Below are 55,410 nucleotides of genomic sequence, written 5' to 3'. Positions count from 1 at the left end.
CTTGTCCTCTCGCCCCGCGTACGCCTCGGCGAGCGCAGGGGTGAGGCCCCTGAGGTCAGCCCGCGAAGTCCACTGTCCCACCGGCAGGCTCAGCAGCAGTCGCCGTTGGCGGGCGCAGGCGGGCGTGGACTTGTCGTGGAACGCCTCGTGGACGAAGTTCCGCCATGTGACGTCCATCTGCTGCCCCTGGATGTCACTGATCTGCTGCCGCAGTCCGTCAACCAGGCCTTGCAGTGCGTACTTCACGAACCCGGTTACGTCATACGGTTCCCGGCTCGTACGTCGAAGCTGCCTGTAGTAGTCGGCTCGTGTCTTGTTGTAGTGGTCAGCCAGTACGTGTGCCGCGACGGTGGGGGCTCCGGCCCGCACCGTCATCTGATACTCGATCAGGCGCGCGGTGCGGCCGTTGCCGTCCTCGAAGGGGTGAATCCACGCGATGTACAAGTGCGCCATGATCGCCGACAAGACAGCAACAGGCTGCCGCAACGGCCCATCGGTGGTGCGCAGCTCTTCCAGCCAGGCACACATACGCTCGATCAGATAGGGGCAGTCTTCGGCGGGTGCGCCGCGGTAGACGCTGCCGACGAGGACGCTGCTGGACCTGATCTCCCCTGGCTTGGAGTCTCCGTCCACCGGCAGGTCTGCGAGGACAATTCGGTTGAACTCACAGATCCGCTCAAGGGTGAGGTCAAGCGGGGTGTTCTCGGCCACCTCGTCCACGATCCGGTTGTAGCCAGCGAGAACGTTGTCCACCTCCTGCCCGAGGTACTCCTGGGACGGGGGGAGTTTCAGGTCATGGTCGACGCGACGCCTGACCTGGTCCTCCGACAGGGTGTTGCCCTCGATCTGGGTCGTGGCGTGCGCCCCCTTCGTCAGGTACACGTAGTTAAGTTCGGCCGCGACGTCCGGCTGCAGCGGAACTCCCGCGATGTGTTCCAGCTTGGAGACCGCCTCGCCAAGCAGAAGCCACGCCTCATGGTCCAGGCCCCGCAGGTCAAGCTGGAAGGTGATCCATGGGTGAGTCCTCTCGTATGCCCGCATTTCCGCTCCCGACAACGGTGATCGAATATGCCTTTGAACTGCATGTTCGCGATTATGATGCCCTTTTCTGTCCAATGTAGTGTCTAGCGTTTCGGGCTGCCAAGCGAACTGCTACGCCATGAGCGAAGGTTTACCTAAATAGCTCACAGCAACCACACAGTCGCCCCCTGTGCAGCCCGCGTGAGGCCGTACAGGGGGCGTCGTGTGTCAGCGGGTGAGCAGGGCTAGTAATCCGGTGGCAGCGCCCACCGCGCCGGTGAGCATGCCAACGGCGGCCGCCGGCCACCGGTTTCTCTTCAGGGCCTCGACCTCGGCGCGGACCTCGTCGAGCTCCTTCTGGGTGTCCAGACGCAGCTGCGCCAGGTCGCGTTCGTTGCGGTCCGACCTCTCGACGAGGACCGAAAGACTGCCCTCGACCCGCGCGAAACCGGTGGCGACCGTGCCGCGGAGGCGCTCCAGCTCGACGGCCACGGAGGCCTCCGGGACAGTCACCCGCCACCGCCTTCATGCGAGCGTTTCAGCGCCGCCCGGAGGTCCTCGTCCCTGCCTCCGTCGGCCGTGCGCAGCCAACCGGGAAGAAGCGCCTGGACGCCGGGGACGGCCATGACCCGGGCGAAGCCTCCCGCGACCGCGAGTGACCCGGCGACCCACGGGAGGGCTGCGGGAACGCCGGACGCGTCGACGACGGCCGGCAGGACGACCGCGATGCCGAGCGCGGTCTGGAGCACCGTGCGGGCAGTGCGCTTGCTGGTGTCCTTCATGGGTCAGCCCTCCATGACGTACGGGACCTTGAGTGCGGCCCACGAGGCGGCCCCGGGCCAGCCGTCGGCGGCCGCGCCGGCGTACCCCTGCTTCCGCTGCCACTTCGCATACGACTTGCGGTCGGCCTCGGTCCACTGCGGGCCCGGGCCGGACGTGTACGCCGAGCAGCCGACCGCGACCAGGCGCTTGCCCATCGCCGTGACGATCGCCGAACGCGGAGCCTTCTTGAACCACGCGGCACCGGGGAACGGTTCGTACCGCGTCTCCACGACGGGTGCCGACGGCGCGCCGGCAGCCTCCTCAGCGAAGGCGATCAGCTTGGCGAAGTCGATCGCGCCCGGATCGCCGTGCAGGTTCTCGTCCACGTGCATGTGCCCGCACACGCCCCTGAACGCGTTCCACTGCGCATCGTTCATCCGCTGCCCGCCGCCGTTCGCGTACGACGTCGGGTACGCCGGCCACCGCGACGGACCCGACAGCGGCACACCGTGCTTGGCGTGCATCCAGGCGAGGAACTCGGCCACACCCTGGAGCGCCCAGTCGGGGGCGTCCGGCCAGTAGATGTGTGCGGTGCCCGCCTTCGTCCACTTCTTGTGGGTGGCCGGGTCGCAGGTGCCGACCAACTCGACCTGGCAGACGTTGTTCGTATTCGTCTCCACCCCGCCCGGCAAATTCAGCAGGGCGCGGGCGGAGGTGTCGATGTCGAAGTGCTGATACCACTTCAGCCGCCTCGCCTCGAGGTCCGGGACTGCAGTGAGGGTCGGTGCGCTCGCGCCGCCGCCGTAGTCCGGAAGGCTAGAGCCCTCGGTGGTGTGGAGGACGACGACGTTGACCTCCATGTCGTCGCCGCCGAACTTGCCCTGGTAGCGGCGGGTCTGGCTGGCGCCGGGGTAGGTCTGGGGGCCGGTTCTCGTCGTCATCGCGCACCGCCTCCTTGCGCCGAGTCCCAAATGGCCCGGGCCGCCACGGTCCAGGCCGTCTGGACCTGCTCGCCGAGGTTCTCCCACGCGGGCATGCGGCGCCCGTCGTGGGTGAGTCCGCCGGTCGCTTCGCCGTACGCGGCGTATGCGCGCGGGCCGAGGTCGGCGGGGATCGGTTGCTGTGCCATGTGCCCTCCGGGGCATGAGAAAAGCCCCGGCCAGAGGCTCGGGGCATGTGGACCAGGGTGGCCGCCGGGTCAGGGCAGCGGCGCGTACTTCGCCTGGTAGTCGGCGGTGTTGTAGGTCCCCCGGTACTGGAACTGGCCGCCGCCGAGCGCCTGCCGGATCACCCAGTGGTTCAGCCGGATCTGGGGGTCGTTCGTGCCGTCGACGAGGCTCAGGAGCTGCCCGTCGTCGCTCTCGATCGTGGTGTTGCTGAGGAACTCGTTGGCGATGAAGGTGCCGTTGGTGCCGTCGTACTGGACGGCCTCCAGCCGCTCGACCACAAAGGGCATCAGGTTCTCCTCAGATGATTCGGTGAAGCAGAATCCATGAGTCCGCCTCCATGACGGTGGCGGTGGCGTTCGTGACGGTCTGCGCCCAGTCGATGGAGAAGGTCCCGCCGACGCCGCTGGTGATCAGTCGGCCTGCCCCGTGGTTCGCCTGGGCGGCCGAGGTGGACGGCGTCGAGAACTGGGTTTCCACACCGAACGCAAGCCGGGTGCTGGTACGCCCGTCGGTGTCCGCGGTCGCCGTGCCGGCCAGACGGCCCGTCACCGACTACGACCCGGTCGACCCGCTCGGCACTGTGAACTTGATGTCCATGTCGGCGGCCGGGTCGCCGGAGATCCGAAAGTAGAACTCGAACAGATACTCCGCGTTCGCCTCGACCTGGAGCTGCAGCTCCGGGTCCGCGGTCACTGTCGTGGTCGACGGCCTCGGTGTCGGGACGGACTTCGCCGCGTGGAGCGGCAGCATCGACATGAGGAGTTCGGCGGTGACCGTCTCCCCGGCCAAGATGATCGGGTACTGCGGCATGCGGCCTCCTACAGGGCGATGGGCATCGGCTGTGCGAGGCGCAGGGCCTCACCGGCTGTCTGCGGTTTGGTGACGCCGTTCACCGAACGTGTGACGGTGAAGCGCTGCGGGGTGATGACCTCGAAGGCGTCGTAGCGCACCACCGGTGAGACGTTGGTGTTGCTGGCGTGCGCGATCGACCGACAGCCCACGAAGCTGCCCCCGCCGAGCGAGGTGTCCGTCACCGTGATCTGCCAGTCGGGCTCGCGGCCGCCCACCGCCCACGCCTTGGCGCGCAGCGTGGTCCCCCGCACCTGAACGCGGGCCCGCACTAAGGTGCCGGCCGCATGGGTCAGCGCCGTCGTGAACGTGGCCAGCGACGACTCGACGGCCGCGACCCGCTTGCGTAGGTCCAGGTTGATCGCATTGACGTATCTCCTGGACCGGCTGCTCCTGCCTGAGTGGGAGTACACACCGCTGAAGGACGTGAACAACGTCTTCGCGGTCCAGGCGTGGGCGACGAGGGTGTCGAAGCCGCTGGGCCCTCATGACCCGGACACTGTGGCCCAGGCGCGCAGCTTGCTGAGCAGCATCCTGTCCGGCGCCGAGGACGCTGGCTACATCCACACCAACAAGCTGTTCGGCCGGAGGATCCTCGCGGGCACAGACCACGTCGACGAGAGCGAAGAGGAAGTGTGGGCGCAGCCAGACGAGGCACAGCGCCTGTACCAGCGCCTCGGCGGCGTCCAGGGGCTCATGGTTCTCACGGACTGCTACCTCGGGCTGCGGTGGGGTGAGTTGGCCGGCCTCCACAAGGACAACTTCCTGCTGAAGAGGATCGACAAGATCGACGGGAAGCCGTTCGTGCGGCACGTCATCCGGGTCGACCCGAAGGTCGGCGCACTGCACGAGGATCCGATCGAGCTGGACGAGGAGGGCATGGCGGCCTGGCACGCCGCGGAGGATGCCCGGCTGGAGATGTGCCGCGCGAAGGGGTGGAAGGCGAACCGAAGGAAGCCTCCGAAGAACCGGCTCGAGGTGTACCTGGGGCCGCCGAAGAACAAGTACTCGGCGCGCGAGGTCGACGTGCCGGAGTTCCTGGCACGGCTGCTCGATCAGCACATCGAGGCCTGGCCGTACGAGCACCCATTCACGACGCCGTCCGGGACGTTCTGGCTCCGTGGCAACTTCGGGCGCGAGCTGCGGCCGGTGGCCGACGGGCGGAAGGCAATCCCCCGTAAGCGCGGGTACGCCGGCCGCGAGGGCTGGGAGCCGATCCTGCCGCGGTTCACGATGCGCGGGGCGCGGCACACAGCGGATACGTGGATGAAGGACGACAGGGTCGACAGGGCGCTCAGGTTCGCGTCGATGGGGTGGGTGCCGAAGGACATCGAGGGGACCTACGAGCACGTCACGCCGGAGATGCGGCAGCACCGCCTGGACTGCCTGACGGCGCGCTGGCGCCGGGGACGCCGGGTGACGTTGCGGAGCGTTGCGTGAGGGCTCTCGGGAGTTGATCTCCCGAATATCCCCTAAACGATCTACAGGGCCCCCTCGCTGATCTTGCGAGGGGGCCCTGACCTGTGTGGGCGCGGACGGTTTCGAACCGCCGACATCCTGCTTGTAAGGCAGGCGCTCTACCCCTGAGCTACGCACCCAGGACGAGTCGACAGCCTACATTGCCCGGGGCCGGGTCCCGCAAACCCGTATCGACGTCTCGGGGGTTATCCCCACCCCCGATCCGGGAGCGTGCCGGATCGAGTCGAGGGCCCCGGCTGCCTACCGTCGTAAGCATCGCCGAACCGGCGGCTCACGCGCTCCGCGCGCCTCAGGGGGAGACCGACCATGGCCCGTACCACCCATGCGACCCGTACGACCCGTACCACCCGTTCCGCCCGTTCCGCCCGTGCCGTCCTCGTCGGCGGAGCCGTCGTGGTCCTCGCCGTGGTCGCGACCGCCTGCACCGCGTCCGCCGACGACGACGAGCATCCCGATCGGCGGTCCTTCGCCCTGCAGGGCGGCACGCTCACCGTCGACTCCGACGACTCGGCGCTGGAGATCGTCGCGTCGGACGACACCGAGGCGGGCACGGTCGACGTCACCCGGTGGTTCCAGGGGTCGGTCGCCGTCGGCAAGGAGCCGAAGGTGACCTGGTCGATGAAGGACGACCGGCTGACGCTGCGGGTGCGGTGTTCCGGGGTGGTCGCCGACTGCTCCGCCAAGCACCGGATCGAGGTGCCCCGGGGTGTCGCCGTGCAGGTCGGGAGCGACGACGGCAGCGTCCGGGCGCGGGGCTTCCGGGACGCGCTGAGCGTGCGCACCGAGGACGGCTCCGTGCATGTGACCGACTCCAGCGGGCCGCTGGAGCTGCGCAGCGACGACGGTTCCGTCCGCGCCGAGGTCTCCTCGCGCACGGTGACCACGCGCACGAAGGACGGCTCGGTGCGGCTCACCCTGAGTGCCGTGCCGGACCGGGTGGAGTCGGTCAGCGACGACGGGTCCGTGACGATCACGCTGCCCGAGGCGACCTACCGGGTGACCGCGAAGAGCGACGACGGCTCGGTGGACGTCTCCGTGCCGCGGGACGAGTCCAGCGCGCACGTCGTGAGCGCACGCACGGCCGACGGCAAAGTCACCCTCAGGAACGCGAACTAACCGACCCGTGTGTTCGTCCTTAACCGGTGGGAGAATGACACCGGGCAGGGTGGATGACAGCACGGGAGAGGGATGTGACGGCGACACCAGCGCAGCCGTATTCGCCGTTGGCCCCGCACGCGCGACCTCGTGCCCTTCGTGCGCTCACCGACACACTGACGCTCGTCGCCCTTCCCCTCGTGGTCGCCCTCGCGCTGCCCGTCGCGTTCGCCGGCGGCGGCACCCGGCGCTGGTTCGGCGGCCGGGCGGAGGGCCAGCGGGCCGAGGCCCAGGCGGCGAAGGACGCGGCGGCGGCCGCCTTCTACGAGCTGGACACCGCCCAGCGCGACCTGCGGATCTCCATCGAGACGATCCAGGCGGTGGACGACACGCCGGCCGCCCGGCGGGCCGTCGCCGACTTCGAGGCCGTCGGCAGACGGATCGACGAGGCCAGCCACCAGTACATCGACGCCGTCGACGCCCACGATCTCGACCGGGACGACCTGGAGGCCTCGGCGGCCGCCCAGGCGCGCACCGAGCTGACCCGCGCCAAGGACGAACTGGGGCGCGTCAAGCAGGAACTGGACCGCTTCGCGGACGGTCTCGGCCCGCTGCTCGGCAAGGCCGAGACCCAGCTGGCCCGTCTCGCACCCGCCGTGGAGCGGGCCCGGCAGGCGCTGCTGGCCGCGTCCAACGCGCTGGACGCCGTACGGGAGAGCGGGCTTCGGGCCGACGATCTCGCCGCGCGGCTGGCGGCGCTCGCGCCCGAGCTGACGAAGCTCAACCAGGGCGCGGGGCAGCACGGGGTGCCGGGGACCCTGGAGCGGGCGGAGCGGGTCGCGCGGGAGGCCGAGGCGGTGCGCTTCGAGGCCGAGCGGCTGCCGGAGCGGGCCGCCGAGATCGACCACCGGCTGGTGTCGCTGCGCACCCGCGCGCAGGCGCTGGAGACGCGCTCCGGGCAGGTGGAGCCGATCCTGAGCGAGCTGCGGCGGCGGTTCGCGGCGGCCTGCTGGCAGGACCTCCAGCATGTCCCCGACCAGGCCGGGGAGAGCGTCCGGCAGGCGGAGGCGAAGCTGAAGGAGGCGCAGGCGGCGCGGGACGCGCAGCGCTGGCCGGACGCGACCGCGCTGCTGTCCACGGTGCGGGCCCTGCTGAACAACACGGACGAGGCGGTCTCGGCCGCCGGTGACCGGCTGGCCAGGCTGAACGCCGTGCAGAAGGATCCGCAGGCGGAGATCGACCGGACCCGGTTCGCGATCCGGGACGCCCAGCGGCTGGCCATGGCGGGGCGCAACACGCCCGATCCTCGGCATGCGCGTCCGCTGGACGACTCGGTGGCCCGGCTGGAGCGGGCGATCACCACGCTGGAGGGCCGGCACCCCGACTACTGGCACTTCCTGACCGAGACGGAGGCGGTCCGGCAGGCGGTCGCGCACGTGGTGTCCCTGATCCGCGAGGAGCGCGGCACCGGGCACTGACGGCGTCCGACATTGCCCCCGGGGGGCGACGGGCGGATATTGGGTACGCAAGGCCTCCGTCGGCACGTCCACTCCCAGGGAGGCGGAGATGGCCGCACACGCACTGCACAGCCGTCCCAAGCGGCGGATCACGTTCAACGAGCATCTGCCGGTCGACCACCGGCTGAATCTGGTCTACCGGATCGGCGCCGGGCTGATGGGCCTCGGGCTGCTGGTCTTCGGGATCTTCGGCGTCATCGACAAGATCGGCTTCTTCGACACCGGCGGGGACGAGGTGTGGAGCCTCAACACCAACGGCGCGCTCAGCTGGCTGTCGATCGGCGTCGGGCTGCTGCTCTTCGTGGGCATGGTGATCGGCGGGAACTTCGCGTCCACGCTTAACTTGAGCCTCGGCGTCCTGTTCATCGCCAGCGGCTTCCTGAACATGGCGCTGCTGGAGACGGACTACAACTTCCTGGCCTTCAAGATCCAGAACTGCATGCTCAGTTTCGTGATCGGGATCCTGCTGATGGTCTTCGGGATGTACGGCAGGGTGGGGTCCGCCCTGCCGCACGACAACCCCTACTGGCGAGCCCGCCACCCCGATCAGTGACGGAGTGACGGGCCGGCCGGATCAGACGGGCTGCGCGTACCGGATCAGGTGCGGTACGCGTAGTAGTACGCGTTCGGGTACGAGGCGACGAGGCTCGCCACCGACCTGCGGAGCGTGTTGTTGGAGTGGTACGTCACGTACGGCACGCCACCGCTCTTGGAGGTGACGATCATCGTGTGGTCCTTGGACCCGTCCCGATCGAAGTCCACCTGGAGGACGTCGCCGACCTCCAGCTGGTAGACGTTCGCGAGGCTGGTCGTCCGCTTGGAGTTCTGGGCGAACCAGGACCACTCGTTGACGCCGACGAACGAGTCGGACTGGATGTCGGCGTTGCCGAACCACTTGGTGTAGTCGTACACATAGCCGGGGACGTGCTTCCAGCCGCCGGCCTTCAGGGACTGGCTGACGAAGTTGGTGCAGTCGCCGCCCGCGCCGTGGCCGTTGAAGTCCGGGTAGTCCTTGTTGTAGACGTTCCAGTACTTCTCGGCGTACGTCGCCATCGCCTTGTAGTCGAAGGCGGTGCCGGTCTTCGGGACGGCGGCCGGGTTGCGGGTGGTCGCCGCGCGCGGGGCGTTCGGCATGGTGTCGTCCGCCGTGGTCACCTTGACGGTGGCCGGCTTGGACAGCGTGTTCACCGCGAGACCGCCCTGGTCGGTGTCGCGGATGTCCGTCAGCTGCCAGTTGCCCTGCCGGTCGGCCTTGAAGGTCAGCTCGTGCTGGGCCTGGAAGCCGGTCGTCTTCGGCGCGTTGCCGGTCGTCTGCGCGTAGGTCAGGGTCGTGGTCTCGGTGACCGCGGCCTTGGCCGTACGGCCCGTCACGCGCGTGGCGTTCAGGGTGACGGTGGTGGCGGCCTTGCTGTACTTCTCGCCGGCCTTGGCCAGCTTGTCCTTGCGCTGCCCCAGCGAGGACAGGGTCGAGTCCTCGGTGCGGGCGGTGGTGGAGGACAGCTTGACGTCGCCGGAGAAGCCGTTGGTCAGCGGCTTCTCGCGGTCGCCCTGCTTGCCCGTGACGAGTGCGTCCGTACGGTCGGTGAAGACCGCGTCCGCCAACCGCTGGAAGGTGGCCTTGGTGCCCGCGTCCACCGTGGGGTCGTCGGTGACCGCGGCGCCTGCGGACCAGTTGGGCAGGAGAGCGACTCCGGCGACGACCGAGGTCGCGGCTGCCCCGAGTATCGAGACGCGACGGCGCGTCCCGCTCAATTTCCTTGACTTCACTGATGTTTCCCCTCTTGCCCCGGCGGAGGGATGCCGGGAAGGGCATCTTTGCATGACGTGTGCATGAGTTGTGAAGAGGGTTGCGGTTGAGGTTTGGTTACGTCGCGGACCGCTTCGGGCGTCACTGCACGACCGTCGACCAGTCGGGGTTCTGCGCCGGGTCCAGCGTGCGCAGACTCTCCAGCGTCTCGGGCGTCTGGACGTCCATCCAGTCGGCCAACTCCTTGAAGGACACGCACTTGACGTCCTTCTTGGTGCACACGTTCTCGATGACCTCGTCGACGGCCTTCATGTAGATGCCGCCGTTCCACTCCTCGAAGTGGTTGCCGATGAACAGCGGGGCCCGGCTTCCGTAGTACACGCGGTTGAAGCCGGCCATGTAGGCGTCGAGGGTCTCCTGCTCCCACTGTGCGTACTTGGCGGGGTCGCCGTCGGGCTGGCCGTCGGACTGGTTGGCCAGGAAGTTGAAGTCCATGGACAGGGACTGGACGTCGCCGAACGGGAGCGCCTGGAGCGGGAAGTCCCACAGGCCGTTCTTCTTCGTCGGCCAGATCTGGAAGCCCCCGGGGTTGGACGCGTCGTAGCGCCAGCCGTAGCTCTTCGCGGCCTTCAGCAGGTTCTCCTGGCCCTCCAGGCAGGGCGCCCGGCCGCCGGTGACCTCCTTCTTGAAGTCGAAGGGCAGCGGGGCGATGTCCTTGTAGCCGGTGTTGGTCTTCCAGTTCTCCGCGAACTCGTAGAACTGGTCGATCTCGCTCTTCCACTCCTCGACGCTCCAGTCCTTGCCGCCCTTGGCGCCGCAGAAGTGGCCGTTGAAGTGGGTGCCGATCTCGTTGCCCTCCTTCCACGCCTCGCCGAGCTGCTCGAGCGTGGTGCGGATGTGTTCGTCGGTGGGGTAACTGATCGCGGCCGAGCCCTTGGAGTGCTGCGGCGGGGAGTACAGGTTCTTCTTGCTCTTGGGCAGCAGGTAGATGCCGGTGAGGAAGAAGGTCATGTTGGCGTTGTACTGCTCGCCCATCTTCCGGTAGTGCTCGAAGAGGCCGTCGTCGCCCATGAGCGCGCCGTCCCAGGAGAAGACGACGAACTGCGGCGGTTTCTCACCGGGCTTGAGCGGGACCGGCTTCAACTGGCCCGTCTGCGGCCCGGTGTACGAGGTGGAGCCGTCCCCCAGGACGTGGGTCTTGCCGTCCCACACCGGCTCCTCGGTGGCCTTCGTCGCGCTCTTCTTGCTCTCCCCCGAGGAAGCAGTCGGCGCGGTGTTGGTCGTGCGGTTGAGCACCAGGTAGCCGCCCACCAGGGACGCGACGACGAGGAGCGCCGCAAGCGTCATGAACCCCGGATGCGTGGTGGCGGGGCGGCGCGGTGCCGGGGCCTTTCGGCGACGGCCCGACGGTGACTTCATGTGCGGATCATTCTCCGGAAATCGGGGACAGGGGTGCCCTGCTCGGTGGTCAGCCGAGCGGGCTCATGGCACCTGACCAGATGCCGTAGGGAACGCTGTCTTCGGTCGTGCCGGCGATGCCCTTCAGTGGGAGCGGTTCGAGGCTCTTGGCGAGGTCGATGCGGTAGACGACGACCGCCGTGGACACGGCCTTGGCCGAGCCGACGTACCAGGCGGCGGTGTCGTTCTGGGTGGTGCCCTTCTTCCCGGTCACCTGGCCGAGCGAGCCGGACCGGACGGCCTGCGACTGCGAGGCGGGCACGTCGTCCGGGTGGGCGGTGCTGAAGGAGTCGGCGAGCGCGGAGTTGACCTCCTCGGCCACGTCGGCGCCGAACGCGCGGGTCGAGGCCGGGGCGTCGAGGGCGACCTTGGTGCCGTTCCGGGTGATCATGCGCACCGAGTACGGCTCGGTGTGCTTGCCGCCCGCGGCGAAGGTGGAGTAGCCGCTGGCCATACGGATCGCACTGGGCGTGGCGCTGCCCGTGGACAGCGCGGGCACCTGCGCCCCGAAGCTGGAGGGCAGCAGCCCGGACTTCTCGGCGGTGGAGCGCACCAGGTCCAGGCCGGTGTCCATGCCGAGCTGGGTGAACGGCGCGTTCACCGACAGCTCCAGCGCCCGGTGCAGGGAGATCTGACCGTAGGACCTCTCTCCGTCGTTCTCGGTGGCGAACCGCTTGCCGTTGCGGTCCCAGTAGAAGCCCTCCGGGGTGGTCAGCAACGACTCGTTGTCGCCGTCGTAGAGCGAGTCGCCGTCGACGTCGGTGGTGTCCCCGTCGCGGCTCTTGTGGATGCCGTGCTCCAGGCCGGCCGCGTAGACGAACGGCTGGAACGCCGAACCGGCCGAGACGGTCGTGGCGTTGGACTCGTTGTAGCCCTGCGTACGGTGGTCGGGGCCGCCGTAGACGGCGAGGATCCGCCCGTCGGCGGCCACCGAGGAGGCGCCGTAGTGCGCGGCCGCGGCGATCTTCGGGTCGTCCTTCTGGGCCTGCTTGCGGGCCTTGGCGACGGCGTCGGTGAGCTGCGTCTCGCGCTTCTTGTCGAAGGTCGTGTAGATCTGGTAGCCGCCGAGGTCGAAGTCCTTGTCGGAGATGTTCCCGGCCTTCTTGGCGTACTGGGTGGCGAGTTCCACCAGGTAGTCGCTCTGCTCACCGGTGTCGTACAGCGGGTTGGACTTGAGCGGCTCGGGGAACGTCTTGTACTTCGCGCGCTCGGCCTTGGTCAGTTTCCCGATCTCGACCATCCGGTCCAGGGTCCACGTCCAGCGTTCGACGGCCCGGGCGCGGTTGGCGGAGCTCAGGGTGGGGTCGTAGAGGCCTGCGCCCTTGAGGAGGGAGGCGAGGAACGCGGCCTCGCTGGCGTTGAGCTTGCCGACGTCCTTGCCGTAGTAGGCCTGGGCGGCGCGCTGGATGCCGTAGGTGCCGCGGCCGAACCAGCTGGTGTTGAGGTAGCCCTCGAGGATGTCGTCCTTGCTCATCTGATTGTCGAGCTTGAGGGCGATCATCGCCTCGGTGAACTTGCGGCTGATCGTCTGGTTCTGGTTCAGGTAGACGTTCTTGACGTACTGCTGGGTGATCGTCGAGCCGCCCTGGGTGTCGCCCTGGCCGATCGTGCGGAACACGGCGCGGCTGATGCCCTTGAAGGAGATGCCGGGGTCGCTGTAGAAGCTCGCGTTCTCGGCGGCGAGCACCGCCCAGCGGACGTCCTCGGGGATGTCCTTCAGCGGCATCGCCTGCCGCTGCACCCAGCCGGTGCGGGCCATCGGCGTCCCGTCGGCCCAGAAGTACACGTTGTCCTGCTGGGTGGCGTACGAGTTGAGGTTGTCGGGGACGTCGGTGGCCGCGTAGGCGACGACCAGCAGCATGCTGCTCAGGCCCAGGGAGGCGAAGAAGCCGCCGAGGCACTGCCGCCAGGAGGGTATCCAGCGCCGCCAGCCGACCCGGCCCGGGCGCGGGTACTGCGGGCGCATCCTGCGGACGTAGGGCTTGACACGAGCCACGTACGGGGCGAGGACGGCCATGAGCGGCGCGAGCCGAGGCCCCAGAGCCGCGGATATTCGGGCAAATACGGGAGGAGCGGGAGCTTTACGACGGTTTTTCGAAGAACGCGCTTTCTTTCCGTCGTCGCCCTCGGATATGTCCGACAATTTAGGAATGTCGGACATTCGCAGCTGCATGGTCTCGTCCGCCTGGAAAGAGGCAGGGACCTTCAACTGCATGGTGGCATCCGGCTCCTGGGGCTCCTCCCCCTGCCCCGCCTGGGTCACGACGCGTCTCCCTCCGCACTTCGTATTGCTCGCGGGCAGACGTACAGACTTACGAGGGCCTGACATGGTTGCCGTTGACGCGGCCGCAAAGTTTGAACCCTCCCGACCTCGGGGTTCAACGCGGCGCTCTCAAATTACCAGCGCCCTTCGCGAATTCTCCACATAAGAAAACGACAGAAGTGAACAGAGGTGAAACTGCTGACACCATGTCCGACCATAGGGGCTTACTCTGACCCCATGCCACGCTACGAGTACCGCTGCCGGACCTGCGGCGACACCTTCGAACTGAGCCGCCCGATGGCCCGGTCCGCGGACCCCGCCGACTGCCCGGCGGGCCATGCAGACACCGTCAAACTTCTGTCAACGGTTGCCGTGGGAGGAACGAAGTCCGCCCCCGCGGCCAATTCGGGCGGCGGGGGCGGCGGAGGCGGTTGCTGCGGCGGAGGCTGCTGCTCCTGAGCTCCTGAGGGCTATTGCCCCCGGACGCCCTTCAGGAACTCCCGCAGGATGCGCTCGCCGGCCAGCACGCCCCGCTCGGGCAGGGCGGTGATCTCCGGGGCCGTCCAGGCCGTGTCGGCGAGCTCCCCGTGCCCCGGACGCCAGCCGCGGTCCGCGGCCAGCAGCAGATCGGCGTCGAGCAGCGAGTCGCCCGCCGCCAGCGTCAGTTCGGCGCCGGTGCGGCGGGCCACCTCGCGCACGGCCGAGCTCTTGGTCAGCGGCTTCGGCACGAAGTAGATCTTGCGGCCCTGGAGGGACACCGTCCAGCCGCGGTTCTCCGCCCAGGCCGCGAGCTCCTTCACCCACTCCTCGGGCAACAGTTCGCGCTCGACGACGAGATACACGAACAGGTCCTCGGCGATCCGCTGCTTGCGCAGCCACAGCGGATCCGCCGTCCTCGTCAGGTGCTCCTGCACCTCGCCGAGCGGCGCGCACTCGTCGGCCAGCCGCGCGAGGACGCTCCCGTGCCAGTCCTCGTCGGTGACCCCGTCGACCAGCAGATGGCCGCCGTTGGCACAGATCGCGTACTTCGGCGCCGGGCCGGGGAGGTTGATGCGCTGGTACTGCTTGCGCGTCCGGGTCGTCGTCGGCACGAAGACCGCCGCGTCGCCCAGGTCGGTCAGCAGCTGCGCCGAGGTCTCCGTCATGAACGACAGGGGCTTCGCCTCGTGCACCTCCACGCACAGCAGTCGCGGCGCGCGGGCGTCGGGCATGGTCAGCGCCAGCGCGGCCGCCGAGTAGATGAGCGTACGGTCGAGATCGCTCGCCACCAGAACCGGCATCAGACCGCCACCGCCTTGCCGTCGGCGCCGGTCGCGCCCCGGGTGTACTGCGGGTGGATCAGCCCCACGCAGGTGTACGGCAGATCGTCGACCTCCTCGACGGGCACCCCGCGCTGTCCGGCGAGCAGCCGCACATGGTCCAGGTCGGCGCCCGCGCCGGCCCGCGCCAGGATCTTCCACGGCACCCGGCGCAGCAGCACCCGGGTGGTCTCGCCGACGCCCGGCTTGACCAGGTTCACATCGTGGATGCCGTACTCCTCGCTGATCCGCTCGACCGCGCGCCAGCCCTCCCAGCTCGGGGTGCGGTCACTGGCGAGCAGCTCCTTCACCGCGCCGTCGACGGCGTCCGAGACCTCCGGGAAGCGGGCGGCCACGGCGTCCAGGAAGGCCACCGAGACGTCCGCGCCGGCGAGTTCGCGGTAGAACTTCGCGCCGTGGAAGTCGTTCGGCCCGACCAGGTCGGCGCGCAGCACGGTCCGCGAGATCAGCCCGGAGACGGTCGAGTTGAGGCAGGCGGACGGGATGAGGAAGTCCTCCCGGGTGCCGTACGTCCGCACGCACGAGCCCGGGTCGGCCAGCACCGCGATCTCCGCGTCGAAGCCGGCCGCGCCGCCGCCCGCCTCGAACTCCTCGATCGCCGCGGCCAGCTCGCGGGTGATGGCGCCCTTGCCGGTCCAGCCGTCGACGAAGACGACGTCCCGCGGGTCGTGATGGGCCGCCAGCCAGCGCAGCGCGTTGGCGTCGATGCCCCGGCCGCGCACGATCGACACGGCGTAGTGCGCCAGGTCGAGCCCGTGCCGGAACTGCGCCCAGCGCCGCATCAGCACGCCCACCGGGGTGCCGGCGCGGGCCAGCGAGACGAGGACGGGCCGCGGCGACCGCTCGGCGAGCACGGCCTCCGTGACGACGCCGGTCGCCTGCGCGATCCGGGCCGCGGAGGTCTCCAGGGCCGCGTGGAACAGTTCCTGGTACTGCTCGCTGGGCTGGTACTCCACGGGCAGCGACTCGGCGTAGTGCGCGCCGCCGCTCTGGATGGCCTCCTCCCGCTCCTCGGTCGGCGCCTCCAGCGTCACGTCCGAGAGGTCCTGGAGCAGCCAGCCGACCTCTTCGGGCGGATACGAGGAGAAGGCGGGGCCGCGAAGGGGCTCGGGCAGCATGGCGGGCCTTTCGGGTACGTACAGCGGCTCGGGGACGTAACTGGGCACGACCGCGAGGATCACGTGCGGGGTGTGCGCGGCGAGCTGGGCCAGGAGGCCGTCGGGGGCGTGCAGCGCGGCGGTGTCGGCCACCGAGTCGACCACGGCGACGACGGCGTCGAAGCCACCGCCTGCGACGTTATAGGCATAGCGCTCGCCGGGGCCGTCGGCCGGGTCGTCGTGGGCGGGGAAAACGATTCGGCTGCGTATCGCGTAGCCGGGGTCGTCGACCGCGAGGACGGGTGAGCGGGTGGTGGTCGAGTAGCGGATCTCGACGTCCGTGACCTGTTCCAGCTCGCGGGCGAGTCTGAGGGGGGCGTACATCAGCTCCTCGAAACCGAGGATGTGCACGCGGCGCGAGCCCTCCGGGAGGGCTTCGGCGAGGCGGGCGGCCATGGCGGGGAGGGCCGCGTCCAGCCGTATTCGGTGGTGGGGTGTGAAGCCGTGCCGACCGCCGTCCGGCAACCCGCGGGGCCAGTCCAGGTCGACGCGGGTGAGGTTGCGGTCGTCGTCCGGCTGCGGGCCGGTGGGGGCCGGTCGCGCAGTTCCCCGCGCCCCTGGGGGGTTGACCCCTGAGTCGGCTTCGGAGTCAGCGCCCTGAAGGGGCGCGGGGAACTGCGCGACCAGCCCCGACGCACCCGCAGACGACTCGTACCGCGCGACCAGCTCCTGGCCCTTCTCCAGCACGCCCGCCGGCAGGCGCACCCTGCCGGAGGCGGTGGTGACCAGGTCCACGCGGGCAGCGATCTCGCGGGCGAACACGTCCAGGCGCCCCGCGTCCGCGGCCGAGCGCATGTCGACCAGCGCCACCACGACATACCGCCGGCGCGGATACCGCTCGTGCAGGGCCCGGATCGTGTTCAGCACCGTGTTCCCGGTCGAGAACTCGTCGTCGACCAGGACCAGCGGGCCGTCGCCGATCAGCAGGGCCGGGTCCTCCGGGAGGAGGAGGTGGGAGGTGGCGTGGGAGTGGGACTCCTCGAAGCCGCCCGCCGGGGCGATGCCGGGGACCGGGCGGCGCGTGGAGTGCAGATAGGGCGCGGTGCCGAGGCCGTCGGCGACGCAGTGGCCGAGGCCGGTCGCGGTCTCCGCATAGCCCAGGACGACCGCCCGGGCCGCCTCTTCGGCCCCGAGCAGCTCGCGCACCCGGCGGCCGAGGGCGAACCCGTGGCCGTGCACCACCGACGGGGACTGCGGGACGTGCTTGCCCAGCACGTTGGAGACCAGCAGATGCGCCCGCTTGGGGTTGCGGCGCAGGGCCAGCCCCAGCAGGTCCCGAAGCCGGTCGGCGCCGGCGCCGCCGTCGTCGCCGTCGTCACCCAGGAGTTCGACACCGAGCCGCTCGGCGACCCAGGTCCCCGACCAGATGCCGTCGGCCCCGTTGTTCACTGCGTTGTTCATGCGTCCCTAGGTGGTGAGGTGGTGATCAGCCGGGTATGGCGGCGGCGAGCAGGTCGACGAAGCTGACGTCCTCGTGCGCGACGCCGAAGACCTCCGCGCGGAGCATGGTGCGCTCGGCCCAGGCGCGGTGCGGCTTCACCTCGTTCATCTTGTTCGTGTACTGCGACCGCAGCACACCCCCGCCGCCGCGTTCCGGCCGCAGGATGTCCGCCGCGTCGCTGTACTCCTCGTGACTGACGACGGACAGCGCGTGCACGGCCGGCACGTGCGAGGGGTGGATGCAGGTCTTGCCGAGCAGGCCGTTGGCGTGGTCGAGGGAGATCTCGCGCAGCAGCCCGTCCATCGCGTGCTCTATCAGTCTCTCGCGCAGCTCCACGGCCTGTCCCTCCAGGAAGGGGCTGTGCCGCAGCATCGGCTTGAACATGCGCTCGGGGACCCGGAAGTACTCCCATACCGGCCCGGTCACCGTGAACCCGGTGCCGTCGGCCCGCCCCAGCATGTTCACCACGTCGGCGATCACGGAGGCGACGATCTGGACGTCGTAGGCGGTCATGTCGGGCGCTCTGCGCAGCCCGTACGAGGAGCAGAAGTCGGTCACGCCGAGGCGCAGCGCGAGGACCCGGCTGCGGTACTTGTCGACCGCGCGGGCTATGCCCTCCAGGGCGTCCACGCGGGACTCGCGGTACATCAGCTCGGGCGTCTCCAGCACGGGCATGCCGAACAGCCGGCGTCCGCTCGCCACCTCGGCGCCCGCCAGGGCCTCCAGGAAGGGGATGCCGCGTGCCTCGGTGAACTTCGGGAACACGAACCCGCTCAGCAGCTGTGCGGTGTCGCCGAGCCGCTGCACCAGGTCGGGGATCTGCTCGGGCGTCCGCACCCGGATGAAGAGCAGCGGCCTCTCGACGTCGGTGCGGGCCGCCAGGTCGGCGAACTGCCGGACGAGGTTCTCCTCGCCGGCCGCCACGTCCTCGTCGCCGATGGAATCCTCCAGGCACAGCACCATCGACACCACGCCGCGCCCGGTCTGCTTGACGACGTCGTCCGCCAGCCGGGGCCGTGTGGCCGGGCTGTACAGAGTGGCGCCCAGGGCCGCGGAGAGCAGCCTGGCCGGAGAGTCCGTGTCGAAGACGCACGGCTCCCGGTAGAAGAGGCGCTGGCGCACCTCAGGGGCGAGGTGCCCGAAATGACGCATAAATCTCCCCCGTGATGCAAGGTAAGTCGGTGGATTCGGCAAGAGGTGGCCGGTAATAGTACGTAGGGATCCATGTCAGAGGTTCCCACCAGGCATGAATTTCAGGTAACTCACCCGTGAGAGTTGCCCTGCACCCCGCGTTGTCGTGAGCAGGACCGAGAAGGCAGGATGACCGCATGACGCACGCGATGCTGAAGGGGTCCAACGTCCCGCTGAAAGCCACCACGGTGCGCGCCGTGCTGCGCTGGACCCCTGGGCAGGGGGTCCCGGACGTCGACGCCTCGGCGCTGCTCCTCGGCCTCGACGGTCGTGTGCGCTCCGACGAGGACTTCGTCTTCTACAACCAGCCCCGGCACCCTTCCGGGAAGGTGTGGCGGCTCGGCAAGAAGCGGGTCGCCGAGGGCCTCACCGACACCATCCAGACAGATCTCACCGGTGTCGAGCCCGGCGTCGGACAGATTCTGCTCGTCGCTTCGGCGGACGGCGTCACGTTCGACCGCGTACGTTCCCTCACCATCCTGCTGTACGACGCGACGACCGAGGGCGAGCCGCTGGCCACCTTCGACATCCGCCCCGAGACGGGCGAGGAGACGGCCCTGATCTGCGGCGAGCTGTACCGGCGCGGCGAGGGCTGGAAGTTCCGTGCGCTGGGCGAGGGCTACTCCAACGGCCTCAAGGGGCTGGCCACCGACTTCGGCATCTCGGTGGACGAGTCGGAGGAGGCGGCCGCCCCGGAGACGCCCAAGACCCCGAGCCTCTCCCAGCCGCTGCCCCCCGAGCAGCCGACCTCGGCCGTCCCCCAGCAACAGCCGGCGGCCTACGGCTACCCGGCCAACCTCCCCACCTACGGCTACGGCTACCCGGACGGCTCCTTCCGCCTGCCGCCGCAGGGGCCGCAGTTCATCGGCCGGTAGGCGAGGCCCCGGTGGGCGAGGCCCCGGTGGGCGAGGCCCCGGTGGGCGAGGCCCCGGTGGGCGAGGTCCCGGTGGGCGAGGTCATTTCCCCGCCTTGGCCTTGTAGCCCCGGCCCCAGGTGAGCCCCCATCCGTACAGCCGGTCCAGCTCCGCCTGGAACCCGTAGACGAACCGCACCTCGCGCCGCACCATCAGCTCGCCCTTGACGTTCTCGATCATCACCACCGCACAGGACCGGGCCTGCGGATGCCGCTCGTCGAGGCCTATCTCGATCCGTGGTCCGTTGCTCGGGTACAGCGTGACGATCGCGTGGGTCCGGTCGAACGCCGGCGTCGCGTCGTAGATGTAGACGAAGACGAGCAGCCGCTTGATCTCTTCCCGATGGTCGAGGTTGACGTACATCGTCTCGCCGGAGGCCGACCCGAACCGGTCGTCCCCGCTCAGCTTCACGTACGGCGGCCCGTTCACGTCCCCGAGGAGCCCGCCCAGCGGCTGCACGACGCCCTTGGTGCCGTCGGCCAGCTCGTACAGGCACCCGAGGTCGAGGTCGACGTTCACCATGCTCTGGCTGTGTCCGATGACCTCCGGAGGCCGCAGCGCCTTGAAGGGGTGCCGCAGCAGGCTCTCCCGCTGCGGACCGCCGATGTCGGACGTCCGCATCCGCCAGGTCAGGTTGACCCGCAGGTTGCCGGTCGCGGCGCCCTGTTTGGTCAGGGAGACCTGATGGTGCCGTTTGGTCAACTCGATCGCGTTGGTCGCCGCGTTGCCCGAGTCGAAGTCGGCCGCCCGGCTGCCCAGGAGCCCGTCGAAGAAGCCCATTTCCCGCCCCCCACATCCACATCCACGAACGTCCGCCGACAAGACCGGCGGGGCGGCCGTGGAGGACAGTTTCCTCACCGGCCGCCCCGCACAAGAGCGTTCCTCACTCAGAAGGTGATCACACCCCGGACGAGACCTCAGTCTTGTCGTCCGAGCCCTCCGCTTTTCCCTCTGCCGCCGCCAGCGCCTTGTTGCGGCGCACGGAGGACCAGAAGGACCAGCCGATCAGGGCGACGCCGACGAGACCGGTGATGACCTCGTGGATCTGGTACTGGATGGTGATCATGAGGAGCACGGCCAGGGCGCCGATCGCGTAGTGGGCGCCGTGCTCCAGGTAGACGTAGTCGTCGAGGGTGCCCTGGCGGACCAGGTACACGGTCAGCGAACGGACGTACATCGCGCCGATGCCGAGGCCCAGGGCCATGAGCACGATGTCGTTGGTGATGGCGAACGCGCCGATCACACCGTCGAAGGAGAAGGAAGCGTCGAGGACCTCGAGGTAGAGGAACATGAAGAACGCGGCCTTGCCGGCGAGGGCGACGGCCGAGGGCTGCTTGCCGGTGCGCGCGGCCTCTTCCTCCTCCTCGTGCTCGCGTTCCTCGTCTTCCTCGAGTTTGTCCTCGAAGTAGCCGGAGAGACCGCCGACGATCATGTACGTGATCAGACCGGCGATGCCGGCGATCAGCACCGTCTCCGCCTTGTCGGCGTGACCGCCGCCGTGCTGGTGGGCGTTGGCGGCGAAGGTGAACGAGGTGATCAGCAGGACGACCAGAGCGATGCAGACCGACAGCATGTCGACCTTGCCGAGCTTGGCCAGCGGCCGCTCGATCCAGCGCAGCCACTGGATGTCGCGTTCCTCGAAGATGAAGTCCAGGAAGATCATCAACAGGAACATGCCACCGAAGGCGGCGATCGCCGGGTGGGCGTCGGTGACGAGTTCCTGGTACTGGTCCTTGTTGTTGAGCGCGAGGTCGACGGCCTCGATCGGCCCCATCTTGGCGGTGACGGCCACGATGACGACGGGGAAGACCAGCCGCATGCCGAAGACGGCGATGAGGACACCGACGGTGAGGAAGATCTTCTGCCAGAAGGCATTCATCTTCTTCAGGATTCCGGCGTTGACCACCGCGTTGTCGAACGACAGCGAGATCTCGAGGATGGAGAGGATCGCCACGATGCCGAAGCCTTCCCACCCCCCGTAGAAGACCGCTGCGACCAGGCCGAGCGCGGTGACCGCGAACGACCAGCCGAAGGTTTTCAGAAGCACTGGCTACCCAATCGTGTATGTACGGGTCTCCCCCGCGCCGTACTCGGCTTTACTCATCCTTGACCACGAAGTCTAGATGCGAACTCAACGGGCGAAACACCTGGGTTGGTTCTGGTCAAAGAGCCGCAGGTCACCGGCTTCGAACCAGATCCGGAGGCCGCCTCCTCGAACCCCTGAACGGGCCGCCGCTCAGGACACGTTCACCCCGAAATCGAGTGCGATGCCCCGCAGTCCGGACGCGTACCCCTGTCCGACCGCCCGGAACTTCCACTCGGTCTGGTAGCGGTAGAGCTCGCCGAAGATCATCGCGGTCTCCGTGCTCGCGTCCTCGCTGAGGTCGTAGCGGGCGAGCTCCTGGCCGTCGGCCTGGTTCACGACGCGGATGAACGCGTTGGAGACCTGCCCGAAGGTCTGGCCGCGCTCGTCGGCCATGTGGATGGAGACCGGGAAGACGATCTTGTCGCACTGCGGCGGCACCTTGGAGAGGTCCACCAACAGCGACTCGTCGTCCCCCTCGCCCTCACCGGTGAGGTTGTCGCCGGTGTGCTCCACCGAGCCGTCCGGACTCTTGAGCTGGTTGTAGAAGACGAACCACGCGTCCCCCATCACGCGGCCGCTGGTGCACAGCAGTGCGCTGGCGTCCAGGTCGAAGGGGGCTCCGGTGGTGGAGCGCGCGTCCCAGCCGAGTCCGACCATCACCTGAGTGAGGTTCGGCGCGGCCTTGGACAGGGAGACATTTCCTCCCTTGGCGAGCGTGACGCCCATGATTGCTGGTCCTCCCCTAGGTACTGCTTCTTCGGTTGTCCTGCACGTCCGGCGCCGACCGTAAACGGTGCGACGCCGGACGAACTTCAGGTGCTTCGGATTCTTCGGGCGACTCAGACGTTGACGCCGAAGTCCTGCGCGATGCCGCGCAGGCCCGACGCGTAGCCCTGGCCGATGGCGCGGAACTTCCACTCCGCGCCGTGCCGGTAGAGCTCGCCGAAGACCATCGCGGTCTCCGTCGACGCGTCCTCGCTGAGGTCGTAGCGCGCGATCTCGGCGCCGCCGGCCTGGTTCACGACGCGGATGAACGCGTTGCGGACCTGCCCGAAGGACTGCTGCCGGTTCTCGGCGTCGTAGATCGACACCGGGAAGACGATCTTGTCGACGTCGGCCGGGACCGTGGCGAGGCTGACCTTGATCGCCTCGTCGTCGCCCTCGCCCTCACCGGTGGTGTTGTCACCGGTGTGCTCCACCGAGCCGTCGGGGCTCTTGAGGTTGTTGAAGAAGACGAAGTTGGCGTCACTGGCGACCTTGCCGGCGCTGTTCACCAGCAGTGCGCTGGCGTCCAGGTCGAAGTCCGTGCCGGTCGTGGTGCGGACGTCCCACCCCAGACCGACGATGACCGCGGTCAGGCCGGGGGCCTCCTTCGTCAGCGATACGTTGCCGCCCTTGCTGAGGCTGACTCCCACGAGTCCTCCATTGGTGTCCTGGGGCGGGGAGCCCCGTCGTGCGTTGGATATCGGATCAACGAGTCGATCCTAGTGACGGGTTCCCGCTGTATGCAGGCCTTGGAGCCGAAGAATCACAGGGTGTCGATCGCCTTCACGTACTCGGCGAGGTCGCGGGCGTCCGGCAGCGCGTTGACGACCGTCCAGCGCACGACGCCCTCCTTGTCGATGACGAAGGTGCCGCGCACCGCGCAGCCCTTGTCCTCGGCGAAGACGCCGTAGGCGCGGCTGACCTCGCCGTGCGGCCAGAAGTCGCTGAGCAGCGGGTACTCCAGGCCCTCCTGCTCGGCGAAGACGCGCAGGGTGTGGATGGAGTCGTTGGAGACCGCGAGCACCTGGGTGTCGCGGTCGGCGAACTGCGGCAGGTTGTCGCGGACCTCGCACAGCTCGCCGGTGCACACGCCGGTGAAGGCGAACGGGTAGAAGAGCAGGACGACGTTCTTGCTGCCCCGGAAGTCGGAGAGCCGCACGGCGGCGCCGTGGTTGTCCTTGAGCTCGAAGTCGGGGGCCTTGTCGCCGACCTGGATCGCCATCGCCTGATTGTCCCTTCTGGGGGCTGTCTGGGTGAGAACACCCTACGCAGCGATCGCCGAAGGGGCGCTGAAGGGCCGGGCACAAGAACCCGGCCCTTCGGCGTCACATCACTTCTCGGACGTCACCTCTGGGACGTCACTTCTTGGACTTCGCGGCCTTGGGCGTCACCAGCCGACTGCCGCTCCAGTCCTTGCCGACGCTGACGCTCTTGCTGGCCGACAGACCCGCAGTCGTCGCGGCTTCGGAGATGTCGCTCGGCTCCACGTATCCCGTACGGCCGGTCTTCGGCGTCAGGAGGAGGATCGACCCACCTTCTTCGATGTACGTGGTGGCGTCCACCAGCGCATCCGTCAGGTCTCCGTCATCGTCGCGGAACCAAAGGACCACGGCGTCGGCGACGTCGTCGTAGTCCTCGTCCACCAGATCGCTGCCGATGACTTCCTCAATGGACTCGCGGAGCTCCTGGTCGACGTCGTCGTCGTAGCCGATCTCCTGGACCACCTGCTCGGGCTGGAAACCCAGCCTGACGGCAGGGCTGGTCCGCTCCTCCGCGTGGTCCGCGGTCGCGCTCACGGGTTGCCTCCTGATCATGTTTTGGGGAATAGCTCAGCCACGCGCGTGCGCGAAGCATTGGCCGTAGTCCACACGGGCGGGACGGATCGCGCAAGTACCCGGCGGTTCGGACCGCCGAAACGGTGACGATCCTGGCCGTGTCGACGCAACTCCAGTCGCGCGATTCGGGCAGATCGTGACGTACACCACACCTATCTGCCCTGTTTGCGTATTTGAGAACCATCCAAGGGTACGAGATTCGAACGGGTGCCGGTTACCTAGGGGTAGAGATGACGTTTGCGGCCTCGCGGTACACGATGGGGGCGGTGCAGGTACTGAAGAAGCAACGAAATACCAGTGAGATACCCAGCGAGAAAAACAGCCCCACACAGCCCTCTGACAGGTAAGGAACAGCGTGGCTTCCGGATCCGATCGCAACCCGATCATCATTGGCGGCCTTCCGAGTCAGGTTCCTGACTTCGATCCCGAGGAAACCCAGGAGTGGCTCGACTCCCTCGACGCCGCGATCGACGAGCGCGGCCGGGAGCGGGCCCGCTATCTGATGCTGCGGCTGATCGAGCGCGCCCGCGAGAAGCGCGTGGCCGTGCCCGAGATGCGCAGCACGGACTACGTCAACACCATCCCCACCAGGGCCGAGCCGTTCTTCCCGGGCAACGAGGAGATCGAGCGCCGGATCCTCAACGCGACCCGCTGGAACGCCGCCGTGATGGTGTCCCGGGCCCAGCGCCCGGGCATCGGCGTGGGCGGGCACATCGCCACCTTCGCGTCGTCCGCGTCGCTCTACGACGTCGGCTTCAACCACTTCTTCCGCGGCAAGGACGAGGGCGACGGCGGCGACCAGGTCTTCTTCCAGGGTCACGCCTCCCCGGGCATCTACGCGCGCGCGTTCCTGCTGGACCGGCTCAGCGAGCAGAACCTGGACGCGTTCCGCCAGGAGAAGTCGAAGGCGCCCTACGGGCTGTCCTCGTACCCGCACCCGCGCCTGATGCCGGACTTCTGGGAGTTCCCGACCGTGTCGATGGGCCTCGGCCCGATCGGCGCGATCTACCAGGCGCGGATGAACCGCTACATGCACGCGCGCGAGATCGCCGACACCTCGAAGTCGCATGTGTGGGCGTTCCTCGGGGACGGCGAGATGGACGAGCCGGAGTCGCTCGGCCAGCTGACCATCGCCGCCCGTGAGGGCCTGGACAACCTGACCTTCGTCGTCAACTGCAACCTGCAGCGGCTCGACGGGCCGGTGCGCGGCAACGGCAAGGTCATCCAGGAGCTGGAGTCGGTCTTCCGGGGCGCCGGCTGGAACGTGATCAAGCTGATCTGGGACCGGTCGTGGGACCCGCTGCTCGCGCAGGACCGCGACGGCATCCTCGTCAACCGGATGAACACGACCCCGGACGGACAGTTCCAGACCTACGCCACCGAGTCCGGCGCGTACATCCGCGATCACTTCTTCGGCGACGACCAGCGGCTGCGCGCCATGATCGAGGGCATGACCGACGATCAGATCCTGCACCTGGGTCGCGGCGGTCACGACCACAAGAAGATCTACGCGGCGTTCAAGGCGGCCGTGGAGCACACCGGCCAGCCGACGGTGATCCTCGCCAAGACCGTCAAGGGCTGGACGCTGGGCCCGAACTTCGAGGGCCGCAACGCCACGCACCAGATGAAGAAGCTGACGGTCGCCGACCTCAAGGGCTTCCGCGACCGGCTGCACCTGCCGATCTCCGACAAGGAGCTGGAGTCCGGCGCGCCGCCGTACTACCACCCCGGCCGGAACTCGGAAGAGCTCCAGTACATGCACGACCGCCGCAAGGGCCTCGGCGGTTATGTCCCGACGCGGGTCGTGCGCTCCCAGCCGCTCGCACTGCCGGACGACAAGACGTACGCGTCCGTGAAGAAGGGCTCGGGCCAGCAGTCCATCGCGACGACCATGGCCTTTGTGCGGCTCCTCAAGGACCTCATGCGGGACAAGGATATCGGCAAGCGATTCGTGCTGATCGCGCCGGACGAGTACCGCACGTTCGGCATGGACTCGTTCTTCCCGAGTGCGAAGATCTACAACCCGCTCGGTCAGCAGTACGAGGCGGTCGACCGTGATCTGCTGCTGGCCTACAAGGAGTCGCCGACCGGCCAGATGCTGCACGACGGCATCTCGGAGGCGGGCTGCACGGCGTCCCTGATCGCGGCGGGCTCCGCGTACGCCACGCACGGCCAGCCGCTGATCCCGGTCTATGTCTTCTACTCGATGTTCGGTTTCCAGCGCACCGGCGACCAGTTCTGGCAGATGTCCGACCAGCTGGCGCGCGGTTTCGTGCTGGGCGCGACCGCCGGCCGTACGACGCTGACCGGTGAGGGTCTCCAGCACGCGGACGGCCACTCGCAGCTGCTCGCCTCGACGAACCCGGGCTGTGTCGCCTACGACCCGGCGTTCGGCTTCGAGATCGCGTACATCGTGCAGGACGGGCTCCGCAGGATGTACGGCAGTTCCGCCGAGCACCCGCACGGCGAGGACGTCTTCTACTACCTCACCGTCTACAACGAGCCCATCCAGCACCCGGCCGAGCCTGCGAACGTCGACGTGGAGGGCATCCTCAAGGGCGTCCACCGCTTCAGCGAGGGCACCGCGGGGTCGATCCCGGCGCAGATCATCGCGTCCGGCGTGGCCGTGCCCTGGGCGCTGGAGGCGCAGAAGATCCTCGCCGAGGAGTGGGACGTCAAGGCCGACGTCTGGTCGGCGACCTCCTGGAACGAGCTGCGGCGCGAGGCCGTCGAGGTCGAGCGGCACAACCTGCTGCACCCGGAGGAGGAGCAGCGCGTGCCGTGGGTGACGCGCAAGCTGGCCGGGGCCGAGGGGCCGTTCGTGGCCGTCTCGGACTGGATGCGGTCGGTGCCGGACCAGATCGCGCGCTGGGTGCCGGGCACGTTCCAGTCGCTGGGCGCGGACGGTTTCGGCTTCGCGGACACCCGTGGGGCGGCGCGCCGCTTCTTCCACATCGACGCCCAGTCGGTGGTCGTGGGCGTGCTGACCGAGCTGGCGAAGGAGGGCAAGGTCGACCGTTCGCTGCTGAAGCAGGCCATCGACCGGTACCAGCTCCTCGACGCGTCGGCGGCGGCCCCGGGGGCTGCGGGCGGAGACGCCTGACGCTGCGGGCGCGGCCATGAGGTGAGGGCGGTGGGGCTTCTGGCTCCGCCGCCCTTACTCGTTCTTTACGATGCGGACATGCAGGAAAGAACGGCACAGGCCCGGTGGGAACGGCGGACGCAGCGGCCGCTGCTGGCGCTCGCCATAGTGTTCGCCGTGGCGTACGCCATACCGATCGTGGACACCTCGGCCGACCGCGCGCTGACCGCCGCGTGCACCAGGGTCGAGTGGCTGGTGTGGGGGGCGTTCGCCGCGGACTACCTGGTCCGGCTGGCGCTCACGGCCGACCGTCGGAAGTTCGTCCGTACGCACTGGCTGGACCTGTGCGCGGTGATCCTGCCGATGGTGCAGCCGCTCAAGCTGCTGCGGCTGGTCTCGACGCTGCTGCTGGTCGGGCGGCGGGCGCGGATGGCCTCGCAGATCCGGATGACGACGTATGTCGTGGGCGCGGTGATCGGCCTGCTGATGTTCGGCTCGCTCGCCGTGCTGTCGGTGGAGCGGGAGTCACCGGACGGGAACATCCGCACGCTGGGTGACGCCCTGTGGTGGTCGTTCACGACGATGACGACCGTGGGGTACGGGGACCACTCGCCGACCACCGGCCTCGGGCGCATCATCGCCGTCGGACTGATGCTCTCCGGGATCGCGCTGCTGGGTGTCGTGACCGCGAACATCGCGGCGTGGTTCATCGAGCGGTTCGAGAAGGACGACGTCGAGGAGCGCGCCCAGACGGCGGCGATCCTGGCGCTGACGGAGGAGGTGCGGGCCCTGCGGGCGGAGGTTTCGGCGCTCCAGGAGCGGTCCGTGCCCCACGACTGCCGGGCGGTCGGCGCGCTGTCCCCCTCCGGCAGCGCGCCGCAGCCCTGGCCGCCCTCCGCGACGGAGATGCCGTACGGAGGGCCTGACTAACTGTGACCTGTGGCGCGTGCCGGAAGCGAGGAACCTTTAGCGTTGTCACCCTGATAGGGGAAATTCGTTGAAGTCCCGTCAAGTTTCCCCGCCGCCCTCCCCCGGTGTCGCCTCCCCCGTGTCCTCTTCTTCTTTGGGCGGGCCTCAGACGTGGCCGAGGCCCGCGCCCGCCTCGGCGTTCTCCCCGCGCTTGGTGAGCAGCGCGATGAAGACGGCCACCACCGCCACCCCGGCCGCGACCAGGGACGCGGCGCTCATGCCGGAGATGAACGTGTCATGGGCGACGTCCGTGATCTTCGCGGCCGCCTCCGCGGGAGTGCCCGGCGCGACCGGCGCCGCGCCGACCTGGACCGCCTCGGAGGCCTGCGCCAGTTGGGCGGGGGTGAGCTCGGGCAGGCCCGCGCCCTTCCAGTTGGCGGCCAGGTCGCTGTCGACCTTGGCGGCCATCACACCGCCCAGCACGGCCGTGCCGAGGCTGCCGCCGATCTGCATGGCCGCCTGCTGAAGGCCGCCCGCCACGCCCGACAGCTCCATGGGGGCGTTGCCGACGATGACCTCCGTGGCGCCGACCATGACCGGTGCGAGGCCCAGGCCCAGCAGGGCGAACCAGATGGACATGACAGCGCTGCCGGTGTCCGTCTCCAGCGTGGACATGCCGTACATGGCGACGGCGGTGGCGGCCATGCCGCCGGCCAGCGGGATGCGCGGGCCGAGCTTGGTGATCAGCGCGCCCGCGAGCGGGGAGCCGACGATCATCATGCCGGTCAGCGGCAGCAGGTGCAGGCCCGCGTCGATCGGGCTCATGCCGTGCACGTTCTGGAGGTAGAACGTCACGAAGAACAGGCCGCCCAGGAAGGCGATCGCCATCAGGACCATGAGCACCACACCCGCCGACAGCGGGATCGAGCGGAACAGCGCCAGTGGGATCAGCGGCTCCTTGACCTTCGTCTCCCAGAAGCCGAAGGCCGCGAAGAGCACGGCGCAGCCGAGCATGAAGGCCCAGGTCCGCCCGTCGCCCCAGCCCCAGGCCGGGGCCTTGATCAGGGCCCAGACCAGGCAGAACATCGCGCCCGAGAGAAGGGCGATGCCGAGGACGTCGAAGGAGCGCGGGGCGTTCTCTGCCCGGTGGTCGAGCAGGATGAGCACGCCCAGGACCAGGGCGATCGCGCCGACCGGCACGTTGATGAAGAACACCGACTGCCAGTTGACGTGCTCGACGAGGACACCGCCGAGGATCGGGCCGGCGGCGGTCGAGGCGCCGATGACCATGCCCCACAGGCCGATGGCCATGTTGAGCTTCTCGGCCGGGAAGGTCGCGCGCAGCAGACCGAGCGCGGCGGGCATCAGCAGGGCGCCGAACAGTCCCTGCAGGACGCGGAAGACGACGACCAGTGCGATGCTGTCGGAGAGCCCGATCGCGCCGGAGGCGGCGGCGAAGCCGACGACGCCTATCAGGAACGTCTGGCGGTGGCCGAAGCGGTCACCGAGCTTGCCCGCGGTGATCAGGGAGACCGCGAGGGCGAGGAAGTAGCCGTTGGTGATCCACTGGACCTCGGCGAAGGTGGCGCCCAGGTCCTGCTGGATGGCCGGGTTGGCGATGGCCACGATGGTGCCGTCCAGGGCCACCATCATGACGCCGACGGCGACGGTGATGAGGGTGAACCACGGGTGGCCGCGCAGCCCCTTGGCGGGCGGCCCGTCCGACGGGTCCGGCGGCGCCTTGTCCCCCGGACCGGTCGTGTCGATGGCGGTCTGACTAGTCATGCGTTCGAGGCTAGTGACAGCCGCTGACATTTGACAAACAAGTTCACAAGTCAGTAACTGACACCTATGCAAACACTGCGCGAACGCAAGAAGCGGCGCACCCGGGACGCGCTGCTGCGGGCCGCCGTGGAGCTGTTCACGTCACAGGGGTACGAGCGGACGACCGTCGACGAGATCGCCCAGGCCGTCGACGTCTCGCAGCGCACCTTCTTCCGCTACTTCGCGGGCAAGGAGGAGGCCGCGCTCGCGCTGGTGGAGATGTCGGTGGCGCGGTTCGTCGAGGCGGTGCGCGCCCGCCCGCCGCACGAGGCGCCGCTGGAGGCGCTGCGCCAGGCCGTCCTGGACGGCTGGGACTCGATCAACGAGATCGTCGAGTCGATCGTGCCCGTGGAGCTGTATCTGCGCATGTACCGGGTGATCGAGTCGACGCCGGTGCTGCTCGCCGCGCATCTGCGGCGCTCGGCGGAGATCGAGGAGGGGCTCGCCCGGGTGATCGCCGACCGCGAGGGGCTCGACATGGACGTCGATCCGCGGCCGCAGCTGGTGGTGGCCGTGTTCAGCGGGGTGATGCGGGTGGTGGAGCGCCGCTGGTCCACGGGCGAGGGCTTCGGCGTGGCGGAGATGCGTGCGCTGACGGCCCGGCATCTCGACGGGATCGGGCCCGCCCTGCTGGGAAACTGGCGTGAGGCCTAAAGGGCGTTATGACCAATCCCACGCTTCACGAAACGTGATACCCGTCACTTGGCTCACCCGAGACCCTCTCGTTCTCCTAGTGTGTCCTTTCAGTGACTTCCTTCGACACGACCCCCCAACTCAGCGTCTGGCGCGCACTGGCCGCCCTGGCGGTGGTGTTCGTGATGCTGGCGACCACGGGCTGGACCGCCATGCACCACGAGCGGGGAACCAGCGCCCTGCAGGCCTCGCGCACCGCGTGGGAGCACGGCCGGATCGGCGGCCGCCTGCTGCCGGACACCGACTCCGCCCCCTCCCGGCTCACCCGCTTCTTCGCCTCGCTGACCGCCCCGCAGCGCACCGTGCTCGCACACGACTACGCGCTCGCGGTGGGCAACATGAACGGCGCCCCCGCCGAGCTGCGCTACCGCGCCAACCGCGTGGCGCTGCTCCAGCAGGTGGGGATCGAGCGCACCCGTATGCACGACAGCCGGCTCACGCCCTCCGGGCAGCAGTTGGCCGGCCGCCGCATGCACCGCTACGAGGATCTGAGCACCGCCGACCGGCAGATCCTCGCCTTCGACCCGGAGGGCTCCGGCCGGGTCGCCGAGGTGTTCGGCAACCTCGACGAGGCCGAGCGGATCTCCGTCGTCGTCCCCGGCGTCGACACCGATCTGCTCACCTTCCAGCGCACCAACCGGAAGTACACGGCGCCCGTCGGCATGGCCCAGGCCCTCTACTCGGCCGAGCGCGCGGCGAGCCCGTCGACGCGCACGGCCGTGATCGCCTGGGCCGACTACACCTCCCCCGACGGGCTGGGCATCGACTCGGCCACCGCGATGCGCGCCGAGAGCGGCGCCGTCCGGCTGAACGCCCTGCTGAGCGCGCTGCCCGGCCGGACGCCCGTGTCGATGTTCTGCCACAGCTACGGCTCGGTGGTCTGCGGAGTCGCCGCGGACGACATGCCGGACCGGGTGACCGACATAGCGGTGGCGGGCAGCCCCGGGATGCGGGTGGAGAACGCGGAGCAGCTGGGCACCGGGGCCCGGGTGTGGGCGATGCGCGACGCCGACGACTGGATCCAGGACGTGCCGCACCTGGAGGTCGGCGGCCTCGGGCACGGCCAGGACCCGATGGCCGACGCGTTCGGGGCGCGCGTGCTGTCCGCCCGGGAGGCGAAGGGCCACGGCGGCTACTTCGAACCCGGTACGGACAGCCTGCGCAACCTCGCGGACATCGGCACTGGCTCGTACCGCTCGGTGGAGTGCGCCCACGACGATGACGCGTGCACGGTGGATTTGTCCGACACGACAGAGGCCGGACGCGCGTAGAGACGCATGAATTGCGGCACGCGCGGGGAGGGGACGAAGAATGGGTGTCCCGCATACGATGAGCCGCATGGGTGACGTACTGGCCGGATTTCATGCCGCCTGGGAGTTCGAGTCCGACTCCGTCCTCATCCGATACGAACGGGGGCTGCGCACGCCCAAGCTGCTGTCGGCGCTGGGCGAGCGCCGGATCCCGCTGTCGGCGATCGCCCGGGTGACGCTGGCCCCCGGCCGGCGCGGGACGGTCGTCCTGCACGCGGAGCCACGACCGGGAGCCGATCCGCTGATGGAGGCGGCCGCGGGACAGCTCAAGGAAGCCTGCGACCCGTACCGGCTGGTGCTGCCCGCCGAGCAGGAAACGCTCGCCGAGTACTACGCCGACGAGCTGCGGGACAAGCTGACCGAGTCCGAGCCCGGCCCGGCGGAGCGGTTCCTGGTGGACGCGCCCGAGGTGCCGCTGTCGTTCAAGGCGTACGACGGCAAGGCGTCCTTCGACGGGCGGACGGTGCGCTTCCGGTGGTTCTGGACGGGCGCGTCGTCGGCGAAGTGGAAAGCCGGCGACCAGAGCTTCGCCGTGTCCGAGCTGAGCGGCATCGAGTGGCGGTCGCCCGAGGTCTTCGAGGGACACCTGCGGCTGCTGCCCAGGGACGGCGACGGCCGGCCCGCGCAGGCCGATCAGGACCCCGCGACGGTGGTGTTCGGGCTGGGGTACGGCCCCGTGCACGAGTCCCTGCCGTTCGCCGCGGCGGTGCTGGCGCGGGTGCGGGCACAACGGCCGATGGCCGCCGTCCCCGCGACCCCGCCGCGCCGGGATCCCGCCGACATCGCCGAACGCATCCGCCACCTCGGGGAACTGCACCGGGCCGGGCTGGTCACCGACGAGGAGTTCTCCGTGAAGAAGGCGGAACTGCTGTCGCAGCTGTGATCACTCGCGTCCGGCGGAGGTGAACGCCATGTCCGCGTACCGGTCGCCGGACACCTTCGCCGCGATCGGCTCCAGCAGCCCCAGCTCCTCGTCGCTCAGGACGATCGAGACGGCCGCCGTGTTCTCGGCCACCCGCCCGGGCCTGCGCGTCCCCGGTATCGGGATCACCGGCAGGCCGTGCACTTGGGACTGCTGCTGGACCCAGGCCAGGGCGATCTGCGCCGGCGTCACGGCGTGCGCCTCGGCCAGCGCCCGGATCGGCTCCAGGAGCGCCGCGTTGGCGGCCGCGTTCTCGCCGGTGAAGCGGGGCTGGTGACGGCGGAAGTCGTCGGCGGTGAGGTCCGTGTCGGCGTCGACGAAGGAGCCGGTGAGGAAGCCCCGGCCGAGCGGGGAGTACGGGACCAGCGTCACGCCCAGCTCACGGGCCGCCGGCACCACCTGCGCCTCGATGTCCCGACTGAACAGCGACCACTCCGACTGCACGGCGGCGATCGGGTGGACGCCCTGCGCCGCGTGCAGCTCGGCCGCCGTCACCTCGCTCAGCCCCAGCTGCTTGACCTTGCCCTCGCGCACCAGCTCGGCCATCACGCCGACGGTGTCCTCGATCGGCACGTTCACATCGCGCCGGTGCATGTAGTAGAGGTCGATGACGTCGACGTCCAGGCGCTTCAGGCTGGCCTCGACGGCCTGGCGGATGTAGGGCGCGTCGTTGCGGATGACCCGGCGGGTCGGCTCGCCCGGCGGGATCGCCAGGGCGAACTTGGTCGCGATCACGACCTCGTCGCGGTGCGCCTTGAAGAACGGGGCGAGGAACCTCTCGTTCTCCCCCTCGCCGTAGGCGTCCGCCGTGTCGTAGAACGTGACGCCGAGTTCCAGGGCGCGCTCCAGGGTGGCCCGGGACTCGTCGGCGTCCGCGGGGCCGTAGGCGAAGCTCATGCCCATGCAGCCGAGGCCCTGGACGCCGACCTCGGGGCCGTCCGAGCCGAGTCGGGCCGTCGGGATCCTGCTGTCGGTCATCCGACTTTCTCCTTGTCATAGAGGTGCGCGGCGTCCGCGTAGAAACTGATCTTCCGGTCGAGCACGGCGAGCGTGTCCTGCAGTTCGGCGACCCGGGCCAGGACGTCCCGGCGGGTCGACTCGAGGAGTTCGAAGCGCTCGGGGAACGTGTGGTCGCCCTCGCGCACCAGTTCCGCGTACCGCACCATGTCGGCGACCGGCATGCCGGTGAGCCGGAGTTTGCCGACGAGGTCCAGCCAGTCGAGGTCGCGGTTGCTGTACCGGCGCTGACCGGTGTGGGAGCGGTCGACGTGCGGCATCAGGCCGATCCGCTCGTACCAGCGCAGGGTGTGGGCCGTCAGGCCCGTGAAAGCGACGACCTCGCTGATCGTGTAGCTGTCCTGGCCTTCCGGCCGCCGATGCGAGTGCGGCGGGGCGGCGCAGCTGTCGGTCCTGGTACCCGTGGTCTCCATCACCGTCATGGCACCAACGCTATGGCCTTGGAGTGCGCTCCAAGCAAGCGGAATCGGTAAGAAAACCGAGGGACGCGGCTTGATCGCGCCCGTTGGCGTGCAGGGCATGAGTCGGCACTTCCCAGCGCCGGTCCAGGCAGTCATCGGGCGGGCCGGCAATCCGCACGGGAACATCGGCTACGTCTTCAGCGTCGCCACCGATCCGGACGCGCGCCGATGGGGGTCCCCCCGGCTCGAGCGAAGCCGAGAGTTGGGGGAGGGTACGCGCGCGTGCATGGCCGCGCTGCCGACGCCGCGCAGCTCTACGCGTCCCTCGGCTTCAGGCCCAAGCCGGACCCCTTGATGGAGCTGCCGCTGTGCGGCGCATAGGCTCGACCGCATGTCGCTGAAGAGCCTCGCCTTGATCGAGAACTGGCCGGTTCCCTCCGCCTCGGCGGGGGTCGTACGGGCCGACGGCACGGTCCTGGGGACCCATGGCCCGGTCGGCCGGCGCTTCCCGCTGGCCTCGGTCACCAAGCCGCTCGCCGCGTACGCGGCCCTCGTGGCGTACGAGGAGGGCGCGGTCGAGCTGGACGAGCCGGCCGGTCCGCCCGGGGCGACCGTCCGCCATCTGCTCGCGCACACCTCCGGGCTCGCCTTCGACGAGCACCGGGTGACCGCCCCGCCCGGTGAGCGGCGGCTGTACTCCAACGCCGGGTTCGAGCAGCTCGGCGACCACATCGCGAAGGCCACGGACATCCCGTTCGCGGAGTATCTGCGGCAGGCCGTGCTGGAGCCGCTGGGGATGACGGCGACCTCGCTGGCGGGCTCCCCGGCGAAGGACGGCGTCTCGACGGTCGAGGACCTGCTGCGGTTCGCGGCGGAGGTGCAGACGCCCCGGCTGCTGGATCCGCGGACGGTGGCGGCGGCGATGAGCGTGCAGTACCCGGGCACGAAGGGCGTCCTGCCGGGGTACGGGCACCAGAACCCCAACGACTGGGGGCTCGGCTTCGAGATCCGCGACTCCAAGTCACCGCACTGGACGGGAAGTTCGTCGTCCCCGCGGACCTTCGGCCACTTCGGCCAGTCCGGCACGTTCCTGTGGATCGATCCCGAAGCGGGCGTCGCCGGGGTCGCGCTGACGGACCGGGCGTTCGGACCGTGGGCGATCGAAGCCTGGCCCCCGTTCACGGACGCGGTACTGACCGAACTCCGCGGCTGAACCACGCCCCAAAGGGGCGCGAGGAACTGCGCGACCAGCCACGACGGCGCCGCGGCGGAACCACGCACATCACCGCACTCCCAGCGGAGCGCTATTCGCCGGACGAGCTGAAGACCCACGCCAGCAGCTCCGCGTCCGTCGCCCCTTCCGCCTCCAGATCCTTCGCGTCCGTGACCCGGGCCGCGTCGCCCGGGCCCAGCCGTTCGCCGTCCAGGAGGACTTCGCCGCTCACCACATGGACGTAGACGTGCGGCGCGTCCGGCACCGCCGTGCGTTCCCCTGCGGCCAGGCGGCGTACGTGGAGCATCGCGCCCGCCTCCGGGACGGCGTACGGGGTGGAGTCCGCGATGCCGTGGACCATCTCGTAGGCGGGGTCGCCGCCGGGGTCCAGCGGGGCCAGCCACATCTGGACGAAGGTCAGGGGCGTGTCGGCGTCGTTGCGCTCCACGTGCCTGACGCCGCCCGCCGAGCTGAGCCGCTGCACGTCCCCGGGGCGGACCCGGGTCTCGTGGCCGGCCGAGTCGCGGTGGGTCAGCTCGCCCTCGATCACCCAGGTCACGATCTCGGTGTGGCTGTGCGGGTGCTCGTCGAAGCCGGCCCCGGGGGCGAGCCGCTCCTCGTTGCAGGCGATCAGCGGGCCGAAGCGGAGGTTGTCGGGGTCGAAGTGCGGGCCGAAGGAGAAGGCGTGCCACGATTCGACGCCTGCGGCCTGGTCCCCGCCTCGATAGCGCTCGTCGGCGCGCCTCACGTCCATCACGGGACCACGGTAGCCCCGGCGGCACACTCCGCCGTCCCGATAAGGCAGTCTTGTCCACGTGCCCGAACCCGAAACCAGTCACCCCGATCCCGCGGCGCACGCCGTCCACTCCCACCCCGCCACGCTGAAGCGGCTGGAGAAGTCCTCCGGGAGTCTCGCCGCCCAGGCCATCGCGCGGATGGACGAGACACTGTCGTGGTACCGGGCGATGCCCCCGGAGAACCGTTCCTGGATCGGGCTGGTCGCCCAGGCGGGCATCGCCGCCTTCACCGAGTGGTTCCGGCATCCGGACGCCCCTCAGGCCATCTCCACCGATGTGTTCGGCACGGCGCCGCGTGAGCTGACGCGGGCCATCACCCTGCGGCAGACCGTCGAGATGGTGCGGACCACCATCGAGGTCATGGAGTCCGCGATCGACGAGGTCGCGGCGCCGGGCGACGAGAACGTGCTGCGTGAGGCGCTCCTCGTCTACGCCCGGGAGATCGCCTTCGCCACCGCGCAGGTCTACGCCCAGGCCGCCGAGGCACGTGGCGCCTGGGACGCCCGGCTGGAGTCGCTCGTCGTGAACGCCGTGCTGAGCGGCGAGGCCGACGAGGGGGCCGTGAGCCGGGCCGCCGCACTGGGCTGGAACTCGCCGGAGCATGTGTGCGTCGTCCTCGGGACCGCCCCTGAGGGGGACTCCGAGCTGACCGTCGAGGCCATCCGGCGGGCCTCGCGACACGCCAAGCTCCAGGTGCTCACCGGGGTGCTCGGCACCCGGCTGGTGGTGATCGCCGGCGGCAGCGACAACCCGCTCGCCGTCGCCAAGTCGCTGATCGGGCCGTTCGCCGCCGGGCCCGTGGTGGCCGGGCCCGTCGTGCCCGATCTGCTCGCCGCGACCCGGTCCGCACAGGCCGCCGCGGCCGGGCTCAAGGCCTGTTCGGCGTGGCAGGACGCACCCCGGCCGGTACTGGCGGACGATCTGCTTCCGGAGCGCGCGATCGCCGGTGATCCCGGTGCGCGCGATCAGTTGGTGGAGGAGATCTACAGACCGCTCGAGGAGGCCGGATCGGCGCTCCTGGAGACCCTCTCCGTATATCTCGAACAGGCGTCCAGTCTCGAAGGGGCCGCGCGGATGCTCTTCGTTCACCCGAACACCGTGCGCTACCGGCTTCGACGTGTGACTGACGTCACCGGCTGGTCGCCTTCGGATGTACGCTCCGCGTTCACGCTCCGGATCGCACTGATCCTGGGGCGTCTGGTCGACGGCGATCCCCAGACCTAGCCTTTTGTCGGGGCTCCACAAAACCCCCTGCCGTTCTTCGTCCCTGTCCCCACGGGCGGCTTCGGCCGTCCCCAAGAGAGAGTGTGAGAGTGCTCGTACTCGTCGCTCCCGGCCAGGGCGCCCAGACGCCCGGCTTCCTGACTCCTTGGCTCGAACTGCCCGGCGCCGCCGCCCGCGTCGCCGCGTGGTCGGACGCCATCGGCCTGGACCTCGCCCACTACGGCACGCAGGCCGACGCGGACCAGATCCGTGACACCGCGGTGGCCCAGCCGCTGCTGGTCGCCGCCGGAATCCTGTCCGCCACGGCACTCGGCGACGTGTCCCCGGGCGCGGTCGCGGGCCACAGCGTCGGCGAGTTCACCGCCGCCGCCTTCGCCGGCGTCCTCGACGACACCGTCGCGCTGGACCTCGTCCGCAAGCGCGGCCTGGCCATGGCGGACGCCGCCGCGATCACCGAGACCGGTATGTCCGCCCTGCTCGGCGGCGACCCCGAGGTCTCCCTCGCGCATCTGGAGAAGCTGGGGCTGACCCCGGCGAACATCAACGGCGCGGGCCAGATCGTCGCCGCGGGCACGCTGGAGCAGCTCGCCGCGCTGACCGAGGACAAGCCGGAGGGCGTCCGCAAGGTCGTCCCGCTGAAGGTCGCCGGCGCCTTCCACACCGTGCACATGGCGCCCGCGGTCGAGACCCTCGCCAAGGCCGCCACGGAGGTCACTCCGGCCGACCCGACGGTCCGTTACCTCTCCAACAAGGACGGCCGGGCCGTCGCCACCGGCGCCGAGATCCTGGACCGGCTGATCGGCCAGGTCGCCAACCCGGTCCGCTGGGACCTGTGCATGGAGACCTTCAAGGAGCTCGGCGCGACCGCGATCATCGAGGTCTCCCCCGGCGGCACGCTGGTCGGCCTCGCCAAGCGCGCCCTGCCGGGTGTGAAGACGCTCGCGCTCAAGACACCCGACGACCTCGACGCTGCTCGCGAGCTCATCGCCGAGCACGGCGTCGCCTGAGGAGCTCTGATGGCGAAGATCAAGCCCAGCAAGGGCTCCCCGTACGCGCGCATCCTCGGCGTCGGCGGCTACCGGCCCACCCGGGTCGTCCCCAACGAGGTGATCCTCGAGACGATCGACTCGTCCGACGAATGGATCCGCTCGCGCTCCGGCATCGAGACCCGGCACTGGGCGAACGACGAGGAGACCGTCGCCGCCATGTCGGTCGAGGCGTCCGGCAAGGCGATCGCCGACTCCGGGATCACCGCCGAGCAGATCGGCGCGGTGGTCGTCTCGACCGTCTCGCACTTCAAGCAGACCCCGGCCGTAGCCACCGAGATCGCCGACAAGCTCGGCACGAACAAGGCCGCCGCGTTCGACATCTCGGCGGGCTGTGCGGGCTTCGGCTACGGCCTGACGCTCGCCAAGGGCATGGTCGTCGAGGGCTCGGCCCAGTACGTCCTCGTCATCGGCGTCGAGCGGCTGTCCGACCTGACCGACCTGGAGGACCGCGCGACGGCCTTCCTGTTCGGCGACGGCGCGGGCGCAGTCGTCGTCGGCCCCTCCGCCGAGCCGGCCATCGGCCCGACCGTGTGGGGCTCCGAGGGCGACAAGTCGGACACCATCAAGCAGACCGTGCCGTGGACGGACTACCGCGACGGCGTTGTCGCCAAGTTCCCCGCGATCACGCAGGAAGGCCAAGCGGTCTTCCGCTGGGCCGTGTTCGAGATGGCGAAGGTCGCCAAGGAGGCGCTGGACGCCGCCGGCATCACCGCCGACGAACTCGACGTCTTCATCCCGCACCAGGCCAACGAGCGGATCATCGACTCGATGGTGAAGACTCTCAAGCTGCCGGAGTCCGTCACGGTCGCCCGTGACGTGCGCACCACCGGCAACACCTCGGCCGCCTCGATTCCGCTCGCAATGGAGCGGCTCCTGGCGACCGGTGAGGCGAAGAGCGGCGACACCGCGCTCGTCATCGGATTCGGGGCGGGTCTCGTCTACGCCGCGACTGTCGTTACCCTCCCCTAGGCACTCCGTGCCGGATCACCCGGTCCGGCACGGGAAACACCCCTTGCCACACCCTCTGGAAAAGCAAAGAAGGAGCGCCAACATGGCCGCCACTCAGGAAGAGATCGTCGCCGGTCTTGCCGACATCGTGAACGAGATCGCCGGCATCCCGGTTGAGGACGTCCAGCTGGACAAGTCCTTCACCGACGACCTGGACGTCGACTCGCTGTCCATGGTCGAGGTCGTCGTCGCCGCCGAAGAGCGCTTCGACGTCAAGATCCCGGACGAGGACGTCAAGAACCTCAAGACCGTCGGCGACGCGACGAACTACATCCTCAAGAACCAGGCCTGATCCACCGGCCCTGGGCTGAACTGCCCCGCCACCCGGCGGTGGCGCCGCTGAATCCTCGTAACGTTGGAGAATGAATCCGTGAGCCCGACCAATCGCACCGTGGTCGTCACCGGTATCGGCGCAACCACACCGCTGGGTGGCGACGCAGCCTCTACCTGGGAGGGTCTCGTCGCCGGCAAGTCCGGTGTCAAGGTCCTGGAGCAGGACTGGGCGGCCGACCAGGCCGTCCGTATCGCGGCCCCGGTCGCGGTGGAGCCTCTTGAGGTCATCCCCCGGCCGCAGGCCCGCAAGCTGGACCGCTCGGCGCAGTTCGCGCTGATCGCGGCCCAGGAAGCCTGGAAGGACGCCGGCTTCACCGGCAAGGCCGGTGAGGACGGCAGCGACGGCAAGGTCGACCCCGACCGCCTCGGCGCGGTCATCGCCTCCGGCATCGGCGGCGTGACCACCCTCCTCGACCAGTACGACGTGCTGAAGGAGAAGGGCGTCCGCCGCGTCTCCCCGCACACCGTGCCGATGCTGATGCCGAACAGCCCGTCCGCCAACGTGGGTCTGCTCGTGGGCGCCCGCGCCGGCGTGCACACTCCGGTCTCGGCGTGCGCGTCGGGTGCGGAGGCCATCGGCTACGCCATCGAGATGATCCGTACCGGCCGCGCCGACGTCGTCGTCGCCGGTGGCACGGAGGCGGCGATCCACCCGCTGCCCATCGCCGCGTTCGGCAACATGATGGCGATGTCCAAGAACAACGAGAACCCGCAGGGCGCCTCGCGTCCCTACGACGTCGCCCGCGACGGCTTCGTCATGGGCGAGGGCGCCGGCGTGATCGTCCTGGAGTCCGCGGAGCACGCGGCCCAGCGGGGCGCCCGCGTCTACGCCGAGGCCGTCGGACAGGGCATCTCCGCCGACAGCCACGACATCGTGCAGCCGGAGCCCGAGGGCCGCGGCATCTCGCACGCGCTGCAGCACCTGCTGGACAGCACCGACCTGGACCCGGCGGAGATCGTGCACGTCAACGCGCACGCCACGTCGACGCCGGCCGGTGACATCGCCGAACTGAAGGCGCTGCGCAAGGTCTTCGGCGACGACGCGGACCACATGGCCGTCTCGGCGACCAAGTCGATGACCGGTCACCTGCTGGGCGGCGCGGGCGGCGTCGAGACCGTCGCGACGGTCCTCGCGCTGTACAACCGGATCGCTCCGCCGACCATCAACGTCGAGAACCTCGACCCCGAGGCCGAGGCGAACGCGGACATCGTCCGCGGCGAGGCGCGCAAGCTGCCCGTCGAGGGCCGGATCGCGGCCCTCAACGACTCGTTCGGGTTCGGTGGGCACAACGTCGTTTTGGCGTTCCGGACGATCTGACAGACGTACCGAAGGCCCCCTGCCTCAAGGCGGGGGGCCTTCGTGCTGGACGGCGTCAGACCACCTGGTGCAGCCAGCGCACCGGGGCTCCTTCTCCCGCGTAGCGGAAGGGTTCCAGTTCGTCGTCCCAGGGCTTGCCGAGGAGTTTGGAGAGTTCGGCTTCCAGGTCCGTCTCGCCGCGCTGGCTGCGGAGCAGAGCCGCGCGCAGGCGGTCCTCGGGGATGAGGATGTCGCCGTGGATTCCGGTGACGGCGTGGAAGATGCCGAGGTCGGGGGTGCAGCTGTAGCGCTCGCCCTCGGCGGTCGCGCAGGGCTCCGCGGTGACCTCGAAGCGGAGCATCTGCCAGCCGCGCAGCGCGGAGGCGAGCTTGGAGGCGGTGCCGGCCTGGCCCTTCCAGGAGAACTCCGAACGCCAGGTGCCGGGCGCTGCGGGCTGCCGGATCCAGTCGAGGCTGACGCGCGTGCCGAGCACCCCGGCGACGGCCCACTCGACGTGCGGGCACAGCGCGCGCGGCGCGGAGTGCACGTACAGAACTCCACGTGTCGTCACCGGGACCTCCGGACAGAGCGGGACAGTCTTGCAGGCTGGCATGGCTGCGGTGGCAGGCAGCCGCGTTGATGGCGAGGCTACCGTGCGGCGGCGCAAGGAGTGTGACGTACCGTCGGTCCCGGTGCCGTGAACCACCGCCATTCACTCGGCAGGACGCCTGTAGTGGCGTGAAGCGTTCCATCTTGTGGGTGTGTTTCGCCGGGAACTCCCGCGCGTTGTCATATCGGGGGCGTTGATCGAAGAGCGAGGGGAACACCGGCGGATGCGGAAACGGAAACGGCACACGCGGGCCGTGCTCGCGGGCACGACGGCGGCCGTCCTGGGCCTGGCCGGCTGCGACGCGCTGGGGAGCGGCGACGACTCGGGGGCTTCGGGCACCCAGGCCCGGCAGGCGAAGCCGTCCCCGTCGCCGACCCCGGTGTGGGACTCCACGCCGGACTCGGTCGCGGCGGTGGGCGACTCCATCACCCGTGGCTTCGACGCGTGTACGGTCCTCGCGGACTGTCCCGAGGTGTCCTGGGCGACGGGCAGCAGCACCGAGGTGAACAGTCTCGCGGTGCGGCTGCTGGGCGCGGCGAAGGCGGCCACGCACAGCTGGAACTACGCGGCGACCGGCGCGCGGATGGCGGACGTGCCGGGGCAGATGGCGCAGGCGGCGGCCGAGAAACCGCAGTTGGTCACGGTGATGGCGGGTGCGAACGACGCCTGCCGCGCCTCGACGGAGGCGATGACGCCGGTGGCGGACTTCCGGGCGCAGTTCGAGGACGCGCTGAGCACGCTGCGCCGCGCGCTGCCGAAGACGCAGGTGTACGTGGCGAGCGTGCCGAACCTGAAGCACCTGTGGTCGCAGGGGCGGACGAACGCGCTGGGCAAGCAGGTGTGGAAGCTGGGCATCTGTCCGTCGATGCTGGCCGACGCGGACGCGCTGGACTCGGCGGCGACGCTGCGGCGGGACACCGTGCAGAAGCGGGTGGAGGACTACAACACGGTGCTGAAGGAGGTCTGCGCGAAGGATGTGCGGTGCCGGTTCGACGGCGGCGCGGTGTACGACTTCCGGTTCGGCGCCGACCAGTTGAGCCACTGGGACTGGTTCCATCCGAGCAAGGACGGACAGGCACGGCTCGCGGAGATGGCGTATCGAGGAGTGACCGCGCAGGCCTCGTGACCTGGGCCTGCCCTAGAGTTTTGCTCATGAGCGAACACTTCGGAACACTTTCCGACGGCACCCCGGTGCACCGCTGGACCCTGGAGCGGGCGGGCACCCGGGTACGGGTTCTGTCGTACGGCGGGATCGTGCAGTCCGTCGAGGTCCCGGACCGGGACGGACACGCGGCGAACGTGGTGTTGGGGTTCGCGGACCTGGACGGCTATCTCGCGCACCCGGAGCCCTACCTCGGCGCGTTGATCGGCCGGTACGCCAACCGGATCGCGCACGCCCGCTTCCCGCTGGACGGCGTGACGTACGCGCTGGAGCCCAACAACGCGCCCAACTCCCTGCACGGCGGGTCGCGCGGTTTCGACAAGCGGGTGTGGGAGGTGCAGCCGGTCGAGCGCGGGCTGCGGCTGAGCCGGGTCGCCGCGCACGGCGAGGAGGGTTTCCCGGGCCGGCTGGAGGTCTCGGCGACGTACACGCTGGACGCGTCGGGGGCGCTGCGGTTCGTCTACCGGGCGGTCACGGACGCGCCGACGGTGGTGAACCTGACCAACCACAGCTACTTCAACCTCGGCGGGCCCGGGACCGGCAGCGCGGGCGGTCACGAGCTGCGGCTGGCCGCCTCCCGGTACACGCCGGTGGACGCCGACCTGATCCCCACGGGTGAGCTCGCGCAGGTGGCGGACGGCCGCTTCGACTTCCGCGCGGCCCGCAAGGTCGGCACCGGCTACGACCACAACTTCGTGCTCGACAAGGGCGTCACGGACACGCCGGTCGAGGTGGCGGAGCTGCACGATCCGGCGTCCGGGCGGGTGCTGACGGTGGCGACGACCGAGCCGGGGCTGCAGCTGTACACCGCCGACCACCTGGGCGAGCCCTTCGTGCCCGGCGAGGGGATCGCGCTGGAGACGCAGGCCTTCCCCGACTCCCCGAACCGGCCGGAGTTCCCGAGCACCGTGCTGCGGCCGGGCGCGGAGTACCGATCGGAGACGGTGTACGGCTTCTCGCTGCGCTAGCCCGCCGACAGCGCGCCGCCACCTCCGAGGACAAGTCCGAGAAAAAGATGTTGCCCCGGTCCAGGGGTCAGGTCCCGGACCGGGGCTGTTCGTGGGGCGACAGGCGCCGGGTCACACGTTAATCGTCGCGGTGATCCTACGGTCGGCGATCGAGCGACCCACCTGGATTTCGTACGAACCCTTCACAAAGAACCATCGGTGATCCGCCTCGTCCCACACCTCGAAGGCGCGGTGCGGGATGTCGACGGTGACCTCGACGCTCTCCCCCGGGCCGGCCTCGACGGCGGCGAAGCCGGCCAGCCAGCGGGCGGGGCGTTCGGGCGCCGGGCGGGCGGCCGCCGGGGCCGGTCCGGTCGGTGCGAGGTAGATCTGCACGACCTCACGGCCCGTGCGCTCGCCGCTGTTGCGCAGCCGCACCTTGACCGTGGAGCCCGTGATGGCGACCGACTCGTACGTCCAGTCGGTGTAGCCGAGGCCGTGGCCGAAGGGGTAGGCCGGGGTGCGGTGCTCCTTCTCCCAGACGCGGTAGCCGATGAAGACGCCTTCGGTGTAAGGGAGTTCGCCGTCGGTGGGGGTGACCTCGGTGACGGGGGCGTCGGCGAGCGAGCCCCAGGTGGTGGGGAGACGGCCGCCGGGTTCATGGGCGCCGGTCAGGACGTCCGCCAGCGCCGCGCCGCCCTCCTGGCCGGGGAACCAGGTGAGCAGGACGGCGGCGACGTCCTCGCGCCACGGCAGTTCCACCGGGGAGCCCGCGTTGACGACCACGACGGTGTTCGGGTTGGCGGCGGCGACGGCGCGCACCAGGTCGTCCTGCCGGCCGGGGAGGCGGAGGTCCCTGCGGTCGAAGCCCTCGGACTCGACGCGGTCGGTGGTGGCGACCACGACGACGGCGGTGTCCGCGGCTCGCGCCGTCTCCGCGGCCTCGGCGATCAGCTCGTCGGGGTCGCGCTGCGGGCCCTGGTGGGCCAGGGCGAAGGCGAGGACCTTGAAGGGGATGTCCTCGGGGAGCGCGAAGACATGGGTGAGGGAGACCTCGACGGGTTCCCCGGCGGTCAGTTCGGCCTGGGCGCGGGGGGCCGGGGCGCCGAAGAACGACTCGAAGGGGTCGGTGCCGTCGGCGGGGAGCTGAACGTCGTCGAAGTACGTCGTCCCGGCGACAGTGAGGGTGAAGGCGCCGGCGCCCTTGATGCCGAAGGTGTGCGGGCCGCTCTCACGCGGGGTGAAGACGCCGGTCAGCTCGACGGTGTGGAGGTTGTCGTGGGTGACGCCCGCGGGGAGGTCCGAGCCCATCCACTGGATCAGACCGCCCGGCGCGGAGCCGGTGCCGATGACCTCTCCGGCCGCGTCCCGGCAGACCGTCCGCAGCTCGAAGCCCTGGCCTGCGACCGCGAGTTCGGTGGTGGGGTCGGCGCCCACGGCGTAGGTGAGAGCGCCCTCGGGGAGGGCCGCGGTCAGGCCGTCCAGCGGGGAGACCGTGCGGGCCGGGAAGACGGTGGCCGAGCCGCCGCCGAGGACGCGGGCGTCGCGGGCGGCGGCGCCGATGAGGGCGACCGTGCCGGGCCTGAGCGGGAGCGCGCCTGCCTCGTTGCGGACCAGGACGAAGGAGCGGCGGGCCAGTTCGCGGGCCAGGGCCTCGCCGTCGACCGGGGCGGGGAGCGCGGTGACGGCCGGTTCGGCGTCCGCGAGGGCGCCGACGCGGGCGGCCAGGCGCAGGACGCGGCGTACGGCGTCGTCGACCTCGGACTCGTCGAGGCGGCCGTCGCGTACCGCCTGGGCCAGTGCGGGGCCGTAGACGGTCTGCGGGCCGGGCATGGCCACGTCCAGGCCGCCGCGGAGCGCGCCCACGGTGTCGCGGGCGGCCATCCAGTCGGAGACGTTGAAGCCGTCGAAGCCCCATTCGCCGCGCAGGACCTCGTTCACGAGCCGGTGGTGCTCGGTCATCGTGGTGCCGTCGACCCTGTTGTAGGCGGTCATGACGCCCCAGGGGCGGGCGTGCTCGACGATGGCCTCGAAGGGCGCGAGGTACAGCTCGCGCAGGGCGCGTTCGCCGACGAGGTTGTTCACGGTGAAGCGGTCGGTCTCGGCGTCGTTGGCCACGAAGTGCTTGACGGTGGTGCCGACGCCGCCGGACTGGACGCCGTTCACATAGCCCGCGCCGATCACGCCGGTCAGGTACGGGTCCTCGCTGTAGGCCTCGAAGTGGCGGCCGCCGAGCGGGGAGCGGTGCAGGTTGACCGTGGGGGCGAGCAACACGTGGACGCCCTTGCGGCGGGCCTCCTGGGCGAGCAGGACGCCCGCGCGGTGGGCGAGTTCCGGGTCCCAGGCGGCGGCGAGGGCGGTCGGGGAGGGCAGGGCGACGGACGGGTCGTCGGCGGTCCAGCGCACGCCCCGGACGCCCACGGGGCCGTCGGACATGACGAGGGAGCTCAGGCCGATCTCGGGCAGCTCGGGCAGCGACCACACGTCCTGGCCGGCCAGCAGCCGGGTCTTGGCGTCCAGGTCGAGCTTGCCGAGAGCGCTCTCGACGGCCGCTTCCCGGCCCTCCTCGGTTCCCGCCATGCGGTGCCTCCTCGTTGAGTGACGTGCCGTGAGGCGCCGTGCCGTGCCGACGCCTTCATCGTGCACCTCCATCCTGCACGGTCACCTGTAGAGCGGTAGGTTTCGTTATCCAGCCGTTATATTCAGTGGCCCGGATGCCGCTACGGTGACGGCATGAGCGCGCGTACCAGGAGCCAGGAGCGGCGGGCCGAGATCGTCCGGGCGGCCCTGGAGGTGATCGCCGAACGCGGTTACCGGGGGGCGAGCCTGGCCGCAGTGGCCGAGCGGGTCGGACTGACCCAGCAGGGGCTGCTGCACCACTTCCCGACGAAGGACGCGCTGCTGGTGGCGGTGCTTCAGGAGCGCGACCAGTGGGACGCCGTGCCGGACACCCGGTGGCGGGTGGATCTGCTGGCCTCGCTGGTCGAGTACAACGCGATGCGGCCGGCCATCATCCAGACCTTCTCGGCGCTGCTCGGCGAGAGCGTCACGGAGGGGCATCCGGCGCGGGAGTACTTCACCGAGCGGTACACACAGGTACGGGCCACCATGGCGGCGGCGCTGCGCGCCGAGTACGGCGACCGCCTCCCGAACGGCCTCACCCCGGAGCGCACGGCCCCGCTGCTGGTGGCGGTGATGGACGGCCTGCAGTACCAGTGGCTGCTGGACCCGGAGTCGGTGGACATGCCGGGCGCGTTCCGCGACTTCCTGCACCTGCTGGGCGAGGAGCCGGGCGGGGCCTAGGCGGCCCGAGCGGCCCTGTTGCGGCCGCGTGCGGTCCCATGCGGTCCTAGCCGCCGGTCACCGCCGCCACGACCTCGATCTCGATCTGCGCCTCCGGCCGGAACAGCCGCGGCACCTCGAAGGTCATGCTGGTGGGCGGGGTCCCGGTGAGGAACTCCCGCCGCACTGCGCCGTATTCCTCGAGGCGGGAGATGTCGGTGAGGTACGTACGGATGTTGATGACGTCGGCCAGGCCGGCCCCGTGGGCCTTCAGCAGGGCGTCGATGGTCTCGAACACGCCCCGGCTCTGCTCGGCGAGCGTCGCGCCCTCGGCGATCTGACCGGAGAGGAACAGCAGGGCGCTGCCGTCGGCCTGCCGGACGCGGGCGACCTGGGAGTAGTAGGGGCTGAGCGGTTGGGGCGCGGTGGCGGGGTTGTCGAGGGTGACGTGCGGTGCGGTCTTCTCCATGCCGTCGACGCTAGGTCCGCCCCGGTGATGCGACAAGCGAATGTCTAGCATGGCAGCCATGCCGAACTCGCATACAGAGCAGGAAGAGCGTGGGGTGCATGGGGTGCATGGGGCGCATGGGGTGCATGGGGCGTACGGCGCGCTTGGGCCGCGGTTCCCGGAGAGCGATCTGTCCACCCTGTGGCTGCGGGCGTTCCTGGAGGTCGCGCGGGGCGGGTCGTTCACGGGGGCCGCGCGGACCCTGGGGTGGACGCAGTCCGCGGTGTCGCGGCAGATCTCCTCGCTGGAGGGGGCGTTGGGCGGGGGTCCGCTGTTCGACCGGCTGCCCCGGGGGGTGCGGCTGACGGAGGCCGGGCGGGCGTTGGTGCCGTACGCGGAGTCCGTCGCCGAGGCCGTGCAGGGGGCGCGGCGGGAGTTGGCCGCGCTGCGGGAGGGCGCGGGCGGGCGGCTGCGGTTCGGGGCGTTCCCGACGGCGGACGCGGCGCTGGTGCCGCAGACGCTGGCCGCGTTCGGGGTCCGCTGTCCGCGGGTGCGGGTCACCCGGGAGGAGGGGCTCACACCGGCTCTGCTGGAGCGGCTGGACGCCGGGCACCTCGACCTGGCGGTGGTGTCCACGACCGGCCGCACTTCGCTGGAGCCGTACGCCCTGCAGCACCTCCTGGACGAGTCCCTGTACGTCGCCGTGCCGGCCGGGCATCCCCTCTCGGGCCGCCGTCGGCCGGTGCGGCTGGGCGAACTCGCCGACGCCGACTGGGTCTCCGGGTCCGCCCGGCCCGAGGGCACCCTCCTCGACGCCGCCCTGCGGGAGGGCTTCCGGCCGCGGGTGGCGCACGTCGTCGCCGAGTGGACGGCCAAGCAGGGCTATGTGGCCGCGGGTCTCGGCGTCGCCCTGGTGCCGGCGCTCGCCGCCGCGTCCGTACGGCCGGACGTCGTGCTGCTGCCGGTACGCGACGAGGGCGCCCCGGCGCGGGCGGTGTACGCGGCGACGCGGCGGGGACACGCGCTCGCTCCGGCTGCGGAGGCGTTCGTCGCCGTGCTGCGGGAGGCGGCGGCCGCGATCCCTCGTGGCATGGCGTAGACCACTCCCGTCACGGGATACTTCCGTCGTCCCACACCCACGCTCTCCCCCACAGCGACGGAAGGACCTCAACCCCCGTGCATTCCATACGAGTTCGCGTCGGTTTCCTCGGCCTGGCCCTGTTGGCCGGGCTCTCCTCCCCCACCGCCAGGGCCGCGGCCGAGACGGCGCCCGCGCCCACCGTCGAGGAACAGCGGCTGGCGGGGGCCGTCCCTCGGGAGATCCTCGCCCGGTCCGGGTTCGACGCGGTGGCGCCGCGGTTCGCCCGGCTGTTGCAGGCCTCGCACTCCTACGCCCAGGCCCGGCGGCTCGTCGACCGGGAGGGCGCGGCCCTGTGGCGGCGGGCGGTGGACCGGGTACAGGGGCGCGGTCCGGCCGGCGGGGACCTCAGCCGGGACGACGACCGGCCGCTGTACTGGGCACGGCTCGGCATGACGAGCGAGGTCCGCACCTGGGAGCCCGCGTTCACGGTCACCGAGCGCCAACGGACCGCGCTGCTCGACGCCTTGGAGCGCACCTCCCGCGGCCAGAGCGACATCCGCTACCCGGCGCACGCCAAGGGGCTCAAGCGGGTCCTGGTCACCGGCTTCGACCCGTTCACCCTGGACCGGGACATCCGGATCTCCAACCCGTCCGGGGCCACCGCGCTCGCCCTCGACGGCACGGTGATCGACACCGCGGACGGGCCGGCCCGGGTGGAGACGGCCGTCTTCCCGGTGCGCTGGCAGGACTTCGCGGAGGGCACGGTGGAGCGCACCCTGCGGCCGTATCTGCCGCACGTCGACCTGTTCACGACCGTCAGCCAGGGCCGCGTCGGCCGGTTCGACGTGGAGCGCACCAACGGGGCCTGGCGCGGCGGCTTCCCCGACAACGACAACATCGGGCGGACGGAGACGGTCCCGGTCGCCGACCCCGCCTCGCAGCCGCAGTGGACGACGACGACCCTGCCGTACCCGGCGATCGTGGCGGCGGACACCGGCCGGTTCCCGGTCTACGACAACACGAGCGTCACGGAGATCCCGGCCGGCGGCACGGTCGCGGTGGTGCGGCCGGACGGGCCGACGGCGGGGTCGACCGCGCGGTCCGGGGGCGGCGGGAACTACCTCTCCAACGAGATCGCCTACCGGGCCACCCTGCTGCGCGACCGGCTGGGCCTGCACGACAGCCTGCCGGGCGGGCATGTGCACACGCCGGTCCTGCAGTTCGCGGCCGGCAACACCACGGAGGTGACCGATGCCGAGTTCGTGCGCAACCGGCTGGACATCGTCGCCCAGGTGCGGGCGATCCTGACCGTGGCGGTCAGTGCGACGGAGCGAACGCGAGACTGACGCCGAGGCCCGCCAGGACCGAGCCGATGACCTTGTTGAGGACCTTCTGACCGCGCAGCATCAGCGTGCGCATCCGGTCCTGGGAGAAGAAGACGGCGACCACACCGAACCACAGCAGGTGGGCCAGCGACATGAACAGGCCGTAGCCGACCTGCTGGTGGGCCGGGGTGCCGGGGCTGACGACCTGGGAGAACGTCGAGACGACGAACAGGGTCGTCTTGGGGTTGAGGACGTTGGTGAGGAAGCCGGTGCGCAGCGCGGCGAGCGGGGTCAGTTCGGTCTTCCCGGTCAGATCGATCTCGACCTCGCCGCGGGTGCGGAAGGTGCGGACGCCGATGTAGACGAGGTAGGCGGCGCCGATCAGCTTGATGATCGTGAAGAGGAACGTCGAGGACGCGATCAGCAGGCCCACGCCGAGCATCGTGTACGTGACGTGCACGAGGACGCCCGCGGCGACCCCGGTGGCCGCGAACAGTCCCGTACGACGGCCGTAGAGATAGCTGTTGCGGACGATCATCGCGAAGTCGGCGCCGGGGGCGATGACGGCCAGCACGGTGATGAGAGCGACGGCGAACAGTTCGGTCATGACGTGACGTCCTCCTCTTCGGGCGCGCCCGCCTCCTCGCGGATCTCCTCGCCGAGCAGTTCGCGGGCCAGCAGGGTGGCGCCCGCGACCGCGCCCGGCATCAGGAACACCGCGACGAAGGGGACCAGGAAGGCCAGGCCCAGGGGTGTGCCGAAGCCCCAGATCAGGGTCTTGCGGGAGCGGAACAGGGCGAGTCGGTCGCGCAGGTCGACGTCCCGGCGCTGGAGGGCGACGGCGGCGAGTTCCTCGGTGAGGAAGAAGCCGGTGACGATGAACCCGATCACCGGGACGACGGTCTGGCCGACGACCGGGATGAACCCGAGGGCGAACAGCAGCACCGCCCACACCAGGGCCCGGGCCAGGACCCGGAGGCTGTCGCGGGCGGAGATCCACAGTTCGCGCCAGAGCGGCAGCCCGGACTCCGGGGCGACGCCGTCGGGCGAGACGTCCCGGTCGACCGTCTCGGAGAGGCTCTCGTAGAACGGCTGCCCGATGAGCAGGGTGACCGCGGTGAAGGTGAGGACGGCCAGCAGTAGGCCGAGGGCGAACAGCACGACGGTGAGGAAGCCGCGGAACAGGCCGCGCCAGGGGCTCGTCCAGTCGTCGGCGAACGGCGTCGCCCAGCCGACGAAGTCCTCGCCCCACACCGCGAGCGCCACCAGCGCCGCCGCGTAGAGGACGAGCGTGATCAGGCCGGGAACGAGCCCGAACCCGTACTGCTTGCCGTGCCGGGCCACCCACCGCTGGCCCTTCAGGAGGTACGTGAACCCCAGCCCAAGATCGTGCATGTCCGAACCCTATCGGTCGTGCTCGAACAGCTCTCCTAGGCCATCCGGGGTATCGGTGACACCAACACCCTCTTGTTGCAGTTGAGTCGAACGGGTACACCTCGCCGTACCGCTCTTCGGAAGCAACGATCTCGGCAAGTCCAGAGGAGGTACACGTGCGCACCACGAGCACCTACCCTGCCCGACCTGTTCTGATCAGCGCCCTCGCGCTCGCCGCGACGGGCTCTCTCCTGCTCACCCCCCACCCCGCCGGCGCCGACCCGAAACCCGTCACCCGGGAGGGTTCCGCGGGTTCCGCCCTCGACCGCACGGCCGCCGCCTCCCCGCAGAGCGCGGCTCAACGCGCCCTGACCGCACCGGCGGCAGCCAGGACCGGCGTCCGCGGCTACCCGCGCCGACAGACCCTCGCCGCCGATCCCGAGAACCCCGCCGACAAGTCCCTCAAGCTCGGCCTCACCCCGTACCACGCCATCGCCCCGAAGCTGAACGCCCTCCAGGCCCTCGGCGACCGGGTGAGCGTGGAGGTCGCGGGGCGGTCGGCGGGCGGGCACCGGCTCTATCTGGTCACCGTCACCGCCCCGGAGACCGTCCGTCAGGCGCAGGCCCAGGAACGGATGCGCGAGCTCATCGAGAACGCGCCGGCCACGGCGGCCCGGAGCAAGGAGATCAAGGCCGGCTACAAGGCCCCGGTCTTCTTCAACAACAACATCCACGGCAACGAGTGGGAGGGCACCGACGCGTCCCTCGCCCTCGTCGAGCGCCTCGCCACCGCGAACGACGCGCGGACGAAGGACTTGCTCGCGCACAGCCGCCTCTACTTCAACATCACGGCCAACCCGGACGGCCGGATCGCCGGCACCCGGGCGAACGCCAACGGCTTCGACCTCAACCGGGACTTCGTCACCGCCTCGCAGCCCGAGGCGCGCGCGATGCGGCAGATCGAGATCGACAAGCAGCCCGCCGTCATGCTGGACCTGCACGGCTATGTCAACGGCACCCTCATCGAGCCGACCACCCCGCCGCACGGCGAGAACTACGAGTACGACCTCTTCCTGAAGAACAGCTACGCCAACGCCCTCGGCATGGAGGCCGCCGTCAACGGCCTCGGCTACACGCCCGCGAAGGACGGCGTGCAGCCCGCCCAGATCCCGTTCCGGGACCAGGAGGAGGGCTGGGACGACTGGCCCCCGATCTTCACCCCGCAGTACGCGGCCTTCCACGGCACGGTCGCCGCGCACACCGTGGAGATCCCGTTGGCCGTCAACAACTCCGCCTACAACACGCTGCCGGTGACGGAGCTGCGCCGGCGTTCCGCGATCAACGTCGACGTGGCGGGGGCGGCCCTGCGCGCCACCCTCGACTTCGTGCGGACCCACCGCGCCTCGCTGGTCGCCGACCAGATCGAGGTGTTCCGGCGCGGCTCCGTCGGCGCGGCACAGGTGCCGGTGTCGGCGCAGACCGTCCCGGGGGTGCCGGGCATCGGCCCGGAGGACGTCTACACGACGGCCTTCCCGCGCGCCTACGTCCTCCCGGCGGGCAAGGCAGCCACGGCCACCGCCCGTCTCGTCGACCACCTCCTGGCCAACGACGTCCGCGTCACCCGCGCCACGCGCGCCGTCCGGCTCGGCGGGCGGACGTATCCGGCGGGCTCCTACGTCGTCGACCTGCACCAGCCCAAGCGGGGAATGGCGAACGTGCTGCTCGCCGACGGGCGGGACATCAGCGACAAGGTGTCGGTGATGTACGACATCTCGGGCTGGAGTCTGGGGCGGCTCTGGGGAGCCGAGGTCGTGCCGGTGACCGGTGGCGGCCTGGCGGGGCTCGCCCTGCGGCCCGTCTCCGCCGCGACCCCGGTCGCCGCCGTCGCCCCGCGCGGCGACCTGCGGCTGCGGCTCGACGACCCGAGCGCCGTGGCCGCGCTCAACTCCCTGCTGCGGCAAGGGATTCCGGTACGGCGGGCCGCGGACGGCAGCGTCGTCGTGCCCGCGTCGGCGCGCAGGCAGGCCGGTGTCGCGGCACGGGCCTACGACGTCTCCTTCACGGCCGCGGGACCCGCCGGCACGACGACCGCGCTGCATCCGGTGCGCGTCGCCGCCGCCGTCACCCCGGGCGAGCTGTTCGCGCTGCGGGAGATGGGCTTCGACGTCACGCCCGTCTCGACGGCCGTTCTCGACGCCGGCTTCGACTGGTCGTCGGTGGACGTGCTGTTCGTGTCCGCCGGGCTCGACCGGGCCGCTCTCGGCGCGCCCGCCCGCAACGCCCTGGACGCCTTCCTGGCCGGTCACGGTCTGGTCGGCCGGGGCGTCGGCGGAGCCTCGGTCGGCACCGGCGCCGGGCTGCTGGACGTCACGGCCGTCGAGGGCAACGGGGATGCCAACGGCGTGGTCCGGGTGGTGAGTTCGGGCGGTCCGGTGGCCGTCGCGGCACCCGGTCACAGCTTCGTCTACGCACCGGTCTGGTTCACCGGTCTCGGCTCCGGGGTGCGCGTCGAGCAGTCGTACGCCGCCGGGAACCCGCTCGTCTCCGGCCACTGGCGGGCCCTGGCCGACGGCTCGGGCGGACCCGCCGCCGCGGCCGGACAGCCGGCGGTCGTCAGCGGGCCGCATGCCGTCCTGTTCGGCACGGAACCTCTCTTCCGGGACCATCCGAAGGGCGAGTTCCCGCAGGTCGCACAGGCGTTGATCACCATGGCACACGCAAGCAGCGGGCTGGTTGAGGAGAACGGATGACTCGATTGACTCGGACGACCCAGGAGATCCACGGCAGCGTCGCCGACGGATTCGAAGCGGTGCGGGAGGAGTTCGCCGCGTTCGTGGCGGAGGAGGCGGCGCAACGGCCCGACTACGAAGGCCAGTTGTGCGCGTATGTGCACGGCCGGCGGGTCGTCGACCTGTGGGTGCCCGGTGCCGACGCCGACTCCCCCGGCTCCCCCGATGCCCCTGACTCCCTCTACGGCGTCTACTCGTCGACCAAGGGCGCCGCCCATCTGGTGGTCGCGCTCCTCGTCCAGGAGGGCACCCTGGAGCTGGACCGCAAAGTCACCTACTACTGGCCCGAGTTCGCCGCCGAGGGCAAGGGCGCGCTGACCCTGCGCGAACTGCTCGCGCATCGGGCGGGCGTGATCGGCACGGACGGCGGGTTCTCCCCGCAGGAGCTGGCCGACGACCGGCAGATCGCCGAACGGCTGGCCGACCAACGGCCGTTCTGGCGTCCGGGCACCGCCTTCGGCTACCACGCACTGGTCATCGGGGCGCTCACCGGCGAGGTCGTACGGCGGGCCACGGGCCGTACGCTCCAGGAGGTGTACGAGGAGCGGGTGCGCGCCCCGTACGGGCTGGACTTCTTCCTGGGGCTGCCCGCGGTGCACGAGCCGCGCTTCAGGGCCGCGCAGCCGATGGCGCCGACCGCCGAGCAGCGGGCGCTGTTCGACTCGCTGCCCGGCGGGCCGCACACGCTCGCCGCGGTCGCCTTCAACCGCCACACCGCCGAGCCGACCGACATCGAACTCCTGCCGAACGACCCCCTGATCCGAGCCAAGGGGCCGGCCTCGGTGGGCGGGGTCGCCTCGGCGCGCGGGCTGGCCGGGCTGTACGCGGCGGCGATCAGCGAGGTCGACGGGAAGGCGCCGCTGCTGAAGGAGGACACGGCGGCGGAGTTCGGGCAGCTGCACTCCGTGGGGTACGACGTGGTGGCGCGCACGCACAAGTCGTACGGGCTGGGCTTCCAGGCGACCGCGGACACCTGGTACCCGTTCCTGGGCGTCGGGGCGTTCGGGCACAGCGGGGCGGGCGGCTGCCAGGCGTTCGCGGACCCGCGCAGCGGGCTGGCCTACGGCTACACGCGACGCCGGTTCGCCTTCCCGGGCGGGGCGGCCCCGGAGAACGAGCGGCTGGTGGCGGCCGTGCACCGGGCGGCACTGGCCGGCTGACGACAGGGCGAAGGCCGCACTCCTGGAAGAGCGTCGTCCAGGGGTGCGGCCTTCGCCGTACGGATCGGAGCCGGCTCAGGGCCGGA

54 protein-coding genes, 1 tRNA gene and 1 pseudogene (1 of these 56 cut by a window edge) are annotated in these 55,410 nt (G+C 70.3%); 25 read left to right on the top strand and 31 right to left on the bottom strand.

Going from position 1 to position 55,410, the window contains the following annotated elements; translation table 11 throughout:
- The 9 genes from ACWD4O_RS14070 to ACWD4O_RS14030 form a co-directional block, all read right to left on the bottom strand.
- Positions 1 to 1,041 carry the 5' portion of a Fic family protein gene (locus ACWD4O_RS14070; RefSeq protein WP_451279924.1) on the bottom strand. 138 nt of this gene lie to the left of the window's left edge, so only the first 1,041 of its 1,179 coding nucleotides appear in the window; its start codon is at positions 1,039 to 1,041; the stop codon falls past the left edge of the window.
- Between the two features lie 207 nt (positions 1,042 to 1,248).
- Positions 1,249 to 1,512, bottom strand: a complete 264-nt coding sequence (locus tag ACWD4O_RS14065; RefSeq protein ID WP_451279923.1) for a hypothetical protein — start codon at positions 1,510 to 1,512, stop codon at positions 1,249 to 1,251.
- A 17-nt stretch (positions 1,513 to 1,529) separates the two neighbouring features.
- Positions 1,530 to 1,802 carry a hypothetical protein gene (locus ACWD4O_RS14060; protein WP_451279922.1) on the bottom strand — a complete coding sequence of 91 codons (273 nt, stop codon included), beginning with the start codon at positions 1,800 to 1,802 and terminating at the stop codon, positions 1,530 to 1,532.
- 3 nt (positions 1,803 to 1,805) lie between these two features.
- Positions 1,806 to 2,723 (bottom strand): peptidoglycan-binding protein, encoded by a 918-nt coding sequence (locus tag ACWD4O_RS14055; protein ID WP_451279921.1) that lies wholly within the window; start codon positions 2,721 to 2,723, stop codon positions 1,806 to 1,808.
- Positions 2,720 to 2,911, bottom strand: a complete 192-nt coding sequence (locus ACWD4O_RS14050; protein WP_451279920.1) for a hypothetical protein — start codon at positions 2,909 to 2,911, stop codon at positions 2,720 to 2,722. Before ACWD4O_RS14050 ends, ACWD4O_RS14055 begins: the two co-directional genes overlap by 4 nt.
- A 69-nt stretch (positions 2,912 to 2,980) precedes the next feature.
- A complete protein-coding gene (locus tag ACWD4O_RS14045; protein WP_451279919.1) occupies positions 2,981 to 3,238 on the bottom strand; it encodes a hypothetical protein in 258 nt (85 codons plus the stop codon).
- Between the two features lie 10 nt (positions 3,239 to 3,248).
- Positions 3,249 to 3,500 carry a hypothetical protein gene (locus ACWD4O_RS14040; RefSeq protein WP_451279918.1) on the bottom strand — a complete coding sequence of 84 codons (252 nt, stop codon included), beginning with the start codon at positions 3,498 to 3,500 and terminating at the stop codon, positions 3,249 to 3,251.
- A 3-nt stretch (positions 3,501 to 3,503) separates the two neighbouring features.
- Positions 3,504 to 3,761: a hypothetical protein gene (locus ACWD4O_RS14035; RefSeq protein WP_451279917.1), complete on the bottom strand. Its 258-nt coding sequence runs from the start codon at positions 3,759 to 3,761 to the stop codon at positions 3,504 to 3,506.
- 8 nt (positions 3,762 to 3,769) lie between these two features.
- Positions 3,770 to 4,213, bottom strand: coding sequence for a hypothetical protein (locus tag ACWD4O_RS14030; RefSeq protein ID WP_451279916.1), 444 nt, complete (start codon positions 4,211 to 4,213; stop codon positions 3,770 to 3,772).
- On the opposite strand from ACWD4O_RS14030, the gene ACWD4O_RS14025 reads away from it, so the two are divergent.
- Positions 4,167 to 5,240 carry a hypothetical protein gene (locus ACWD4O_RS14025; protein ID WP_451279915.1) on the top strand — a complete coding sequence of 358 codons (1,074 nt, stop codon included), beginning with the start codon at positions 4,167 to 4,169 and terminating at the stop codon, positions 5,238 to 5,240. The two genes, ACWD4O_RS14030 and ACWD4O_RS14025, sit on opposite strands and share 47 nt — an antisense overlap.
- 86 nt (positions 5,241 to 5,326) lie before the next feature.
- On the opposite strand, the gene ACWD4O_RS14020 is transcribed toward ACWD4O_RS14025, so the two are convergent.
- Positions 5,327 to 5,398 (bottom strand) — tRNA-Val (locus ACWD4O_RS14020).
- A gap of 187 nt (positions 5,399 to 5,585) precedes the next feature.
- Here ACWD4O_RS14020 and ACWD4O_RS14015 point away from each other — a divergent pair.
- The 3 genes from ACWD4O_RS14015 to ACWD4O_RS14005 all read left to right on the top strand — a co-directional run bounded on the left by ACWD4O_RS14015 (position 5,586) and on the right by ACWD4O_RS14005 (position 8,444).
- Positions 5,586 to 6,395, top strand: coding sequence for a DUF4097 family beta strand repeat-containing protein (locus ACWD4O_RS14015; RefSeq protein ID WP_451279914.1), 810 nt, complete (start codon positions 5,586 to 5,588; stop codon positions 6,393 to 6,395).
- A gap of 74 nt (positions 6,396 to 6,469) precedes the next feature.
- Positions 6,470 to 7,852, top strand: coding sequence for a hypothetical protein (locus ACWD4O_RS14010; protein WP_451279913.1), 1,383 nt, complete (start codon positions 6,470 to 6,472; stop codon positions 7,850 to 7,852).
- An 88-nt stretch (positions 7,853 to 7,940) separates the two neighbouring features.
- Positions 7,941 to 8,444 carry a DUF4383 domain-containing protein gene (locus ACWD4O_RS14005; RefSeq protein WP_451279912.1) on the top strand — a complete coding sequence of 168 codons (504 nt, stop codon included), beginning with the start codon at positions 7,941 to 7,943 and terminating at the stop codon, positions 8,442 to 8,444.
- 44 nt (positions 8,445 to 8,488) lie between these two features.
- On the opposite strand, the gene ACWD4O_RS14000 is transcribed toward ACWD4O_RS14005, so the two are convergent.
- The 3 genes from ACWD4O_RS14000 to ACWD4O_RS13990 all read right to left on the bottom strand — a co-directional run bounded on the left by ACWD4O_RS14000 (position 8,489) and on the right by ACWD4O_RS13990 (position 13,311).
- Positions 8,489 to 9,658: an amidase domain-containing protein gene (locus ACWD4O_RS14000; RefSeq protein ID WP_451279911.1), complete on the bottom strand. Its 1,170-nt coding sequence runs from the start codon at positions 9,656 to 9,658 to the stop codon at positions 8,489 to 8,491.
- A gap of 121 nt (positions 9,659 to 9,779) precedes the next feature.
- Positions 9,780 to 11,057 (bottom strand): hypothetical protein, encoded by a 1,278-nt coding sequence (locus tag ACWD4O_RS13995; RefSeq protein WP_451279910.1) that lies wholly within the window; start codon positions 11,055 to 11,057, stop codon positions 9,780 to 9,782.
- Positions 11,058 to 11,106: 49 nt separating this feature from the next.
- Positions 11,107 to 13,311 carry a transglycosylase domain-containing protein gene (locus ACWD4O_RS13990; RefSeq protein ID WP_451279985.1) on the bottom strand — a complete coding sequence of 735 codons (2,205 nt, stop codon included), beginning with the start codon at positions 13,309 to 13,311 and terminating at the stop codon, positions 11,107 to 11,109.
- Positions 13,312 to 13,596: 285 nt separating this feature from the next.
- Here ACWD4O_RS13990 and ACWD4O_RS13985 point away from each other — a divergent pair, with 285 nt between their 5' ends.
- On the top strand, positions 13,597 to 13,818 hold the full coding sequence (locus tag ACWD4O_RS13985; RefSeq protein WP_451279909.1) for an FmdB family zinc ribbon protein: 222 nt from the start codon (positions 13,597 to 13,599) through the stop codon (positions 13,816 to 13,818).
- An 11-nt stretch (positions 13,819 to 13,829) separates the two neighbouring features.
- Here ACWD4O_RS13985 and ACWD4O_RS13980 read toward each other — a convergent pair whose 3' ends face one another.
- The 3 genes from ACWD4O_RS13980 to ACWD4O_RS13970 are packed head-to-tail and all read right to left on the bottom strand — an operon-like array spanning position 13,830 to position 18,428.
- Positions 13,830 to 14,639: an HAD family hydrolase gene (locus ACWD4O_RS13980; protein ID WP_451279908.1), complete on the bottom strand. Its 810-nt coding sequence runs from the start codon at positions 14,637 to 14,639 to the stop codon at positions 13,830 to 13,832.
- On the bottom strand, positions 14,639 to 17,236 hold the full coding sequence (locus tag ACWD4O_RS13975; RefSeq protein WP_451279907.1) for a phosphoribosyltransferase: 2,598 nt from the start codon (positions 17,234 to 17,236) through the stop codon (positions 14,639 to 14,641). The genes ACWD4O_RS13980 and ACWD4O_RS13975 overlap by 1 nt, the downstream gene beginning before the upstream one ends.
- A gap of 25 nt (positions 17,237 to 17,261) precedes the next feature.
- A complete protein-coding gene (locus ACWD4O_RS13970) occupies positions 17,262 to 18,428 on the bottom strand; it encodes an HpcH/HpaI aldolase/citrate lyase family protein (protein WP_450947230.1) in 1,167 nt (388 codons plus the stop codon).
- Between the two features lie 176 nt (positions 18,429 to 18,604).
- Here ACWD4O_RS13970 and ACWD4O_RS13965 point away from each other — a divergent pair, with 176 nt between their 5' ends.
- Positions 18,605 to 19,342: a TerD family protein gene (locus ACWD4O_RS13965; RefSeq protein WP_451279906.1), complete on the top strand. Its 738-nt coding sequence runs from the start codon at positions 18,605 to 18,607 to the stop codon at positions 19,340 to 19,342.
- 81 nt (positions 19,343 to 19,423) lie between these two features.
- On the opposite strand, the gene ACWD4O_RS13960 is transcribed toward ACWD4O_RS13965, so the two are convergent.
- The 6 genes from ACWD4O_RS13960 to ACWD4O_RS13935 form a co-directional block, all read right to left on the bottom strand.
- Positions 19,424 to 20,161 (bottom strand): TerD family protein, encoded by a 738-nt coding sequence (locus ACWD4O_RS13960; protein ID WP_351909137.1) that lies wholly within the window; start codon positions 20,159 to 20,161, stop codon positions 19,424 to 19,426.
- 118 nt (positions 20,162 to 20,279) lie between these two features.
- Positions 20,280 to 21,428, bottom strand: a complete 1,149-nt coding sequence (locus ACWD4O_RS13955) for a DUF475 domain-containing protein (protein WP_451279905.1) — start codon at positions 21,426 to 21,428, stop codon at positions 20,280 to 20,282.
- Positions 21,429 to 21,617: 189 nt separating this feature from the next.
- Entirely contained in the window at positions 21,618 to 22,193 is a 576-nt protein-coding gene (locus ACWD4O_RS13950) for a TerD family protein (RefSeq protein WP_451279904.1), read from the bottom strand.
- 113 nt (positions 22,194 to 22,306) lie between these two features.
- Positions 22,307 to 22,882: a TerD family protein gene (locus tag ACWD4O_RS13945; RefSeq protein WP_451279903.1), complete on the bottom strand. Its 576-nt coding sequence runs from the start codon at positions 22,880 to 22,882 to the stop codon at positions 22,307 to 22,309.
- 113 nt (positions 22,883 to 22,995) lie between these two features.
- Positions 22,996 to 23,454, bottom strand: coding sequence for a peroxiredoxin (locus ACWD4O_RS13940; RefSeq protein ID WP_451279902.1), 459 nt, complete (start codon positions 23,452 to 23,454; stop codon positions 22,996 to 22,998).
- A 136-nt stretch (positions 23,455 to 23,590) separates the two neighbouring features.
- Entirely contained in the window at positions 23,591 to 24,028 is a 438-nt protein-coding gene (locus ACWD4O_RS13935; RefSeq protein WP_057583034.1) for a DUF3052 domain-containing protein, read from the bottom strand.
- Positions 24,029 to 24,422: 394 nt separating this feature from the next.
- On the opposite strand from ACWD4O_RS13935, the gene aceE reads away from it, so the two are divergent.
- Together aceE and ACWD4O_RS13925 are read left to right on the top strand one after the other, a co-directional pair.
- On the top strand, positions 24,423 to 27,170 hold the full coding sequence (gene aceE, locus ACWD4O_RS13930) for a pyruvate dehydrogenase (acetyl-transferring), homodimeric type (protein ID WP_451279901.1): 2,748 nt from the start codon (positions 24,423 to 24,425) through the stop codon (positions 27,168 to 27,170).
- A gap of 78 nt (positions 27,171 to 27,248) precedes the next feature.
- On the top strand, positions 27,249 to 28,079 hold the full coding sequence (locus ACWD4O_RS13925) for a potassium channel family protein (protein WP_451279900.1): 831 nt from the start codon (positions 27,249 to 27,251) through the stop codon (positions 28,077 to 28,079).
- 144 nt (positions 28,080 to 28,223) lie between these two features.
- Here ACWD4O_RS13925 and ACWD4O_RS13920 read toward each other — a convergent pair whose 3' ends face one another.
- Positions 28,224 to 29,843 carry an MFS transporter gene (locus ACWD4O_RS13920; protein ID WP_451279899.1) on the bottom strand — a complete coding sequence of 540 codons (1,620 nt, stop codon included), beginning with the start codon at positions 29,841 to 29,843 and terminating at the stop codon, positions 28,224 to 28,226.
- Positions 29,844 to 29,909: 66 nt separating this feature from the next.
- Here ACWD4O_RS13920 and ACWD4O_RS13915 point away from each other — a divergent pair, with 66 nt between their 5' ends.
- From ACWD4O_RS13915 to ACWD4O_RS13905, 3 genes are all read left to right on the top strand, one after another.
- Positions 29,910 to 30,536: a TetR family transcriptional regulator gene (locus tag ACWD4O_RS13915; protein WP_451279898.1), complete on the top strand. Its 627-nt coding sequence runs from the start codon at positions 29,910 to 29,912 to the stop codon at positions 30,534 to 30,536.
- Positions 30,537 to 30,628: 92 nt separating this feature from the next.
- Complete coding sequence (locus ACWD4O_RS13910; protein WP_451279897.1) at positions 30,629 to 31,846, top strand: alpha/beta hydrolase; 1,218 nt, start codon at positions 30,629 to 30,631, stop codon at positions 31,844 to 31,846.
- Positions 31,847 to 31,904: 58 nt separating this feature from the next.
- Positions 31,905 to 32,768, top strand: coding sequence for a DUF4429 domain-containing protein (locus tag ACWD4O_RS13905; RefSeq protein WP_451279896.1), 864 nt, complete (start codon positions 31,905 to 31,907; stop codon positions 32,766 to 32,768).
- On the opposite strand, the gene ACWD4O_RS13900 is transcribed toward ACWD4O_RS13905, so the two are convergent.
- Positions 32,769 to 33,785, bottom strand: a complete 1,017-nt coding sequence (locus ACWD4O_RS13900) for an aldo/keto reductase (RefSeq protein WP_451279895.1) — start codon at positions 33,783 to 33,785, stop codon at positions 32,769 to 32,771.
- Entirely contained in the window at positions 33,782 to 34,246 is a 465-nt protein-coding gene (locus tag ACWD4O_RS13895) for a MerR family transcriptional regulator (RefSeq protein WP_451279894.1), read from the bottom strand. The genes ACWD4O_RS13900 and ACWD4O_RS13895 overlap by 4 nt, the downstream gene beginning before the upstream one ends.
- A gap of 133 nt (positions 34,247 to 34,379) precedes the next feature.
- Between ACWD4O_RS13895 and ACWD4O_RS13890 the strand changes: the two are divergent.
- A pseudogene (locus ACWD4O_RS13890) lies at positions 34,380 to 34,606 on the top strand (GNAT family N-acetyltransferase); the annotation flags it as partial.
- Positions 34,607 to 34,616: 10 nt separating this feature from the next.
- Positions 34,617 to 35,438, top strand: coding sequence for a serine hydrolase domain-containing protein (locus ACWD4O_RS13885; RefSeq protein ID WP_451279893.1), 822 nt, complete (start codon positions 34,617 to 34,619; stop codon positions 35,436 to 35,438).
- Positions 35,439 to 35,529: 91 nt separating this feature from the next.
- Here the strand turns inward: ACWD4O_RS13885 and ACWD4O_RS13880 are convergent, their stop codons facing one another.
- Complete coding sequence (locus ACWD4O_RS13880; protein WP_451279984.1) at positions 35,530 to 36,192, bottom strand: pirin family protein; 663 nt, start codon at positions 36,190 to 36,192, stop codon at positions 35,530 to 35,532.
- Positions 36,193 to 36,253: 61 nt separating this feature from the next.
- Between ACWD4O_RS13880 and ACWD4O_RS13875 the strand changes: the two genes are divergently transcribed.
- The 5 genes from ACWD4O_RS13875 (at position 36,254) to ACWD4O_RS13855 (ending at position 41,167) form a co-directional block, all read left to right on the top strand.
- Positions 36,254 to 37,459 (top strand): PucR family transcriptional regulator, encoded by a 1,206-nt coding sequence (locus tag ACWD4O_RS13875; protein ID WP_351909113.1) that lies wholly within the window; start codon positions 36,254 to 36,256, stop codon positions 37,457 to 37,459.
- Between the two features lie 89 nt (positions 37,460 to 37,548).
- A complete protein-coding gene (locus ACWD4O_RS13870) occupies positions 37,549 to 38,466 on the top strand; it encodes an ACP S-malonyltransferase (protein ID WP_451279892.1) in 918 nt (305 codons plus the stop codon).
- A 9-nt stretch (positions 38,467 to 38,475) separates the two neighbouring features.
- Positions 38,476 to 39,477 carry a beta-ketoacyl-ACP synthase 3 gene (locus ACWD4O_RS13865; protein ID WP_450947216.1) on the top strand — a complete coding sequence of 334 codons (1,002 nt, stop codon included), beginning with the start codon at positions 38,476 to 38,478 and terminating at the stop codon, positions 39,475 to 39,477.
- 82 nt (positions 39,478 to 39,559) lie between these two features.
- Entirely contained in the window at positions 39,560 to 39,808 is a 249-nt protein-coding gene (locus ACWD4O_RS13860) for an acyl carrier protein (protein ID WP_351909107.1), read from the top strand.
- Positions 39,809 to 39,886: 78 nt separating this feature from the next.
- Positions 39,887 to 41,167, top strand: a complete 1,281-nt coding sequence (locus ACWD4O_RS13855; protein ID WP_351909105.1) for a beta-ketoacyl-[acyl-carrier-protein] synthase family protein — start codon at positions 39,887 to 39,889, stop codon at positions 41,165 to 41,167.
- Between the two features lie 55 nt (positions 41,168 to 41,222).
- On the opposite strand, the gene ACWD4O_RS13850 is transcribed toward ACWD4O_RS13855, so the two are convergent.
- Complete coding sequence (locus ACWD4O_RS13850; protein WP_351909103.1) at positions 41,223 to 41,717, bottom strand: DUF3145 domain-containing protein; 495 nt, start codon at positions 41,715 to 41,717, stop codon at positions 41,223 to 41,225.
- A gap of 262 nt (positions 41,718 to 41,979) precedes the next feature.
- On the opposite strand from ACWD4O_RS13850, the gene ACWD4O_RS13845 reads away from it, so the two are divergent.
- Together ACWD4O_RS13845 and ACWD4O_RS13840 are read left to right on the top strand one after the other, a co-directional pair.
- Positions 41,980 to 42,882: an SGNH/GDSL hydrolase family protein gene (locus ACWD4O_RS13845; RefSeq protein ID WP_451279891.1), complete on the top strand. Its 903-nt coding sequence runs from the start codon at positions 41,980 to 41,982 to the stop codon at positions 42,880 to 42,882.
- A 26-nt stretch (positions 42,883 to 42,908) separates the two neighbouring features.
- Complete coding sequence (locus ACWD4O_RS13840) at positions 42,909 to 43,886, top strand: aldose epimerase family protein (protein WP_451279890.1); 978 nt, start codon at positions 42,909 to 42,911, stop codon at positions 43,884 to 43,886.
- Positions 43,887 to 43,997: 111 nt separating this feature from the next.
- On the opposite strand, the gene ACWD4O_RS13835 is transcribed toward ACWD4O_RS13840, so the two are convergent.
- Positions 43,998 to 46,445: a beta-glucosidase gene (locus tag ACWD4O_RS13835; RefSeq protein WP_451279889.1), complete on the bottom strand. Its 2,448-nt coding sequence runs from the start codon at positions 46,443 to 46,445 to the stop codon at positions 43,998 to 44,000.
- 153 nt (positions 46,446 to 46,598) lie between these two features.
- Between ACWD4O_RS13835 and ACWD4O_RS13830 the strand changes: the two genes are divergently transcribed.
- Positions 46,599 to 47,168 carry a TetR/AcrR family transcriptional regulator gene (locus ACWD4O_RS13830; RefSeq protein WP_451279888.1) on the top strand — a complete coding sequence of 190 codons (570 nt, stop codon included), beginning with the start codon at positions 46,599 to 46,601 and terminating at the stop codon, positions 47,166 to 47,168.
- Positions 47,169 to 47,214: 46 nt separating this feature from the next.
- On the opposite strand, the gene ACWD4O_RS13825 is transcribed toward ACWD4O_RS13830, so the two are convergent.
- Positions 47,215 to 47,616, bottom strand: a complete 402-nt coding sequence (locus ACWD4O_RS13825) for a RidA family protein (protein ID WP_451279887.1) — start codon at positions 47,614 to 47,616, stop codon at positions 47,215 to 47,217.
- Between the two features lie 169 nt (positions 47,617 to 47,785).
- Here ACWD4O_RS13825 and ACWD4O_RS13820 point away from each other — a divergent pair, with 169 nt between their 5' ends.
- Entirely contained in the window at positions 47,786 to 48,694 is a 909-nt protein-coding gene (locus tag ACWD4O_RS13820) for a LysR family transcriptional regulator (RefSeq protein ID WP_451279983.1), read from the top strand.
- 77 nt (positions 48,695 to 48,771) lie between these two features.
- A complete protein-coding gene (locus ACWD4O_RS13815) occupies positions 48,772 to 50,022 on the top strand; it encodes a pyroglutamyl peptidase (protein WP_451279886.1) in 1,251 nt (416 codons plus the stop codon).
- On the opposite strand, the gene ACWD4O_RS13810 is transcribed toward ACWD4O_RS13815, so the two are convergent.
- Positions 49,994 to 50,608, bottom strand: a complete 615-nt coding sequence (locus tag ACWD4O_RS13810) for a LysE family translocator (RefSeq protein WP_451279885.1) — start codon at positions 50,606 to 50,608, stop codon at positions 49,994 to 49,996. The two genes, ACWD4O_RS13815 and ACWD4O_RS13810, sit on opposite strands and share 29 nt — an antisense overlap.
- A complete protein-coding gene (locus tag ACWD4O_RS13805; protein ID WP_451279884.1) occupies positions 50,605 to 51,396 on the bottom strand; it encodes an EI24 domain-containing protein in 792 nt (263 codons plus the stop codon). Before ACWD4O_RS13805 ends, ACWD4O_RS13810 begins: the two co-directional genes overlap by 4 nt.
- Positions 51,397 to 51,551: 155 nt before the next feature.
- Here ACWD4O_RS13805 and ACWD4O_RS13800 point away from each other — a divergent pair, with 155 nt between their 5' ends.
- Positions 51,552 to 54,125 carry a M14 family zinc carboxypeptidase gene (locus tag ACWD4O_RS13800; RefSeq protein ID WP_451279883.1) on the top strand — a complete coding sequence of 858 codons (2,574 nt, stop codon included), beginning with the start codon at positions 51,552 to 51,554 and terminating at the stop codon, positions 54,123 to 54,125.
- A complete protein-coding gene (locus ACWD4O_RS13795; protein ID WP_451279882.1) occupies positions 54,122 to 55,324 on the top strand; it encodes a serine hydrolase domain-containing protein in 1,203 nt (400 codons plus the stop codon). The genes ACWD4O_RS13800 and ACWD4O_RS13795 overlap by 4 nt, the downstream gene beginning before the upstream one ends.
- The last annotated feature ends 86 nt before the right edge of the window (positions 55,325 to 55,410 follow it).

The organism is Streptomyces sp. NPDC002623, from assembly GCF_053592635.1.
The sequence above is the reverse complement of the archived record's forward strand: the minus strand, read 5'-3'. Positions and strand labels throughout refer to the sequence as shown.

What these genes read in the sequence shown, in the direction of transcription:
- ACWD4O_RS13840 (WP_451279890.1), top strand. Translation starts at nt 42,909, where the DNA reads ATGAGCGAACACTTCGGAACACTTTCCGACGGCACCCCGGTGCACCGC.
- ACWD4O_RS13835 (WP_451279889.1), bottom strand. Translation starts at nt 46,445, where the DNA reads ATGGCGGGAACCGAGGAGGGCCGGGAAGCGGCCGTCGAGAGCGCTCTC.
- ACWD4O_RS13980 (WP_451279908.1), bottom strand. Translation starts at nt 14,639, where the DNA reads ATGCCGGTTCTGGTGGCGAGCGATCTCGACCGTACGCTCATCTACTCG.
- ACWD4O_RS13920 (WP_451279899.1), bottom strand. Translation starts at nt 29,843, where the DNA reads ATGACTAGTCAGACCGCCATCGACACGACCGGTCCGGGGGACAAGGCG.
- ACWD4O_RS13900 (WP_451279895.1), bottom strand. Translation starts at nt 33,785, where the DNA reads ATGACCGACAGCAGGATCCCGACGGCCCGACTCGGCTCGGACGGCCCC.
- ACWD4O_RS13960 (WP_351909137.1), bottom strand. Translation starts at nt 20,161, where the DNA reads ATGGGCTTCTTCGACGGGCTCCTGGGCAGCCGGGCGGCCGACTTCGAC.
- ACWD4O_RS13915 (WP_451279898.1), top strand. Translation starts at nt 29,910, where the DNA reads ATGCAAACACTGCGCGAACGCAAGAAGCGGCGCACCCGGGACGCGCTG.
- ACWD4O_RS13865 (WP_450947216.1), top strand. Translation starts at nt 38,476, where the DNA reads ATGGCGAAGATCAAGCCCAGCAAGGGCTCCCCGTACGCGCGCATCCTC.
- ACWD4O_RS13975 (WP_451279907.1), bottom strand. Translation starts at nt 17,236, where the DNA reads ATGAACAACGCAGTGAACAACGGGGCCGACGGCATCTGGTCGGGGACC.
- ACWD4O_RS13885 (WP_451279893.1), top strand. Translation starts at nt 34,617, where the DNA reads ATGTCGCTGAAGAGCCTCGCCTTGATCGAGAACTGGCCGGTTCCCTCC.
- ACWD4O_RS13880 (WP_451279984.1), bottom strand. Translation starts at nt 36,192, where the DNA reads ATGGACGTGAGGCGCGCCGACGAGCGCTATCGAGGCGGGGACCAGGCC.
- ACWD4O_RS13825 (WP_451279887.1), bottom strand. Translation starts at nt 47,616, where the DNA reads ATGGAGAAGACCGCACCGCACGTCACCCTCGACAACCCCGCCACCGCG.
- ACWD4O_RS14035 (WP_451279917.1), bottom strand. Translation starts at nt 3,761, where the DNA reads ATGCCGCAGTACCCGATCATCTTGGCCGGGGAGACGGTCACCGCCGAA.
- ACWD4O_RS13990 (WP_451279985.1), bottom strand. Translation starts at nt 13,311, where the DNA reads ATGCAGTTGAAGGTCCCTGCCTCTTTCCAGGCGGACGAGACCATGCAG.
- ACWD4O_RS13925 (WP_451279900.1), top strand. Translation starts at nt 27,249, where the DNA reads ATGCAGGAAAGAACGGCACAGGCCCGGTGGGAACGGCGGACGCAGCGG.
- ACWD4O_RS14060 (WP_451279922.1), bottom strand. Translation starts at nt 1,802, where the DNA reads ATGAAGGACACCAGCAAGCGCACTGCCCGCACGGTGCTCCAGACCGCG.
- ACWD4O_RS13995 (WP_451279910.1), bottom strand. Translation starts at nt 11,057, where the DNA reads ATGAAGTCACCGTCGGGCCGTCGCCGAAAGGCCCCGGCACCGCGCCGC.
- ACWD4O_RS14015 (WP_451279914.1), top strand. Translation starts at nt 5,586, where the DNA reads ATGGCCCGTACCACCCATGCGACCCGTACGACCCGTACCACCCGTTCC.
- ACWD4O_RS13940 (WP_451279902.1), bottom strand. Translation starts at nt 23,454, where the DNA reads ATGGCGATCCAGGTCGGCGACAAGGCCCCCGACTTCGAGCTCAAGGAC.
- ACWD4O_RS13795 (WP_451279882.1), top strand. Translation starts at nt 54,122, where the DNA reads ATGACTCGATTGACTCGGACGACCCAGGAGATCCACGGCAGCGTCGCC.
- ACWD4O_RS13985 (WP_451279909.1), top strand. Translation starts at nt 13,597, where the DNA reads ATGCCACGCTACGAGTACCGCTGCCGGACCTGCGGCGACACCTTCGAA.
- ACWD4O_RS13860 (WP_351909107.1), top strand. Translation starts at nt 39,560, where the DNA reads ATGGCCGCCACTCAGGAAGAGATCGTCGCCGGTCTTGCCGACATCGTG.
- ACWD4O_RS13895 (WP_451279894.1), bottom strand. Translation starts at nt 34,246, where the DNA reads ATGACGGTGATGGAGACCACGGGTACCAGGACCGACAGCTGCGCCGCC.
- ACWD4O_RS14055 (WP_451279921.1), bottom strand. Translation starts at nt 2,723, where the DNA reads ATGACGACGAGAACCGGCCCCCAGACCTACCCCGGCGCCAGCCAGACC.
- ACWD4O_RS13805 (WP_451279884.1), bottom strand. Translation starts at nt 51,396, where the DNA reads ATGCACGATCTTGGGCTGGGGTTCACGTACCTCCTGAAGGGCCAGCGG.
- ACWD4O_RS13845 (WP_451279891.1), top strand. Translation starts at nt 41,980, where the DNA reads ATGCGGAAACGGAAACGGCACACGCGGGCCGTGCTCGCGGGCACGACG.
- ACWD4O_RS13830 (WP_451279888.1), top strand. Translation starts at nt 46,599, where the DNA reads ATGAGCGCGCGTACCAGGAGCCAGGAGCGGCGGGCCGAGATCGTCCGG.
- ACWD4O_RS14045 (WP_451279919.1), bottom strand. Translation starts at nt 3,238, where the DNA reads ATGCCCTTTGTGGTCGAGCGGCTGGAGGCCGTCCAGTACGACGGCACC.
- ACWD4O_RS13970 (WP_450947230.1), bottom strand. Translation starts at nt 18,428, where the DNA reads ATGCGTCATTTCGGGCACCTCGCCCCTGAGGTGCGCCAGCGCCTCTTC.
- ACWD4O_RS13905 (WP_451279896.1), top strand. Translation starts at nt 31,905, where the DNA reads ATGAGCCGCATGGGTGACGTACTGGCCGGATTTCATGCCGCCTGGGAG.
- ACWD4O_RS13810 (WP_451279885.1), bottom strand. Translation starts at nt 50,608, where the DNA reads ATGACCGAACTGTTCGCCGTCGCTCTCATCACCGTGCTGGCCGTCATC.
- ACWD4O_RS13965 (WP_451279906.1), top strand. Translation starts at nt 18,605, where the DNA reads ATGACGCACGCGATGCTGAAGGGGTCCAACGTCCCGCTGAAAGCCACC.
- ACWD4O_RS14005 (WP_451279912.1), top strand. Translation starts at nt 7,941, where the DNA reads ATGGCCGCACACGCACTGCACAGCCGTCCCAAGCGGCGGATCACGTTC.
- ACWD4O_RS13950 (WP_451279904.1), bottom strand. Translation starts at nt 22,193, where the DNA reads ATGGGCGTCACGCTCGCCAAGGGAGGAAATGTCTCCCTGTCCAAGGCC.
- ACWD4O_RS14050 (WP_451279920.1), bottom strand. Translation starts at nt 2,911, where the DNA reads ATGGCACAGCAACCGATCCCCGCCGACCTCGGCCCGCGCGCATACGCC.